At 63.1% G+C, this 51,132-nt stretch carries 56 protein-coding genes, 1 tRNA gene and 1 pseudogene; 24 read left to right on the plus strand and 34 right to left on the minus strand.

Going from position 1 to position 51,132, the window contains the following annotated elements:
- Positions 1-106: 106 nt before the first annotated feature.
- The 4 genes from NKH83_RS29260 to gcvA (NKH83_RS29275) all read right to left on the minus strand — a co-directional run bounded on the left by NKH83_RS29260 (position 107) and on the right by gcvA (NKH83_RS29275) (position 5,525).
- On the minus strand, positions 107-1,411 hold the full coding sequence (locus NKH83_RS29260) for an ABC transporter substrate-binding protein (RefSeq protein WP_352808492.1): 1,305 nt from the start codon (positions 1,409-1,411) through the stop codon (positions 107-109).
- Positions 1,412-1,573: 162 nt separating this feature from the next.
- Positions 1,574-3,031 (minus strand): hypothetical protein, encoded by a 1,458-nt coding sequence (locus tag NKH83_RS29265; RefSeq protein WP_352808493.1) that lies wholly within the window; start codon positions 3,029-3,031, stop codon positions 1,574-1,576.
- 22 nt (positions 3,032-3,053) lie between these two features.
- Complete coding sequence (gene pncB, locus NKH83_RS29270; RefSeq protein ID WP_352477005.1) at positions 3,054-4,358, minus strand: nicotinate phosphoribosyltransferase; 1,305 nt, start codon at positions 4,356-4,358, stop codon at positions 3,054-3,056.
- 192 nt (positions 4,359-4,550) lie between these two features.
- Complete coding sequence (gene gcvA, locus NKH83_RS29275; RefSeq protein ID WP_352477004.1) at positions 4,551-5,525, minus strand: transcriptional regulator GcvA; 975 nt, start codon at positions 5,523-5,525, stop codon at positions 4,551-4,553.
- A 182-nt stretch (positions 5,526-5,707) separates the two neighbouring features.
- Between gcvA (NKH83_RS29275) and speB the strand changes: the two genes are divergently transcribed.
- The 4 genes from speB (at position 5,708) to NKH83_RS29295 (ending at position 9,034) form a co-directional block, all read left to right on the plus strand.
- Entirely contained in the window at positions 5,708-6,769 is a 1,062-nt protein-coding gene (speB, locus tag NKH83_RS29280) for an agmatinase (protein WP_352477003.1), read from the plus strand.
- Between the two features lie 136 nt (positions 6,770-6,905).
- Positions 6,906-7,715 carry a transporter substrate-binding domain-containing protein gene (locus NKH83_RS29285; protein ID WP_352477002.1) on the plus strand — a complete coding sequence of 270 codons (810 nt, stop codon included), beginning with the start codon at positions 6,906-6,908 and terminating at the stop codon, positions 7,713-7,715.
- Positions 7,716-7,721: 6 nt separating this feature from the next.
- Entirely contained in the window at positions 7,722-8,390 is a 669-nt protein-coding gene (locus NKH83_RS29290) for an amino acid ABC transporter permease (RefSeq protein ID WP_352477001.1), read from the plus strand.
- The gene (locus NKH83_RS29295) at positions 8,387-9,034 is read left to right on the plus strand and encodes an amino acid ABC transporter permease (protein WP_352477000.1); all 648 of its coding nucleotides are present in this window, start codon (positions 8,387-8,389) and stop codon (positions 9,032-9,034) included. The genes NKH83_RS29290 and NKH83_RS29295 overlap by 4 nt, the downstream gene beginning before the upstream one ends.
- 17 nt (positions 9,035-9,051) lie before the next feature.
- Here NKH83_RS29295 and NKH83_RS29300 read toward each other — a convergent pair whose 3' ends face one another.
- Entirely contained in the window at positions 9,052-10,455 is a 1,404-nt protein-coding gene (locus NKH83_RS29300; RefSeq protein ID WP_352808494.1) for an MATE family efflux transporter, read from the minus strand.
- 232 nt (positions 10,456-10,687) lie between these two features.
- Between NKH83_RS29300 and NKH83_RS29305 the strand changes: the two genes are divergently transcribed.
- Positions 10,688-11,269 carry a histidine phosphatase family protein gene (locus tag NKH83_RS29305; RefSeq protein ID WP_352808531.1) on the plus strand — a complete coding sequence of 194 codons (582 nt, stop codon included), beginning with the start codon at positions 10,688-10,690 and terminating at the stop codon, positions 11,267-11,269.
- A 19-nt stretch (positions 11,270-11,288) separates the two neighbouring features.
- Here NKH83_RS29305 and NKH83_RS29310 read toward each other — a convergent pair whose 3' ends face one another.
- From NKH83_RS29310 to gcvA (NKH83_RS29350), 9 genes are all read right to left on the minus strand, one after another.
- Positions 11,289-12,875: an FGGY-family carbohydrate kinase gene (locus NKH83_RS29310; RefSeq protein ID WP_352808495.1), complete on the minus strand. Its 1,587-nt coding sequence runs from the start codon at positions 12,873-12,875 to the stop codon at positions 11,289-11,291.
- Positions 12,872-13,555, minus strand: a complete 684-nt coding sequence (locus NKH83_RS29315; RefSeq protein ID WP_254815839.1) for an HAD family hydrolase — start codon at positions 13,553-13,555, stop codon at positions 12,872-12,874. Before NKH83_RS29315 ends, NKH83_RS29310 begins: the two co-directional genes overlap by 4 nt.
- Before the next feature lie 15 nt (positions 13,556-13,570).
- Positions 13,571-15,049, minus strand: coding sequence for a mannitol dehydrogenase family protein (locus tag NKH83_RS29320; protein WP_352808496.1), 1,479 nt, complete (start codon positions 15,047-15,049; stop codon positions 13,571-13,573).
- A gap of 71 nt (positions 15,050-15,120) precedes the next feature.
- The gene (locus NKH83_RS29325) at positions 15,121-15,891 is read right to left on the minus strand and encodes an L-iditol 2-dehydrogenase (RefSeq protein WP_352808498.1); all 771 of its coding nucleotides are present in this window, start codon (positions 15,889-15,891) and stop codon (positions 15,121-15,123) included.
- On the minus strand, positions 15,888-16,892 hold the full coding sequence (locus NKH83_RS29330) for an ABC transporter ATP-binding protein (RefSeq protein ID WP_352476994.1): 1,005 nt from the start codon (positions 16,890-16,892) through the stop codon (positions 15,888-15,890). Before NKH83_RS29330 ends, NKH83_RS29325 begins: the two co-directional genes overlap by 4 nt.
- Before the next feature lie 52 nt (positions 16,893-16,944).
- Complete coding sequence (locus NKH83_RS29335; RefSeq protein ID WP_352476993.1) at positions 16,945-17,769, minus strand: carbohydrate ABC transporter permease; 825 nt, start codon at positions 17,767-17,769, stop codon at positions 16,945-16,947.
- Positions 17,770-17,780: 11 nt separating this feature from the next.
- The gene (locus NKH83_RS29340) at positions 17,781-18,653 is read right to left on the minus strand and encodes a carbohydrate ABC transporter permease (RefSeq protein WP_031195183.1); all 873 of its coding nucleotides are present in this window, start codon (positions 18,651-18,653) and stop codon (positions 17,781-17,783) included.
- Between the two features lie 114 nt (positions 18,654-18,767).
- Positions 18,768-20,078 (minus strand): ABC transporter substrate-binding protein, encoded by a 1,311-nt coding sequence (locus tag NKH83_RS29345; RefSeq protein ID WP_254815834.1) that lies wholly within the window; start codon positions 20,076-20,078, stop codon positions 18,768-18,770.
- A gap of 214 nt (positions 20,079-20,292) precedes the next feature.
- Positions 20,293-21,204 carry a transcriptional regulator GcvA gene (gcvA, locus tag NKH83_RS29350; RefSeq protein WP_352808499.1) on the minus strand — a complete coding sequence of 304 codons (912 nt, stop codon included), beginning with the start codon at positions 21,202-21,204 and terminating at the stop codon, positions 20,293-20,295.
- Positions 21,205-21,314: 110 nt separating this feature from the next.
- Between gcvA (NKH83_RS29350) and NKH83_RS29355 the strand changes: the two genes are divergently transcribed.
- Positions 21,315-21,500, plus strand: coding sequence for a hypothetical protein (locus NKH83_RS29355; RefSeq protein WP_254815832.1), 186 nt, complete (start codon positions 21,315-21,317; stop codon positions 21,498-21,500).
- A gap of 76 nt (positions 21,501-21,576) precedes the next feature.
- Here the strand turns inward: NKH83_RS29355 and NKH83_RS29360 are convergent, their stop codons facing one another.
- Positions 21,577-22,536, minus strand: a complete 960-nt coding sequence (locus NKH83_RS29360) for a sugar-binding transcriptional regulator (protein WP_023722533.1) — start codon at positions 22,534-22,536, stop codon at positions 21,577-21,579.
- A gap of 349 nt (positions 22,537-22,885) precedes the next feature.
- Between NKH83_RS29360 and NKH83_RS29365 the strand changes: the two are divergent.
- Positions 22,886-23,531, plus strand: a pseudogene (locus tag NKH83_RS29365) (HAD family hydrolase).
- A 22-nt stretch (positions 23,532-23,553) separates the two neighbouring features.
- Here the strand turns inward: NKH83_RS29365 and NKH83_RS29370 are convergent.
- The 7 genes from NKH83_RS29370 to ureC all read right to left on the minus strand — a co-directional run bounded on the left by NKH83_RS29370 (position 23,554) and on the right by ureC (position 29,154).
- Entirely contained in the window at positions 23,554-24,321 is a 768-nt protein-coding gene (locus NKH83_RS29370; RefSeq protein WP_254815830.1) for a class II aldolase and adducin N-terminal domain-containing protein, read from the minus strand.
- Between the two features lie 81 nt (positions 24,322-24,402).
- Entirely contained in the window at positions 24,403-25,044 is a 642-nt protein-coding gene (gene ureG / locus NKH83_RS29375; protein WP_254815829.1) for an urease accessory protein UreG, read from the minus strand.
- Entirely contained in the window at positions 25,041-25,481 is a 441-nt protein-coding gene (locus NKH83_RS29380) for a DUF3995 domain-containing protein (RefSeq protein WP_352476988.1), read from the minus strand. Before NKH83_RS29380 ends, ureG begins: the two co-directional genes overlap by 4 nt.
- Positions 25,478-26,167 (minus strand): urease accessory protein UreF, encoded by a 690-nt coding sequence (locus NKH83_RS29385; RefSeq protein ID WP_352476987.1) that lies wholly within the window; start codon positions 26,165-26,167, stop codon positions 25,478-25,480. The genes NKH83_RS29380 and NKH83_RS29385 overlap by 4 nt, the downstream gene beginning before the upstream one ends.
- Positions 26,160-26,744 carry an urease accessory protein UreE gene (gene ureE, locus NKH83_RS29390; RefSeq protein WP_352476986.1) on the minus strand — a complete coding sequence of 195 codons (585 nt, stop codon included), beginning with the start codon at positions 26,742-26,744 and terminating at the stop codon, positions 26,160-26,162. Before ureE ends, NKH83_RS29385 begins: the two co-directional genes overlap by 8 nt.
- A 56-nt stretch (positions 26,745-26,800) precedes the next feature.
- Positions 26,801-27,394 (minus strand): hypothetical protein, encoded by a 594-nt coding sequence (locus NKH83_RS29395; RefSeq protein WP_352476985.1) that lies wholly within the window; start codon positions 27,392-27,394, stop codon positions 26,801-26,803.
- A gap of 47 nt (positions 27,395-27,441) precedes the next feature.
- Entirely contained in the window at positions 27,442-29,154 is a 1,713-nt protein-coding gene (ureC, locus tag NKH83_RS29400; RefSeq protein WP_502895641.1) for an urease subunit alpha, read from the minus strand.
- Positions 29,155-29,333: 179 nt separating this feature from the next.
- Between ureC and NKH83_RS29405 the strand changes: the two genes are divergently transcribed.
- Together NKH83_RS29405 and NKH83_RS29410 are read left to right on the plus strand one after the other, a co-directional pair.
- A complete protein-coding gene (locus tag NKH83_RS29405) occupies positions 29,334-29,717 on the plus strand; it encodes a hypothetical protein (protein ID WP_023677006.1) in 384 nt (127 codons plus the stop codon).
- A 126-nt stretch (positions 29,718-29,843) separates the two neighbouring features.
- Positions 29,844-30,338: a hypothetical protein gene (locus tag NKH83_RS29410; protein WP_352808500.1), complete on the plus strand. Its 495-nt coding sequence runs from the start codon at positions 29,844-29,846 to the stop codon at positions 30,336-30,338.
- A gap of 26 nt (positions 30,339-30,364) precedes the next feature.
- On the opposite strand, the gene NKH83_RS29415 is transcribed toward NKH83_RS29410, so the two are convergent.
- Genes NKH83_RS29415 through NKH83_RS29435 form a run of 5 tightly spaced genes read right to left on the minus strand, consistent with a single transcriptional unit; the run spans position 30,365 to position 32,757 of the window.
- Positions 30,365-30,670: an urease subunit beta gene (locus NKH83_RS29415; protein WP_352808502.1), complete on the minus strand. Its 306-nt coding sequence runs from the start codon at positions 30,668-30,670 to the stop codon at positions 30,365-30,367.
- A 7-nt stretch (positions 30,671-30,677) separates the two neighbouring features.
- Positions 30,678-31,271 carry a HupE/UreJ family protein gene (locus tag NKH83_RS29420; RefSeq protein WP_352808535.1) on the minus strand — a complete coding sequence of 198 codons (594 nt, stop codon included), beginning with the start codon at positions 31,269-31,271 and terminating at the stop codon, positions 30,678-30,680.
- A gap of 35 nt (positions 31,272-31,306) precedes the next feature.
- Positions 31,307-31,564, minus strand: a complete 258-nt coding sequence (locus NKH83_RS29425) for a DUF1272 domain-containing protein (protein WP_254815822.1) — start codon at positions 31,562-31,564, stop codon at positions 31,307-31,309.
- Between the two features lie 19 nt (positions 31,565-31,583).
- A complete protein-coding gene (locus NKH83_RS29430) occupies positions 31,584-31,886 on the minus strand; it encodes an urease subunit gamma (RefSeq protein ID WP_023677011.1) in 303 nt (100 codons plus the stop codon).
- Positions 31,887-31,914: 28 nt separating this feature from the next.
- Positions 31,915-32,757 (minus strand): urease accessory protein UreD, encoded by an 843-nt coding sequence (locus NKH83_RS29435; RefSeq protein ID WP_502895642.1) that lies wholly within the window; start codon positions 32,755-32,757, stop codon positions 31,915-31,917.
- 202 nt (positions 32,758-32,959) lie between these two features.
- On the opposite strand from NKH83_RS29435, the gene NKH83_RS29440 reads away from it, so the two are divergent.
- From NKH83_RS29440 to NKH83_RS29450, 3 genes are all read left to right on the plus strand, one after another.
- Positions 32,960-33,214, plus strand: a complete 255-nt coding sequence (locus NKH83_RS29440) for an acyl carrier protein (RefSeq protein WP_023677013.1) — start codon at positions 32,960-32,962, stop codon at positions 33,212-33,214.
- 4 nt (positions 33,215-33,218) lie between these two features.
- Positions 33,219-34,427, plus strand: coding sequence for a beta-ketoacyl-[acyl-carrier-protein] synthase family protein (locus tag NKH83_RS29445; protein ID WP_352808503.1), 1,209 nt, complete (start codon positions 33,219-33,221; stop codon positions 34,425-34,427).
- Positions 34,428-34,563: 136 nt separating this feature from the next.
- Positions 34,564-35,268, plus strand: a complete 705-nt coding sequence (locus NKH83_RS29450) for a glutathione S-transferase family protein (RefSeq protein WP_254815820.1) — start codon at positions 34,564-34,566, stop codon at positions 35,266-35,268.
- 21 nt (positions 35,269-35,289) lie between these two features.
- On the opposite strand, the gene NKH83_RS29455 is transcribed toward NKH83_RS29450, so the two are convergent.
- A complete protein-coding gene (locus NKH83_RS29455; protein WP_352647868.1) occupies positions 35,290-35,418 on the minus strand; it encodes a hypothetical protein in 129 nt (42 codons plus the stop codon).
- On the opposite strand from NKH83_RS29455, the gene NKH83_RS29460 reads away from it, so the two are divergent.
- The gene (locus NKH83_RS29460; RefSeq protein ID WP_352808505.1) at positions 35,411-35,692 is read left to right on the plus strand and encodes a hypothetical protein; all 282 of its coding nucleotides are present in this window, start codon (positions 35,411-35,413) and stop codon (positions 35,690-35,692) included. The two genes, NKH83_RS29455 and NKH83_RS29460, sit on opposite strands and share 8 nt — an antisense overlap.
- 43 nt (positions 35,693-35,735) lie before the next feature.
- Here NKH83_RS29460 and NKH83_RS29465 read toward each other — a convergent pair whose 3' ends face one another.
- Together NKH83_RS29465 and NKH83_RS29470 are read right to left on the minus strand one after the other, a co-directional pair.
- Complete coding sequence (locus NKH83_RS29465) at positions 35,736-36,356, minus strand: nucleoside triphosphate hydrolase (protein ID WP_352808507.1); 621 nt, start codon at positions 36,354-36,356, stop codon at positions 35,736-35,738.
- Positions 36,357-36,432: 76 nt separating this feature from the next.
- Entirely contained in the window at positions 36,433-37,539 is a 1,107-nt protein-coding gene (locus NKH83_RS29470; protein WP_352808509.1) for a hypothetical protein, read from the minus strand.
- Positions 37,540-37,759: 220 nt separating this feature from the next.
- On the opposite strand from NKH83_RS29470, the gene NKH83_RS29475 reads away from it, so the two are divergent.
- Positions 37,760-38,653, plus strand: a complete 894-nt coding sequence (locus NKH83_RS29475) for a D-alanyl-D-alanine carboxypeptidase family protein (protein ID WP_352808510.1) — start codon at positions 37,760-37,762, stop codon at positions 38,651-38,653.
- Between the two features lie 37 nt (positions 38,654-38,690).
- Here NKH83_RS29475 and NKH83_RS29480 read toward each other — a convergent pair whose 3' ends face one another.
- Positions 38,691-39,500 carry an AraC family transcriptional regulator gene (locus NKH83_RS29480; RefSeq protein ID WP_352808511.1) on the minus strand — a complete coding sequence of 270 codons (810 nt, stop codon included), beginning with the start codon at positions 39,498-39,500 and terminating at the stop codon, positions 38,691-38,693.
- Between the two features lie 305 nt (positions 39,501-39,805).
- On the opposite strand from NKH83_RS29480, the gene NKH83_RS29485 reads away from it, so the two are divergent.
- Together NKH83_RS29485 and NKH83_RS29490 are read left to right on the plus strand one after the other, a co-directional pair.
- Positions 39,806-40,726, plus strand: coding sequence for a zinc-binding dehydrogenase (locus tag NKH83_RS29485; RefSeq protein ID WP_352808513.1), 921 nt, complete (start codon positions 39,806-39,808; stop codon positions 40,724-40,726).
- Between the two features lie 162 nt (positions 40,727-40,888).
- Positions 40,889-40,965 (plus strand) — tRNA-Arg (locus NKH83_RS29490).
- A 268-nt stretch (positions 40,966-41,233) separates the two neighbouring features.
- Here the strand turns inward: NKH83_RS29490 and NKH83_RS29495 are convergent.
- Both NKH83_RS29495 and NKH83_RS29500 read right to left on the minus strand, forming a co-directional pair.
- A complete protein-coding gene (locus tag NKH83_RS29495) occupies positions 41,234-42,310 on the minus strand; it encodes a saccharopine dehydrogenase family protein (RefSeq protein WP_352808515.1) in 1,077 nt (358 codons plus the stop codon).
- A 34-nt stretch (positions 42,311-42,344) separates the two neighbouring features.
- Positions 42,345-42,569 carry a hypothetical protein gene (locus NKH83_RS29500; protein ID WP_352808516.1) on the minus strand — a complete coding sequence of 75 codons (225 nt, stop codon included), beginning with the start codon at positions 42,567-42,569 and terminating at the stop codon, positions 42,345-42,347.
- A gap of 381 nt (positions 42,570-42,950) precedes the next feature.
- Between NKH83_RS29500 and NKH83_RS29505 the strand changes: the two genes are divergently transcribed.
- The 8 genes from NKH83_RS29505 to NKH83_RS29540 all read left to right on the plus strand — a co-directional run bounded on the left by NKH83_RS29505 (position 42,951) and on the right by NKH83_RS29540 (position 50,048).
- Complete coding sequence (locus NKH83_RS29505; RefSeq protein ID WP_352808517.1) at positions 42,951-43,691, plus strand: DEAD/DEAH box helicase family protein; 741 nt, start codon at positions 42,951-42,953, stop codon at positions 43,689-43,691.
- Positions 43,692-43,833: 142 nt separating this feature from the next.
- On the plus strand, positions 43,834-43,983 hold the full coding sequence (locus NKH83_RS29510) for a P-loop NTPase family protein (protein WP_352808518.1): 150 nt from the start codon (positions 43,834-43,836) through the stop codon (positions 43,981-43,983).
- Positions 43,984-44,037: 54 nt separating this feature from the next.
- A complete protein-coding gene (locus NKH83_RS29515) occupies positions 44,038-44,352 on the plus strand; it encodes a hypothetical protein (RefSeq protein WP_352808540.1) in 315 nt (104 codons plus the stop codon).
- 78 nt (positions 44,353-44,430) lie between these two features.
- A complete protein-coding gene (locus NKH83_RS29520) occupies positions 44,431-44,769 on the plus strand; it encodes a hypothetical protein (protein WP_352808519.1) in 339 nt (112 codons plus the stop codon).
- Positions 44,770-44,860: 91 nt separating this feature from the next.
- Complete coding sequence (locus NKH83_RS29525) at positions 44,861-45,082, plus strand: hypothetical protein (RefSeq protein WP_352808521.1); 222 nt, start codon at positions 44,861-44,863, stop codon at positions 45,080-45,082.
- 363 nt (positions 45,083-45,445) lie between these two features.
- A complete protein-coding gene (locus NKH83_RS29530) occupies positions 45,446-47,515 on the plus strand; it encodes a hypothetical protein (protein ID WP_352808523.1) in 2,070 nt (689 codons plus the stop codon).
- Complete coding sequence (locus tag NKH83_RS29535) at positions 47,512-48,759, plus strand: hypothetical protein (RefSeq protein WP_352808525.1); 1,248 nt, start codon at positions 47,512-47,514, stop codon at positions 48,757-48,759. The genes NKH83_RS29530 and NKH83_RS29535 overlap by 4 nt, the downstream gene beginning before the upstream one ends.
- Entirely contained in the window at positions 48,756-50,048 is a 1,293-nt protein-coding gene (locus NKH83_RS29540) for a KIAA2012 family protein (RefSeq protein WP_352808527.1), read from the plus strand. Before NKH83_RS29535 ends, NKH83_RS29540 begins: the two co-directional genes overlap by 4 nt.
- A gap of 162 nt (positions 50,049-50,210) precedes the next feature.
- Here the strand turns inward: NKH83_RS29540 and NKH83_RS29545 are convergent.
- Positions 50,211-51,132 (minus strand): IS3 family transposase (locus tag NKH83_RS29545; RefSeq protein ID WP_352808529.1); only part of this gene is annotated, 922 nt, incomplete at its 5' end.

The raw sequence follows: 51,132 nt of genomic DNA on the forward strand, positions 1-51,132 counted from the left end.
GTCCCACGGGGTGCATTGCGCCCCCCCCCCCGGTCGGGCGGGGTCGTTGGCGCCGCGCCCCAAGAGGGGGGTGTCTTGGCGCTCACGCTTGCTGCGGCAGCCAAGCTCACAGCGCCTGCGTCGTGTAATCCCCTTCCGGCTCGTAGAGGCCGTCCTCGATCTTGGTCTTGTGGACGACATTCAGCCGGCCGCCTTCGACCTTGGAGATGTTCTGGATGCCAAAACACTGGTGGATCTTGCCGTTGAAGGTTTTCGGCCCCTGCGGATGCTCGGGCCCTTCGGCGAACTCGGTCAATGCCTCGGTCGCCTCGACCAGCTTGGCGCGGTCTTCCGGGCCCTTGTAGCCGGCGTCTTCCATCGCCTTCTTGACGACGTAGAGCGTTTCCCAGCAGCCGAACATATGCGCGGCGGTGGAGACGTCCTTGGGGTCGCCGACGGCGGCACCATTGTCGTCGATGCCGACGGCGGCGCGATAGGCCTTCTGCGCGGGGGAATCATCAGGCTGCGCGTAGCGCGGCGAACCTTCCCAGAAATGGCTGCCGTCAAGGAATTCGAGGCCGGGGCTGTTGATGTCGGTAGCTTCGAGCGAATCGATGAAGCCGAACAATTGTGGCCGATTGGAGCCGTAGAACTCGCCGAGTTCCTTGACGAAGGTGAGCACCGCCGGGCCGACCATGACGTGGTAGATCACCTCGGTCTCCGCGGGGATCTGCGGGAAATATTTGGTGAAGGAGGATTCCGTCGGGGGGATGGCGATCTGGGCGATAACCTCGGCGCCTTGCGCCTTCAGGGCCGGCGGCAGGTAGTCGCGATGGTCGTAGCCGAAGGCGAAATCGGGAAATATCTGCGTCACCTTCTTGCCGGCATTGGCGGCAATCCACGGCGCCACCGACTGGATCTGGCTCTTCACATCGGTGATGCCGGGCTGGAAGACGTAGCGGTTCAACTTGGTCGACGCGACGTGGTGGCCTTCGCTAACGACGAAATAGGGCATCTTGGCCTCGCCGGCGGCCGGCGCCGAGCCGATGACGACATGCGAAAACAGCGTGCCGTAGACGATGTCGGTCTTGTGCTGGGAGGCGAACTTGCCGACGACTTCGGCGCCCCGGCCGGGATCGGTGCCGTCATCCTCGATGATCACCTCGACCGGCCGGCCGTTGATGCCGCCAGCATCGTTGATAGCCTTGACGGCAGCGGCCGTGGTCTTCTCGTACCAGCGGCCATAGGCGGCGCCGATGCCGGTGCGGTGCGACTGAAAGCCGATCTTGATCGGCGCCGAGCTCTGCGCCTGGCTGTAACGCACGAAACCCGGCGCGACGGCAAGACCGGCGCCGGCGGCAAGGCCCTTCAGCGCCGTGCGGCGGGTGAGAGCGGATCTGGAGAGATCGAAAAACCCATTCTTGTCAGTCACGGCAGTTCCCCTTGTTTTTGAGCTTTGACCAATGGCTGTCGCAGGCAGGCCACTCTTGTTAAGAGGGCCGAAAATCGCATGTGTACAAACTAAATCACCAAAGCTCTGACGTGGCAAGCGAGCTTTCCCCAAGGTTCGATTGACGGCCATCGCGCACCTCGTTCATCCGGCGCTCGGCGTCGCAAGCAGCCATAGGCCGAGGACGGTATAGGCGATCATCAGCACGGTGAGCGGGAACTGGCTGAGCGCGGCGCGAGCCGGAACGGGATGCAGCCGCCAGGCCAAGCCATGAGCGACAAGCACTGCAAGCATGTGGCCGGCCATTATGACGCCGGCCTGGAGGTTCCACAGCCACCACGCCGAGCCGGCGCCGGCGACAACGCCGGCTTCAATTGACATGTCGGCGGTACCGAACAGGTTCCAGCCCAGCGCAAGCGGGTCGGAAAGAGCGGCAATCGCATATTGGCCGTCGACCAGCAGCGCCGTCAGATAATGCGCGAAGTGGTAGGCGAGCGCGATCGGTACGATCGACCAGACCAAAAGCCCGGCGGCGTGACCGAGCGAATGCTTGCTGCCGGCAAGGTGCTGGCCAAGAAAGACGGCGAGCGCGAACACGGCTGCAAGCACGGCAAAGCTCAGCGCAAGGCCGAAACTGCCGATGCCGATCAAAGCGGTGCGTCCAGGAAACTCCAGCGGATTGATGCCGAACCAGCCTAGCCAGAAGAAGGTCTTCGACAGGCCGTCGAAGGACACAGACGACAGCGCAAGCAGCAGGAAAGCGACGCCGCTGAGCGGTAGCGGCGCGGCGCCGAGCAGCTTGGCACCCGGCCAGCAGAGTTTGAGCCGGCCGTCCTCGTTGCGCTCGACGATGGCGAAGTGCCCTACCATGGAAAAGAACACCGTCAGGAACTCGCCGCGCCGGCTCCAGTCGCGGTATCCGAAGACCTGCATGGCGGCAAAGCTCAGCAGCCAATAGGCGCCGGCCGCCCAGGCCAGCCGCGCCGGATCGTCGGGCGCAGGGTCGATCAGCTCGAACCAGGCGAAGGCGAAGAACAGCACGAAAGCCGGCCAATAGCCGAGCCACTGGGGGAGCAACTGCGGCTGCGATCTGCCGAACCGGTGCGAGACGACGCGGCACGGCCCGTACCACGGATTGGCCCACGACCAGAGATCGCCGGCCAACCCCTGCAACAGAGCCAACCCAACCCAGAGCAATGTCCATACGGTCAGCGGCAGCGGATTGGAGAGCGGATCGCGGCTGCCGAACAGGCCGGCGGCAATCAGAATTGCAAAGCCGGCAAAGGATACCAGGCTGGCGGCAGTCCGCGCGCCGTCGCCAAAGGCGAAAAGCGGCAGGCGTTTGCGCCAGAAGCGGTCGAGGGAGTCCGGCGGGAGTAGAGTGAGGATCAGGAAGCTGGCGGCAACGGCGAGCGCGCCACCCACGGCGTAGTAACCGGTGGGAAGCAGCAGGACGTGGCCGCGGTCGGAGGCATGGGCGAAGGCGGGAGTGGGCGAGAATGCAAAGGCAACAACGACGAGAGCTAGACTGTAACGACGGGGCTCTACGGCGCCCCCCTCTGTCCTGCCGGACAGGACAGAGGGGGGCGCGAAGGAACTCATACTACGCAAGAGTCCCCCCACCTCACACTTTCACCAGTTGCTCCACGCGATCCTTCTGGCCGAATATCCGCAAATAGCGCTCGATCTCTTTCTCGTCGCCGGTCGACTTGGCCGGATTGTCGGAAAGCTTGACCGCCGGCCTGCCGTTGGCTTCGGTGACCTTGCAGACCAGCGAGATGGCGTCTAGCCGGTTGGTCTCGGTCGGCGCGCAGCCCTCGAAATCATTGGTCAGGTTGGTGCCCCAGCCGAAGGACATGCGCACCTTGCCGCGGAAGTGGCGGTAGGTCTCCTCGATGGTCTCGACCTCTAGCCCATCCGAGAAGATGAGCAGCTTCTGCTTGGGGTCCTTGCCCTTTTCGCGCCACCAGGAAATGATCTTCTCGCCGCCTTCGATCGGCGGTGCGCTGTCGGGGCGGAAGCCGGTCCAGTCGGCGACCCAGTCCGGTGCATCGCGCAGGAACGCCGCGGTGCCGAAGGTGTCCGGCAGTACGATAAGCAAGTTACCGCCGTAGTAGCGCTGCCAGTCCTGCAGCACGTTGTAGGGCGACTGTTTCAATTCCTTTTCCGAATTGGTGAGCGCGGCGAACACCATCGGCAGTTCATGCGCGTTGGTGCCGAGCGCCTCGAGATCGTTGTCCATGGCGAGCAGCACATTGGAGGTGCCGGTGAAGGCCTCGCCGATGCCCTCCTTCAACGCTTCGACGCACCAGCGCTGCCACAGGAAAGAATGGCGGCGGCGGGTGCCGAAATCCGAGATGCGGATGCCGGGCAGCGCCTTCAGCCGCTCGGTCTTGGCCCACATCTTGGCCTTGGCGCGGGCATAGAGCACGTCGAGCGCGAACGGCCCGAACGCCCGCATGGCCGCGCGCGATCGAAGTTCATTGATAATTGCCAGCGCCGGGATCTCCCACAGCGTCGTGTACATCCACGGGCCGCTGAAGGCGAGTTCGTATTGGCCGTCGCGCTTGGAAAGCTCGTATTCGGGCAGTCGGAAATTTTCCAGCCAGGCGAGGAATTCCGGTTCGAAGATCTGCTTGCGGCCATAGAAGGTGTTGCCGCCGAGCCAGATCATCTCTTTCTTCGAGAAGCGCAAGGTGCGGGCATGGTCGAGCTGCTCGCGCAGCTCCGTCTCATCGATCTCCTCGGCAAGGCGGACCGAGGTGGTTCGGTTGATCAGCGTGAAGGTGGCGTCGACCTTGGGATACATGCCCCAGATCATCTGCAGCATCAGAAGCTTGTAGAAATCGGTGTCGAGCAAGCTACGGACGATCGGGTCGAGCTTCCAGGTGTGGTTGTAGACGCGCCGCGCTATATCGGTCTTTGCCATCGCTCAATGCGCCTTCGCTGCTCGCTCTAGCTTTTGTCTATCGCAATTCCGGATGGAAAACCGCTGGGCACTTTTCCTGGAATTGCTCCAAATGCCTCTTAGCATCGAATTTTTGAACGCGCCTCCCGCTTTGCGGGCTGGCCCGACAAAAAGAAGCCCCTGCGGCAAGCGGCGCCTGCGGCAGTTTCGGCCTCAGGATGCGGTCTTGGAGCCGACCACCTTGAGCGCTGGACGCTTGCGGCGAATGCCGATGCGACCTGCCACCGGCGCGTCGGCGCGGCGGTCGGCCTGCTCTTTCTCGGCAAACAGCCAGTCGATGAACAATTGCACGATCGGCGCCGACCGCATCTCGTTGCGGCAGACGACGTAGAAATCGTCGACCGCCGGCACGGAAAGGCTGAACGGGGCGACAAGCAGACCCCGGGCGAGCAGTCCGCTTGCCGTCACCGTATCGCCGAGCGCCACGCCATGGCCGTGAACCGCGGCCTCGGTCGCCATGCGCGCATCGCCGAGATGATGGCGGCGGCCGCGCTCGAGGTCCAGTGCGTCGGCGGCGGCCAGCCAGGTGTGCCATTCGCGGCCGTCATCGCCATGCAGGAAGACGTGATCGGCGAGGTCGCGGACGGTGCGGATCGGGCGGTTGTTGATCAGCGTCGGACTGACCACCGGGAACAGTTCGAGACCCGACCATTTGCGCATCCAGCAGTCGGTCCAGCTGCCGTCGCCATAGTGCACGCAGACATCGATGTGCGGGGCGCGGACGTCCTTGGCGTCATTGGATGGGATCAGCGTCAGCCTGATATCCGGATATTGCGAGGTGAAGCTGCCCAGCCGCGGGATCATCCACAGCAACAGCAGAGCCGGCACGCACGATACCGACAGCGCGCCGGTGCTGGCCGGCCGTGTCATGCGCTGCGTGGCGGCGGCAATGCCGTCGAAGGCGGTCGACACCGCCGGCAGCAACTCGGCGCCGTGCGGCGTCAGCTTCACCCGCTGGCCGGCACGCTCGAACAGCTTGACGCCCAATGATTGCTCGAGCGCCTTGATCTGATGACTGATGGCGCCGTGGGTGACGTTCAGCTCGGCCGCCGCCTTACTCAGCGAGGCATGGCGCGCCGTCGCCTCGAAGGCGCGCAGCGGATTGAGCGGTGGCAAACGCTTGGCCATTTGGAACCTGAACTCTGTGAGATTTTCTCACAGCGAACACCCTAACAATATCAATTGATTTTTCAATGCAGCTACAGGACACTTTGCCCAGGCATTGCATCAAGACGTGAAATCTGCAGGCAGCCAACGCTGCGGCTATCGAGGCCGCCGTCCGCGCACCGCACCAGCCATGGAGGACCGACATGGGTTACGACCGCGGCAAGCTCGAAGCGTTGCGCCGCAAATATGGCGAGAGCCATGGCGGCGAAATGTTCGACCCGAAATTCCAGCGTGTCGCCGACAAGATTTTCTCCAAGACCGGCACGCGGCTGGCGCCCTATTCCGGCATCCCGACCTTCCTCGCGGCGCCTTATCGTGAGATCGCCGCCGACAATCCGGATTTCGGCGATCTGCAGGTGGCAATGATCGGCGTGCCGATGGATCTTGGCGTCACCAACCGGCCGGGCGCCCGTTTCGGGCCAAGGGCGTTGCGCGCCATCGAGCGCATCGGCCCCTACAATCATGTGCTGGAATGCGCGCCGACGCATGAGCTGAAGGTCGCCGACATCGGCGACGTGCCGTTCCAGAGCCGCTACCGGCTGGAGACCAGCCATGACGACATCGAACGCCGCACCAACCAGATCGTCGACGCCGGCGTCCTTCCACTTTCGGTCGGCGGCGACCATTCGATCAGCCACCCGATCCTGAAGGCTGTCGGCAAGAAGGCGCCGGTGGGCATGATCCATATCGACGCCCATTGCGACACCAGCGGCCTGTTCGACATGACCAAGTTCCACCATGGCGGGCCGTTCCGCAACGCGGTGCTGGACGGCGTGCTCGACCCGAGCCGCACCATCCAGATCGGCATTCGCGGCTCGGCCGAATATTTGTGGGAGTTCACCTATGAGTCCGGCATGACCGTGGTGCATGCCGAAGAGGTGACCGGCCTCGGCATTCCCGCAATTATCGAGAAGGCGCGCAGGATAGTCGGCGACGGCCCGACCTATGTCTCCTTCGACATCGACAGCATCGATCCGGCCTTCGCACCGGGCACCGGCACGCCGGAGGTCGGCGGGCTGACGACGCGCGAAGTGCTCGAGCTGCTGCGCGGCCTGAAGGGCCTCAACATCGTCGGCGGCGACGTCGTCGAGGTGGCGCCGCAATATGACGCGACCACCAACACGGCGCATGCCGGCGCGCAGGTGCTGTTCGAGATCCTCAGCCTGATGGTGTTCAGCCCGGCGATTGCCGGCAGGGCAGGCTGACGCAGCTCGACCATGATCCCGAAAGTGGGAACCGGTTTTCGGAAAAGATCATGGTCCACTAGAGAATCCAAAGGCGACCGCCGCGCTGGAGCCGGCGGTTGCATTCAACAAACAAGCTTCCAGCAGGGGAATGACAATGACACTTCACATGAAGCTCAAATCATCCATCGTCGCCGTGCTGATGTTCGGCGCGACCGGTCTTGCTTTCACCACCCAGGCCGCCAATGCCGACGCCATCGACGACATCGCCAAGGCCGGTGCCATCAATGTCGGCATCTTTTCCGACTTCCCGCCCTTCTCCTCGGCCAGCGCCGACATGAGCATCAAGGGCTACGACATCGACGTGGCGCAATCCATCGCCGACCAGCTCAAGGTCAAGCTCAACCTGGTCAGCGTGACCGGCCAGAACCGCATTCCGTACCTGACCGACAAGCGCGTCGACCTGCTGATGAGCGTCGGCTACTCCAAGGAGCGTGAGCAGGTGATCGATTTCGCCGCCGCCTACGCACCCTACTACATCGCCGTCATCGGCCCGGCAGCACTCTCGGTCAAAGGCAAGGAAGACCTTGCCGACAAGTCGATCGCCGTCAATCGCGGCACGCTGGAGGACACCTCGCTGACCGAGGCGGCACCCGCCTCGGCCGACATCCGCCGTTTCGACAACTATAATTCCGTCATCCAGGCGTTCATCTCGGGCCAGACCCAACTGATGGTGGTCGGCAACGATGTCGGCGCCCAGGTGCTGGCTCGCCAGGAGGAACTGAAGCCGGAGCAGAAATTCCAGCTTCTCACCTCGCCCTCGCATATCGGGCTCAACAAGAAGGAAGACCGCCTCAAACAAGCGGTCAACGATGCGGTCGCCAAGATGCTGGCCGACGGCAAACTGGACGAAAGCTCGAAGGCCTGGCTGAAGACACCGCTCGATCCCGCCAATCTCAAGGATTAACCGCCAGTGACCTATAGCCTCGACTTCGGCTGGCTTGCCGGGGCGACAGGGGCGATCGCGCGCGGCGCGGCCACGACGATCCTGCTGATCGCTGTGACCACGCTGGCGGGAACGTTGCTCAGCATCCTCGGCGCGGCAGGGCGGCGGAACGGTCCGCTGCTGCTCAAGCGGGCGATCGGCTGGTATGTCGAGGTGATCCGCAACACGCCGTTCCTGGTGCAGCTGTTCTTCATCTTCTTCGGGCTGCCCAGCATCGGCGTCAGGCTCGATCCGGTGCTGGCGGCCATGTTGGCGATGACGCTCAACATGGCCGCCTACACGATCGAGATCGTTGGCGCCGGGCTCGACGCGGTGCCGTCCGGGCAGACGGAAGCGGCACTGGCGCTTGGGCTCAGGCCACGCCAGGTCTTCATCAAGATCGTGCTGCCGCAGGCGCTCAAGGTGATCTATCCGGCGCTGACCAGCCAGATCGTCATCATGATGCTGGAATCCGCCGTGGTGTCGCAGATCGCGGTGCGCGAGCTGACCTATGAAGCCGACATGCTGCAGGCGCGCACGTTCCGGGCTTTCGAGACCTATTTCGTGGTGACGATGGTCTATCTCGCCCTGTCGATTGGGCTGCGCCGGCTGCTGGTCGGCGGCGGCCGCCGGCTTCTTGGAGCCGGCGTGTCATGATCGAATTCACCTTCTGGGACATTCTGCGCAACCTGCTACTGGCCGCGCGCTGGACGGTGCTCTTGTCGTTGGCCGCCTTTGTCGGCGGCGCCGTGGTTGGTATGGTCGTGCTGTTCTTCCGGATCGCCAAGAATAAATGGGCGCGGCGGCTTGCCTCCGGCTACATCGCGCTTTTCCAGGGCACACCGCTGCTGATGCAGCTCTTCCTGATGTTCTTCGGCTTGCCGATGCTTGGCTTGCGCATCGAGCCGTGGACCGCGGCGGTGCTTGGCCTGACCTTCTTCGCCAGCGCCTATCTCGCCGAGATCTGGCGCGGCGGCGTCGATGCGCTGCCGCCCGGCCAGTGGGACGCCGGCGCCAGCCTCGGCCTGCACTACCTGCAGGAGCTCAGGCTGATCATCCTGCCGCAGGCGTTTTCGATCACCCGCGCGCCGACCGTCGGCTTCCTGGTGCAGCTGATCAAGTCGACCGCGCTGACCTCGATCATCGGTTTCGAGGAGCTGGTGAGGACATCCAACGCGATCAACAATGCGACCTTCGAACCGTTCAAAGTCTATGGGCTGGTAGCGCTGATCTTCTTCGTCATGTGTTTCCCGCTAACGCAATACGCACGTTCGCTCGAGCAGCGGGCGGCGGCCCGCTGAGCCGGGCGACCAGCAATTCAACGCCCGAATACCAGCGGCGGCGCGATTCTGTCCCGCCGCAGCCAGCGCCCCAGCAGGAGTGCAGCAACCACCGCCAGTCCCGACGACAGGCCGATCCAGATGCCGACGCCATGGAAGCCGAAACGGAAGGCGAGCAGCACGCCGAGCGGCAGGCCGATGCCCCAATAGCCGATCGCGGCGTAGATCATCGGCACCTTGGTGTCGTGCAGGCCGCGCAGCATGCCGCTGGCTACCGCCTGCGCGCCGTCAAAAACCTGGAACAGCGCGGCAAAAGCGAGGAACGACACGGCAAGCGCCACCACCTCGGCATTAGCCGGATTGCCCACATCGATGAAGGCGCCGATCAAGAGATGCGGCCACAAGATCATCACCAGCCCCATCAGCGCCATGAAGGAGACACCGACGACATAGGCGGTCCAGCCAGCCCGGCTGACACCTTCCGGATTGCCGGCGCCGTGGGCGAGCCCGACGCGCACCGTCACCGCCTGGTTGAGGCCGAGCGGCACCATGAAGGTGACCGAGGCGATCTGGATGGCGATCGCATGGGCGGCAAGCGAAGCCGCATCGATCAGGCCCATGAGAAAGGCCGCCGCGTTGAAGATCGTCACCTCGAACGCCAGCAGGCCGGCGATCGGCAGGCCGAGCCGCAGCAGGCCCTTGAAGCGCGGCCAATCGGCGCGCCAGAAGCGTCCGAACAGACGATAGCGCCGGAACTTCTTCTCAAGCATCACCACCGTCGCCATGCCGGCGAACATCAGCGTACTGGACAGAGTGGTGGCAAGGCCGGAGCCGGCGATGCCCATCGATTGGATGCCGAGATTGCCGAACATGAACAGCCAGTTGAAGAAGGCATTGCAGGCGACGGCAACGAAAACGATGATCAGTGCCCAGCCCGGCCGCTCCAGCGCCGAAATGAACGAGCGCAGGACGATGTAGCCGAAAAAGGGCAGCACCGCCCATTCGAGCCAGCGCAGATAGATACCCGCCTGGTGCGCCAGCGCAGGCTCCTGCCCCATGGCCAGCAACACGCTCTCGCCGTGCCAGAGAAGGACCCATATCGGAAGGCAGATGAGGATCGCCAGCCACAGACCCTGGCGCACGGTGCGGCGCAGGTCGCGCACCGAGTGGCGGCGACGGCCGAGCTCGGTCGCCATCATCGGCGAGGTCGCCAGCATCAGGCCAAGTCCAAAGATCAGCGGCATGAAATAGAGGTTGGCGCCAAGCGCGCCGCTGGCCAGCGTGTCCGGCCCCAGCCGCCCCATCATCATGACGTCGGTAGCGGTCATCGCGGTCTGGCCGAGATTGGTCAGCACCATCGGCCAGGCGAGCGCCAGCATCGCCCTGATTTCCCGACGCCAAAGGTTTTCCGGCGCGCGAGCGTCGGCTTCGATCGCAGACATTCCAGTTTTCCGCCTATCCGATTGCGGCACGTCGGCAAGAGCCGGAAGCCGCGTCTCAGCGCGGAAAATGGCCAAGATCGGCCGGATTCCGCATTACGACGGGTTTGTCTATCAAATGGGCACCGGTGGCAAGAGGCTGACTTGCGGAAGGGTTAAGCCAGTCAGCTCAATGCAGGCTATTGGAGAGGCCATGGAAGCCGCTATGGTCACGGTGGATTCATTTGAAGGCACCCTGATGAGCGCGTTTCCCGAAATCTATCTGGTTCGGCATGGCGAGACGGAATGGAGTGCGTCCGGAAAACATACCGGCCGGACCGACATACCGCTGACGCCGGCCGGCGAGGACGCTGCGAGGCGGGTCACTGAGCGGCTAAAGGGCCTGTCCTTCTCGGCGGTGTGGTCGAGCCCGTCGCAGCGCGCCTTCAACACCTGTGCGCTGGCCGGCTTCGGCTCTTCGGGCGTAAAGAAGGGCGATCTGGCGGAGTGGGATTATGGTGCCTATGAGGGATTGACCACCAGGCAAATCCTTGCCGAACGTCCAGGCTGGCGTCTCTTTCGCGACGGCTGCCCGAGGGGAGAATCAGCCGCGGACGTCGGCTCGAGGGCGGACCGCATCGTCAGCCAGCTGCGCCAGGCCAACGGCAACATCCTGGTGTTTTCAAGCTCGCATTTCCTGCGAGTGCTGGCTGCGCGCTGGCTCGGCCTGCCGCCGCAAGACGGCGCGCTGTTCGTGCTGGATACCGCCAGCATAAGCGTGCTCGGTTATGAGCATGATCTCGACGAGCCGGTTGTTCGGCGCTGGAACCAGCGATAGCGCGTGAAAGCCGTTCGACCTATATGATCGCGTCCAGCGCCCGCCTTTGCCTGTGCATTTCGAGGAACACGCGGTAGTCGCGGTCGAACCGGCCGGCGGCAGCCGGATTGGGCTCTCGCGTCCTGCCGCCTTGCTGCATGGCGACGCAGGCGGCATTCAAATCGGGAAAAAGCCTGGCCGCGGTGGCGGCAATCATGCCGGTGCCGAGCAGCACCGCCTCGTCCGCCAGCGGCTCGACCACCGTGCAGCCGGTGGCGTCGGCATAGAGTTCCATCAACAGCGGGTTCTTGGTGTGGCCGCCGGTGACGTGCAGCGTGTCGATCAGATAGCCGTTTTCGTTCAGTGCTTCCAGCACATGGCGGACGCCAAGCGCGATGCTGACGGCGGTGCGCCAGTAAAGCTTGCACAGGCTGTCGAAGGAGGAATCCAGCGTCAGTCCGCTGATGACGCCGACGGCATGCGGGTCGGCAAGCGGCGAGCGGTTGCCATGGAAATCCGGCAATACATGCAGCCTTGCGGCGAGGTCGCCACCCTCGGCGGCGCGCAGCTCGGCGACGCGGCGGGCGATCTTGGCATGCATTACGGCATCCGGCTCGCCGCCGGCGCCATGCCAGCGGATAATGTGATCGAGCAGCGCTCCGGTGGCCGACTGGCCGCCTTCCGACAGCCAAAGGCCGGGAAGGGCTGCGCCATAATATGGCCCCCAGACACCGGCGAAAGGCTGCGGATCTGGCGACATCGCCATGACGCAACTCGACGTACCGGCAATCAGGGCCAGATGGCGGCCGATGTTCGTCGCGTCACCTGCGAAACCGCCGAGCACGCCGAGCGCGCCGGCATAGGCATCGATGACGCCGGCGCCGACCCGGCATTTTCCGGTGAGGCCAAGCTCCGCCGCGGCTTGCGCGCTGAGCGGACCGATATCTGCGCCGACCGGGCTCGCCTTGTCCGGCAAATTGCCGTGCTCGAAAAGGTCGCCGAGCCCGACCGCTTCGAAGAAGTCGCGCCGCCAGCCGGTCGCTTCATGGGCCAGATAGGTCCATTTGGCGGTCAGCGTGCATTGCGAACGAGCGAGCGAGCCGGTCGCCTTCCAGGTGAGGAAGTCGGTGAGGTCGAATAGGTAGCCGGCTTCGTTCCATGTTCCGGGCAAGTTGCGCTTCAGCCACATCAGCTTCGGCGTTTCCATTTCCGGCGACATGACGCCGCCGATATAGTCGAGCACGGCGTGGCCGCTTTCGGTGCATTCATCGGCCTCGGCAATTGCGCGATGGTCGAGCCAGACGATGGTGTCCCAGCGCCTTCCGCCTGTAACGGACACGCTGAGCTGGCCGCCATGCCGGTCCCGCACCACCAGCGAGCAGGTGGCGTCAAAAGAGATGCCGACGATGTCCTCAGCCTTCACGCGCGCCTTTTCGCGGGCAGCACGCACGGCACTGCACACCGCCGACCAGATATCCTGCGAATCGTGTTCGGCGTGATCGGCCTTCGGCTGTTGCATGGCGATCGGGTGCTCGGCGCGGCCGAGCAAGGCGCCACCGGTGTCGAGAATGCCGGCACGGGCGCTTCCGGTGCCGACATCGACCGCGCAAACGAAACTGTTGGTCAAGGTGTTCTTGCTCTCGCTCCCAGGCCTGCAATCAGATCGGGCAATTGCAGCATGTCAGCGAATATAAAGTCCGGCTCACTTGACGCAAGCCGCGCTTTCAAGGCCGGGTTGCCGGTGTGCGAGCCGCCGGTGAAGGCAAGGACGCGCATGCCGGCCGCCCGCGCCGCTTCGATGCCGGCCGGGCTGTCCTCGACGACGAGGCAGTTTCGCGGGGCCGCCCTCATTTTATCTGCTGCGTGGAGAAAGAGATCGGGCGCCGGTTTGCCCCGCGCCACCATGGCAGCGCTGAACAGATGCGGCTCCAGCAGCCCAAGCAGCCCCGTAACCTCGAGCGCATAGCGGATGCGCTCCAGCGTGCCGGAGGAGGCGACGCAGCACGGCACGCCGAGCTTCGGCAGGACCTGTGCGATGCCTGGCATCGGTTTCAGCTCCTGGCGGAACTTGCGCATCAGTTCGGAGCGCATCTCGGTCAGATGCTGGTCGGTGAGATCGAGCCCGAAGTCGCTTGCGAGGATTTCGCGGACGCTCTTCATGCTCTTGCCAAGGAAGTGCTCATAGGCAATGTCCTCGCTGACGTTGCCGCCGGCAAGCGCGATCATCTCCAGCAATGCCGAGACGGACAGCATCTCACTGTCCACCAGCACGCCGTCACAGTCGAAAATGACCAGTTCAGGCGTCATCGCGCTGGATCGGCTTCAGAGGTCGCCGGCGAGATAGCGCGTCAGTGTCGCGCGCGCGCCGTCCGCCCACAGCGATTTGAGCGCATGGGCGAACGCCTCGGCGAAGGACGGCGAGCGGCCGACATCGCCATAGATGTCCTCCATGGCAAGCCAGGCGCCAGGCATGTCCCTGGCCGCCTTGGCCGTCGACTGCAACCGGCCCCAGTTCGGGTCGTTGGGCTCGGTGACGGCGCCGGAATCCGTCGTGCCGAAGCAGTAGCGACACCAGAGCGCAGATTCCAGCGCCAGGCCGGTGACGCTTTTGCCAGCCTTCAGCCGGTCGGCGATCGTCGGAATGATGAATTTCGGCTGGCGGTTGGAGCCGTCGAGGCAAAGCCGGCGTATGGTGTCGCCGATCTTCGGATTGGAGAAGCGGTGCTCGATGAGCTGGTAGTAATCTTCGAGGTCGGTGTCCGGAACCGGCGGCACGGTCGGGATGATTTCATTATGCTCGAGCTTGTCGAGGAAGCCGCGTACCAGCGGCTCCTGCATCGCCTCATGGACGAAATGGATGTCCATCAGCCCGGCCGGATAGGCGATGGTCGCATGGCCGCCATTGAGAATGCGTATCTTCATCAGCTCATAAGGCGCGACGTCGCTGACGAACTGCACGCCGACCTTTTCCAGCGGCGGGCGGCCGTCGGTGAAACGGTCCTCCAGCACCCATTGCTTGAACGGTTCGCAAAACACCGGCCAATTGTCGTCGAGGCCGAACTCGCTGGCGAGAATGCCGCGCTCGCGGTCGGTGGTGGCCGGCGTGATGCGATCGACCATGCCATTGGGAAAGGCAACCTTCTCGCTCACCCAGTTTGCCAAACCTTCGTCGATCAGCCGCGCAAGGCCGATGACGCCATCTGAGGTGACATGGCCGTTATGGGGGATGTTGTCGCAGGACATGACGGTGAAGGGCACGATACCGTCGGCGCGGCGGCGTAGCAGCCCGGCGAGGATGAGGCCGAAGACGGTCTTCGGCGTCGCCCCCGGCTCAGCGTCGGCAACGATGTCGGGATGTGTCGGATTGAAGACGCCAGAAGCCGGATCGATGAAATAGCCGCCCTCGGTGATGGTCAGGGAAACGATCTTGATCGCCGGATCGGCAAGCCGCTCGACGATTGCGATCGCGTCGCCAGGCACCAGGAAGTCGATCATGACGCCGGTGACACGCGCGCTCATATGGCCGCTGTCCTGCTCGACCACGGTGGTCAGCCAGTCCTGCTCCTGCAGCTTGCCGCGGCCGACCTTCTCGCCCTCGAAGACGCCGGCGCCGACAATAGCCCAGTCGTGGCCAACCCCCGAGTTGAACAGGTCGTCGAGGTAGACGGCCTGGTGCGAGCGATGGAAATTGCCGACGCCGAAATGCACGATGCCGGCCTTAAGCGCGGCGCGATCGTATTTCGGGCCGGCGACCTTGGGCGGCAGCTTGGCTAGGATGGAAGAAGAGAGTTTCACGGTCATCTGCTTTACCCTTTAGCGGGACGGCTCTTCCCCCCGTGGAGGAGACGGGGAGAAGAGCGCCTTCGCCCCCCTCAACTCATCCACTGGCCGCCATCGACATTGTAGGTCTGGGCGACGATGTATCCGGCCTCATCGCTGGCCAGGAACACCGCCATGCCGGTGAGGTCTTGCGCCGTGCCCATGCGGCCATAAGGCACGGCTTCGCCGACCAGTTTCTTCTTCTCGCCCCTCGGCCGGTTCTCGAACTTGGCGAACAAGGCATCGACATGATCCCAGTGCTCGCCGTCGACGACCCCCGGTGCTATCGCGTTGACATTGATGCCGTGTTTGATCAGGTCGAGCCCTGCCGACTGGGTGAGCGAGATGACCGCCGCCTTGGTGGCGCAATAAACGGCGACCAGCGCCTCGCCGCGGCGCCCGGCCTGGCTTGCCATGTTGATGATCTTGCCGCCCTTGCCGCGGGCAATCATAGAACGGGCGGCGGCCTGCAACGTAAACAGCGTGCCGGCGACGTTGACCGAAAACAATTTGTCGTAGCTTGTCTTGGTGATCTCGACGATCGGCGCCAGGTCGAACAGGGCGGCGTTGTTGATCAAGATATCGAGGCCGCCGGCCCTGGTTTCGACCGCCTTGACGGCCGCATCGATCGACGCGAGATCGGTGACGTCCAGCGTCACCGCGTAGGCATTGCCGCCGATTTCGGAAGCCGTCTTCTCGGCAGCCTCGAGATTGATGTCGCCGATGGCGACGGTCGCCCCCTCCCGCATGTAGGCTTCGGCGAACGCCCTGCCAATGCCGCGCGCCGATCCGGTGATCAGCGCCGATTTACCTCCGAGCCTCATTGCAGCATCGCCTTCCCATCGGCGCCGAAACGATGCAGCTTGGCCTTGTCCGGCGTCAGATAGATCGTGTCGCCGTGATGGGCGGCCAATTCGCCGTCGGCACGCACCGTCAGCTGCCCGACGCCATCCGCCTGGACGTGCAAGAACGTGTCGGAGCCGAGATGCTCGGCAACGCCGACCGTCGCCTTCCAGTCGCCTGACGTCTTCGAAATGTTCATATGCTCCGGGCGGATGCCGACTGTCTTGGCGCCATATTTGGCGGCGGGCGCGCCTTCGATCAGGTTCATCTTCGGCGAACCTATGAAGCCGGCAACGAACAGGTTCTTCGGCGTCTTGTAGAGCTCCATCGGCGAGCCGACCTGCTCGATATTGCCGGCATTGAGCACGACGATCTTGTCGGCCATGGTCATCGCCTCGATCTGGTCGTGGGTGACGTAGACCATGGTGGTCTGGAGCTGGTGGTGCAGTTCACTGATCTCCAGCCGCATGGTGCCGCGCAGCGCCGCGTCGAGATTGGACAACGGTTCGTCGAACAGGAAGGCCGATGGCTGGCGGACGATGGCGCGGCCGATGGCGACACGCTGCCGCTGGCCGCCGGAGAGCTGCCCGGGGCGGCGGTCGAGGTAGTTGGTGAGGTTCAGGATCCGCGCGGCGTCCTTCACCTTCTTGTCGATGGTCGCCTGGTCCTCGCCCGCCATCTTCAGCGGGAAGGCGATGTTCTTGGCCACCGTCATGTGCGGGTAGAGCGCATAGGACTGGAACACCATGGCCAGCTTGCGCTTGGCCGGCGCCTCGCCGGTGACGTCGCGGCCATCGATGATGATGGTGCCGCCGCTGGTATCCTCCAGACCGGCGATCAGACGCAACAGGGTGGATTTGCCGCAGCCCGACGGACCGACGAAGACGACGAACTCTCCGTCCTCGATGACCAGATCGAGGCCGGGGATGATGGACGTCGCCCCGAAGGATTTGGAGACGTTCTTGAGCGTGATGTTTCCCATGGTTTCCTCCCCCGAAGGGCTATCCTTTTCGTTTTGCGTCAGGCGATGCCCGCTACTTTACCGCACCGAATGTCAGGCCTCGGACCAGCTGCTTCTGGCTGAACCAGCCCATGATCAGGATCGGCGCGATCGCCAGCGTCGAGGCGGCCGAAAGCTTGGCCCAGAACAGCCCCTGCGGACTGGAGAAGGAGCTGATGAAAGCGGTGAGCGGCGCTGCCTCGGTGGTGGTCAGCCGGATCGTCCAGAACGCCTCGTTCCAGGCGAGAATGATGTTGAGCAGCATGGTCGAGGCGATGCCGGGCACCGCCATCGGCGTCAGCACGTAGATTATCTCGTTCCACAGCGATGCGCCGTCCATGCGCGCCGCTTCCAGGATCTCGCCAGGTATCTCGCGAAAATAGGTGTAGAGCATCCAGACCACGATCGGCAGGTTGATCAGCATCAGCATGACCATCAGGCCGATGCGGCTGTCGAGCAATCCGGTGTCGCGGAAGATCAGATAGATCGGAAACAGCACGGCGACGGCCGGCATCATCTTGGTGGAAAGCATCCACATCAGAATGTCCTTGGTGCGTTTGCCCGGCGAAAACGCCATCGACCAAGCCGCCGGTATGGCGACGAGCAGAGCCAGGACGGTCGAGCCGACCGAGAGGAACACCGAGTTGAGGAAGAATTTGAAATAGCCGTTCTGCGCCTGGACCTCGGAATAGCTCTCCATGGTTCCCGACGGGAACAGGTTGAAGCCCTGGATGGCCTCCTGCTCCGACTTGAACGAGGTGATGATCGTATAGAGGATCGGGAAGAAGATCAGCAGGGCGACGATCCAGGCGGCCGCGGTCGCAATCGTCTTGTGCCGGGTGGTGACTGCACGTGCCATCTTATCCTCCCTTATTTGTCCAGGTTCTTGCCGACGGCGCGCATGGCGAAGAAGGCGACGATGTTGGCGAGAATGACGGCGATGATGCCGCCGGCAGACGCCTGGCCGATTTTGAACTCCAGCAATGCCTTCTGGTAGACGAGGAAGGGCAGGTTGGTGGAGGCATAACCCGGGCCGCCATTGGTGGTGACCAGGATCTCGGCATAGACCGACAGCAGGAAGATCGTCTGGATCAGGATGACGACGGTTATGGCGCGCGACATATGCGGCAGCGTCAAATAGATGAAGCGGCTGATGAAGCCGGCGCCGTCCATTTCGGCGGCTTCCTTCTGCTCGCCGTCGAGCGACTGAAGCGCGGTCAACAGGATCAGCGTCGCAAACGGCAGCCACTGCCAGGCGACGATGATGATGATCGCCAGGAGCGGGTGCTGCCCGAACCAGTCGATCGGCTGCCCGCCGAAGAAACGCGCAATATCGGCGAAGACGCCGTATTGCGGATGCATGATCATGTTCTTCCAGACAAGTGCCGCCACCGGCGGCATGACGAAGAACGGCGAGATGACGAGGATGCGGACGATGCCTTGTCCCCACATCGGCTGGTCGAGCAGAAGGGCCAGCAGGATGCCGCCGATCACCGTGATCAAAAGCACGCTGACGACGATGGTGAGCGTGTTGAGGATCGACTGCAGGAATGCCGGGTTGGAATAGAACAGCGCGTAATTCGAAAACCCGACGAAGCCGTCGCGCATCGGATTGAGTGGGTTGTACTGCTGGAAGGAGAACCACAGCGTGAATGCCAGCGGCACAATCATCCAAACCAGCAGCAGCACCACGGATGGCGCCATCATGAAGCGGGCAAGCGAACGGGTCTGCTGAGTAGCCATGACGGTCACCCTTCGAGGTCGGCCAAGTTTTTCAGCGGCGTAAAGTTGGCCGCCCGAACTGGGATTCGGGCGGCCCGTGCCGGCTGCCATGGGCAACCGGCACCGGGAGGCGCCTTATTTGATGTACCCGCCCTCGGTCATCGTCGCGGTGGCGGCGTCCTGTGCCTGCTTCAAGGCGTCGTCGACGCTCGTCTGGCCGGCAAGGGCCGCCGAGAAGAGCTGGCCGACGGTGGTGCCAAGGCCCTGGAACTCAGGAATGGCGACGAACTGGACGCCGACATAAGGCACCGGCTTGACGGTCGGGTGCGTCGGATCGGCGGCGTTGATGGAATCCAGCGTCATTTTCGCGAAAGGCGCCGCCTTCTGGTACTCCGGGTTGTTGTAGAGCGAGGTGCGCGTTCCGGGCGGAACGTTGGCCCAGCCTTCCTTTGAAGCGACCAGTTCGAGATAGTGCTTCGAAGTCGCCCAGGAAACGAACTTTTGAGCGGCGTCGGCCTTCTGCGTGCCGGCGGGGATGGCCAGCGACCAGGCCCACAGCCAATTGCCGCGCTTGCCGAGGCCATTGTCCGGGGCCAGCGCATAGCCGACCTTGTCGGCGACGGTCGAGTTCTTCGGGTCGGAGACGAAGGACGCAGCGACGGTAGCGTCGATCCACATGCCGCATTTGCCCTGCTGGAACAGCGCCAGGTTTTCGTTGAAGCCGTTGGACGACGCGCCCTCGGGGCCGTCGGCCTTCATCAGGTCGACATAGAACTGCAGCGTGTTCTTCCATTCGGGCTGGTCGAATTGCGGCTTCCAGTTCTCGTCGAACCAGCGCGCGCCGAAGGAGTTCGACATGGCGGTCAGGAAGGCCATGTTCTCGCCCCAGCCGGCCTTGCCGCGCAGGCAGACGCCGTTCACGCCGTTGGCGCGGTCGGTCATCTTGTCGGCGGCCTGCTTGATGAAGTCCCAGGTCGGTGCATCGGGCATTTTGAGCCCGGCCTTGTCCATCAGGTCCTTGCGGTACATGACGAAGGAGCTTTCGCCGTAAAACGGCGCTGCGTAGAGCTTGCCGTCGACCGACAGGCCGCCGGCTATGGCCGGGATGATGTCCTTGACGTCATAATCGTCACCGAGCTTGTCGAGCGGCAAAAGCCAGTTCTGCTTGGCCCAGATCGGCACCTCATAGGTGCCGATGGTCATCACGTCGTACTGGCCACCCTTGGTGGCGATGTCGGTGGTGACGCGCTCGCGCAGGACGTTTTCCTCGAGCGTGACCCACTGCAGCTGAATGTCGGGATTTTTGGCGGTGAAGTCGTCGGTCAGCTTCTGCATGCGGACCATGTCGCCATTGTTGACCGTGGCGATGGTGATGGATTCGGCATGCGCGGCGAAAGCGAGGGCGCTGGCCGAGAACAGGCCTAGGGTGAACGTGCGAAGTTTCATCAAAATTCCTCCCATAAACCAAGATGAGCATTTGCCTTGGCTGTGGGCAATTACTCACTTGCGATGAAATATGTCAAGACGGAATCGTTGCTGCAGCGCAGCACGCCGGGTCTCGTGCGGCGACAAGCCGGGACGTTTGCGGCATGTCTGACGAAGAATTTCAGCCGGGCTGATTGGGCCCGGAGCTTTGCTGTCGGGCTTGCTGGGATTCAGCCTATTGGCAAGCGATCTCGCTCAGGATCCAATCGCGGAAGGCGCGGATCTTCGGCACGTTGCGCCGCGCCGTCGGATAGACCAGCCAATAGGCGTGGCCGTCGTCACCGACCAGATGAAAGGGCTGGATCAGGCGGCCGTCGGCAAGTTCGGCCTTGAACAGCGCCTTGGTGACGATCGCCACGCCGTGGCCGGCAATCGCGGCATTGGCCTCATAGGCCTGCGCGCCCATGCTGGTGCCGGGGCGCTTGGCCAGTTCCTCGACCGGCAGGCCGGCGGCGGCAAACCAGTCCCGCCACCAGATGTCGCCCGGGTCGAGGATCGGCAGCCGCAGCAGGTCGGCCGGCTCATTGACGCCGCCGATGCTTGCCGCGAGCTTTGGACTAAGGACCGGCGTGAAATCGGCCCTGAAAAGCATATGGGTCTCGACGCCCGGCCAGTTGCCGCCGCCGGAGCGGATGGCGATGTCGATATCCTCTCTGGCAAAGTCGACAACCCTGTTCGAAGTATCGACGCGCACCGCCAGCGACGGATGCGCGACCTGGAACGAACCGAGATGCTGGGCCAGCCAATTGGAGGCAAAGGTCAGCAGCGTCGAAACGCAAAGCACGCCGTCGGCGCCGGTGCGCGCGGCGGCATAGGCGCCGCTCAACAGCGCGAATGCTTCGCTGACCGCGGGCGCCAGGCGTTGGCCGGGTTCGGTCAGCACGATCTGTTTTGGCTGGCGCAGGAACAGGGGCGCACCGATGCGCTCCTCCAGAAGCTTGATCTGATAGCTTGCCGCCGCCTGCGTCATGCCAAGCTCCTGGGCGGCCTTGGTGAACGAGAGATGCCGCGCCACCGCTTCGAATACCCGGATCGCCTGAAGCGGAGGAAGCTGCGAAACCAGCTGTCGTGAATTGAGCTCCGGCATAAGCCCTCCTTATGGGCAGTGATCGACGTTTGATTGGCGGCACCGGCCGGGCCTACCGATATTCCGTATTGAAGATCAACTACGCCTAGAGATAGCGAAGGCTGACGATCATGACCACAATACAGGAAAAGCTGCTTCTTGCTCCAGCCCATGGCTGGTTTTCACGGCTGGCGCGGGGATTGGCAAGGCACGCGGCGCGGAAACGGGCCTATCTCGACGTCCGGGAGCTGCCGCCGCATCTGCAGCGCGACATGGGCTTTCTCGACGGCAACGATCCATGCGGCCGGCACCAGTAGTGACGCTCGTTTTTATCAGGGATTCAGATGCGTTTCGATTTCACATGATCGTTTCCGACCGCCAGCGGCTCGGAGATCATGCGCCCGCTAGCAAGGCGGCGGCGGTCCGCTCATCGGTGATCAGGCCGTTGACCAGCCGCCGGTTGACGGCGGCAAAGATGCCCGGCAGCTTGCGGTCGCCCATGGCAAGCGCGATCACCAGCGACTTTTCGCGCGACGGCAGCGGTGCCGACGACACCCGATCATTGGTAATACCCTCGATCATACGGCCGTCACGATCGAACACCCAGCCGACGATCTCGGCGACGCCGCCGGCCTTCTGCAACGCCTTTAATTCACCCTCCGAAATGAAGCCGTCCTCGTAAAGCGGCGCCTTCGGGCCGAGATCGCCTATGCCGACAAAGGTGACGTCGGCCTCGGCCGCAAGCGCCAGCGTCGGCTGGATCATCGGCTGGCTCAGCAGCATCTCGCGCTCCTCCGGCGAGGAGGCGATGACCGGCAAAGGCATCGGAAACGAGCGCGCCTTGACCCTGTCGGCCATGGTGAAGATGACGTTGTAGAAGGCGGCCGAGCCGTCCGGCGAGATGTTGCCGGTCAGCGACACCACCTTGTGCTGCGGACATTCCATCGGCGGCAGTTGCTCGATCGCGGCCTTCAGCGTGCGGCCGGTGCCGATCGCCATGACGATCGGCGTCGGCGACCGCAGCCGCCGTTCGATCTCGGCCGCCGCAGCCTCGGCGACGCCGATGACGGTGGAGGAAGAGGAAGGGTCGCTGGGCACCACCTCGACCAGATCAAGCGCAAAGCGCGATTTCAGCCGTGCCGCAAGGTCAAGGCAATTGGCGATCGGATGGTCGACGCGCACCTTGATCAATCCTTCGGAGACTGCGAGCGACACCAGCCGCTGCGCCGTCTGGCGGGAGATGCCAAGCGTGGCGGCGATCTGGTCCTGGGTGTTGCCGGCAACGTAATAAAGCCAGCCGGCGCGCGCCGCATCGTCCAGCCTGTTGCCGCCGCTATCCTGCCGCGAATTCAAGTTCCTGCCTCCCAACCCCGCCGGGCATAAGAGGCGGAGCGCCGTAGTTTCGCAGGGAATGAACTTGCGCGCAATTGCCTATTGCAAGAGCAATTGCTTAGGGCTGAGACTTGGGTATTTGGAGCGAAGTGGCGGGTCGACCCAGTCTCGTCGCAACAGCAAGGCTGTGGAGGTCGCATAATCTCGGTCCAAAGCGCGTCGCGTTCAATCGGGCTTATGCGATGCGCTTTAGACTCTTGCTTTCTATGCATGTCCGTATCGCAAACCGCTGCACACTGTTGCGCGACATGCATTAGCGGGGACGCCGCGGTTTATCTCCCGCGCCAAACGCTTTAAGGGATTTTTGAGAATGGAGCCTTGCATGACGCCGAAAGCGGTTTTCTGGGATATGGACGGCACGCTGGTCGACAGCGAGCCGCTGCACGAAGCGGCGCTGATCGCGGCGCTGCACAGTGTCGGCATCGTACCGCCGGCCGACCTGCATGACCCGCGTGCTCGGCATCGCCGCATGGCCGGTCTACGAAATGCTGCGCGACGAGTTCGGCCTCGACCTGCCTTTCGACGACTGGATCGTGCGCAAATACGATCACTATCTGCCGATGGCCGAAACGCTGACGCCGCGCAGAGGCGCGATCGAGATCTTCAACGAGCTGCGCGCGGTTGGCATACCGCAAGCGGTGGTCTCCAACTCGGACAGGCTGATCGTCGATGCCAATCTGCGCGCCGTCGGCCTCGTCTATCCCGGCATGAAGACGGTCAGCCGCAACGACGTGCGTGAAGGCAAGCCGCATGCCGAACCTTTCCTGCGCGCCGCCTGGCTGGCCGACGTCGATCCCGCCGAGGCCGTGGCGGTCGACGACAGCGTGACCGGCGCCACGGCGGGGCTGGCAGCGGGAATGAAGACGATCTTCTGGCCAGAAGCGCCCATGGAGGGGCCGCCGGGGGCGATAATCATCAACAGCGCCGACGAATTGCGAGCCGAACTCGGGCTTTAAGCCAGGCCCGGCGGGACCGCGCTCAACTCCGGTAGGCAGGCTCCTGCTCGTCGAGGATCGCCTTCAGTTCGGAAAGGTGGCGTTCGGCCTGGCCGGGATAGTCTTCCTGTTCCCTTGCCGCCTTTTCGGCGATCTCATCCGACAGTACCCGCAGCGGCCGCCCGGTCCACAGCGCCTTGATATAGGTTTCGGCGGCGCGCTCGAAATAGAACATGCGGTTGAAGGTGTCGGCGACGCTGTCGCCGATGACCAGCACGCCATGGTTGCCCATCACCATCACCTTGACCTTCGGGTCGACAAGAAGCTGCGAGCAGCGCTCGCCCTCTTCCTCGAAGGCCAGCCCGCCATAATGAGCGTCGACGACATGGCGGTTGAAGAAGATTGCCGAGTTCTGGTCGACCGGCGGAAGCGTCGAGTCGGCGAGCGAGGCAAGCACGGTGGCGTGGATCGAGTGGACATGCATGACGCAGCGCGCATGACGCACATTGCGATGAATGGCACCATGCAGGCCCCACGCCGTCGGATCGGGCGCATTCGGGCCGGAGAGCGTGCCGGGATCGTTGGCGTCGATCAGAAGCAGATCGCTCGCCTTGATGCGCGAGAAATGCACCTGGTTGGGATTCATCAGGAATTGCGAACCATCGTCGTTGACGGCCAGTGAGAAATGATTGGCCACCGCCTCGTGCATGTTGAGCCGCGCCGTCCAGCGGAAGGCGCAAGCGAGGTCGACGCGCTCCTCATAGAACGGCAGGTTGGTCAGCACTTCCTTCTGCAGGCGCGTGATGCTCATCGTAACCCTCCGTGAAAGAAGCAAGGATGCCGCGCGGCTGGAACACGCGCAACCGGTTTCGTTTGGTACAGGCGAGCGCCGTTATGCCGCCGTGCTGGTGGCCGCGCCGACCCGAAGCCCGCCATGCTCGACGATGAAATCGATCACCTCCTGCAGCCCCTTGCCGCGCGACAGGTCGGTGAAGCCGAACGGCCGCTTGCCGCGCATGCGGGCAGCGTCGCGTTCCATGATGTCGAGATTTACGTTCACATAGGGCGCAAGGTCGCTCTTGTTGATGACCAGGAAATCGGACCGGGTGATCGCCGGTCCGCCCTTCCTCGGGATCTCCTCGCCCTGGCAAACCGAGATGACATAGAGCGTCAGGTCGGCAAGATCCGGCGAGAAGGTGGCGGCGAGATTGTCGCCGCCCGATTCGATGAAGACGATGTCGAGATCGGGGAATTTTCTGGTCATCTCGGCGATCGCCTGCAGATTGATCGAGGCGTCCTCGCGGATGGCGGTGTGCGGACAGCCGCCGGTCTCGACGCCGACGATGCGATCCTCGGGCAGGGCCTGCAACCTGGCCAGCATCATGGCGTCTTCCTTGGTGTAGATGTCGTTGGTGACGACGGCGATCGAAAACTCGTCACGCAGTGCCTTGCAGAGCTTTTCGGTAAGCGTCGTCTTGCCCGAGCCGACCGGGCCGCCAATGCCGATGCGAAGAGGACCGTTGGGCGATATCATGCGGGGAACTCCGTGACGGCAAGAATGGCGAAGGCAAGCCCGATCAGCAGGCACAGCGGCGAATAATAACGCAGATCGAGCCGCGCGAAAGGCTGTTCGGGCGTCAGCCGGCGCCACCAGGGCGTGAAGCCGGCAATGCCGCGCGCCAGGAAAACCAGCGCGATGAGCAGCGACGTGGCGGCAAGCCCGGCTTTGGGAAACGGCGTGGCAAAGATGCCCTCGAGCGCCATCGGCCACAGTGTCGCCAGGCCAAGGCAGGCGGCAACGGCGAAGCTGGCGAAGGGTGCCGGCATCTCGTCGACGCCATGAAAGCCGATGACCGCACGAGCGCAGGAGGCGGCGTCCCTGCCCGGCCAGATGCCGCCAATGCCCCAATAGACATGCAGTGCTGTGATCAGCAGCAGGACGAGCGAGACGGCGAAAGCGAGGACGATCATGAGCGGAACAGCCGCGAATACTGGGCCTCGTGCTTCATCGCCGTGATGTCGGAGATAAAAGCGCAGCCGCCGAGATCATCGAGGGTCGAGCCGGCAGCGCGGTCGGACGTAGCCAGGGCAAGCGGCTCGAAGCCGGCGAGCAGCGCGGTGGCGCCGGTCTGGCCGACGGCGCCGAGCCGGATCGCGGCCTGAACAAGGTTGGAGAAGAAGGCCTGCAGGAAGGCGGCCAGGGCGTCCCGCAGCGAAATGCCGTGATCGCCGGCAACAGCGCCGACGGCAACGCAATAGGCACATTCGGTCGGCAGGCGATCCAGCACCTGGCACGGCCAGGCGGAGGCTGCTTTCAGGAAAGCGGCGCCCTGCAGCATCGTCTCGGTATGACGCTCGCGCGAGCCTGCCAGAGCTTCGGCAAGGGCGACGATTTCATCGAGATCGCCGGTTTCGCGCGCCCTGCGCCAGCTTTCGGCAAACAGCACCGCATCATTCCAGCCCGAACCCATTTCGACCAGCGTTTCCAGCCACGCGGCGAGGTCTTTGCTGTCGGCAACCAGCCCGGCATGCACGGCTTGTTCCAGGCCATGGCTGTAGGAAAAGCCGCCGACCGGGAAGGAAGGCGACAGCCACGCCATCAGCCGCAACAAAGCAATATTGGAAGGCTGGGCAACGCTGGAAGGCCGGTCAGTCATGGTCATGGTCGTGCGAATGGCTGTGGGAATGCGAATCGCTATGGCTATGGGAATGCGCTTCGGCGTGGCTGTGCGCATGTGCCTCGGCATGGGCATGGCCGTGCCCGCCAAGCGCGGAATAGGCGCCGCGCACCGGCTTGAACGGTTCGGAGACGTCGCTCACAATGGCGCCCAATCCCTCCAGCATCGCCTTGATGACATGGTCGCGCAGGATGAGGATGCGGTTAGCCTCGATGGCGGCGGCGAGATGGCGGTTGCCGATGTGCCAGGCGAGCTCGGCGAGATGGATCGGGTCGCTGCCCCTGATATCGTAGAGCGGCTCTTCGGCCGCGATGATCTCGATGTGGCGGCCATCCTCCAGCACCAGCCGGTCACCATGGTTCAACGTCACCGGTTCGGGCAGGTCGACCAGCACCTTGTCGCTACCGGCCGTTTCGATGGCACGACGGCGCAGATGCCGCTCGTCATGGGCAAGCACCGCCCGGTCGTATGGCGTGGTGGTTCCGGCTTCGCCTGCGGCCAGGACGGCGACGGCGCGCGGGAATTTGGTGAAGTCGGTGCGAATATCGAGCTTCATGTAAAAACTGCCTCTCCCAAAAGCCTAGCCTATCGCGTGCGCCGCCCCAATGGCGCTCAAACGATCGTGTCGAAGAGCCGCATGATAAACGATACCTGATAGACGAGCGCGCCGGCGACAAAGGCGATGTGAAAGCGGCGGTCGCGCAGCAGGACCGCAATGACGCAAAGCGCGACGAAAACCGGCGTGCGGATCAGATATTCAACGCCGAAATGGGCGAAATGCGCCGGCCCTTTCAGCAGCGTGTCGACCACGTCGAGCAGATAGGTCGCCGCCAGCAGGCCGAAGAACCAGGCCCGGCGCGAATAAAAGAAATCCTCATAGCTGGTGTAGTCCAGCATCGAGTCCGGAAACAGCAGCGCGCAGAGCAGGAACAGCGTGACGGCGTAGAAGATGATGAACAGGTATTTGCCGAAGGTCCAATTCTCGATCTGGAACAGGCCGAACTCCCACCACCAGAAATGCACCAGCATCAAAAGCACCGACGCAACCCAGGCGAGATGCACGGGATAGAGCCGGTACTGGCCGGGATGCTGGACGATGCGGGCGAGCCCCGACAGCAGGCGGGTGACGCCAAGCCCGATCACCATGCCCAGGACAATGCGGATATGCGGGAAGATGTCGTGGGCGTAGGGGAGTTGCTGGTCCATAGGCCTGGCGCGGCATGTTCTACATCGGTCGTTCTAACGCCTAGGGTTCAGAACAGGAAGTAGCGTTGCGCCATCGGCAGCACCGTTGCCGGCTCGCAGGTGAGCAATTCACCGTCAGCGCGGACCTCATAGGTCTCCGGGTCGACCTCGACATGCGGCGTGGCGTCGTTGAGCACCATCGAATGCTTGCCGATGCCGCCGCGGGTGTTCTCGACGGCCACCATCTGCTTGTCGACGCCGAGCCTGCCGCGCAGGCCGGCGTCGAGCGCGGCCTTCGAAACGAAGGTCACCGACGAATTGGTCATCGCCTTGCCGTAGGCGCCGAACATCGGCCGATAGTGCATCGGCTGCGGCGTCGGGATCGAGGCGTTGGGATCGCCCATCGGGGCGGCGGCGATCATGCCGCCGATCAGCACCATGTCCGGCTTGACGCCGAAGAAGGCCGGGTTCCACAGCACAAGGTCGGCGCGTTTTCCGACCGCCACCGAGCCGATGTCCTTCGACAGGCCATGCGCGATGGCCGGATTGATGGTGTATTTGGCGATGTAGCGGCGGACGCGGAAATTGTCGTTGTCGCCGGTCTCCTGCGGCAGCGAACCACGCTGGCGCTTCATCTTGTCGGCGGTCTGCCAGGTGCGGATCGCCACTTCGCCGACGCGGCCCATGGCCTGGCTGTCCGACGAGATGATCGAGAAGGCGCCGATGTCGTGAAGAATGTCTTCGGCGGCGATGGTTTCCTTGCGGATGCGGCTTTCGGCAAAGGCGATGTCTTCGGGGATCGACGGCGACAGATGGTGACAGACCATCAGCATGTCGAGGTGCTCGGCCAGCGTGTTGACCGTGTAGGGACGCGTCGGATCGGTCGAGGACGGAATGACGTTGGGCAGACCGCAGACCTTGATGATGTCAGGCGCGTGGCCGCCGCCGGCGCCTTCGGTGTGGAAGGCATGGATGGTGCGGCCCTTGATCGCCGCGACCGTGTTTTCGACGAAGCCGGACTCGTTCAGCGTGTCGGTGTGGATCATCACCTGCACGTCGTAATCGTCGGCGACCGACAGGCAGCAGTCGATTGCAGCCGGCGTCGTGCCCCAGTCCTCATGCAGCTTCAGCGAGCAGGCGCCGGCGAGCACCATCTCCTCGAGTGCGGCAGGCAGCGACGCGTTGCCCTTGCCCGACAGGCCGATATTCATCGGGAAGGCATCGAAGGACTGGATCATGCGCGCCAGATGCCACGGCCCCGGCGTGCAGGTGGTGGCCAGCGTGCCATGCGCCGGGCCGGTGCCGCCGCCGAGCATGGTGGTGATCCCCGACATCAGCGCTTCCTCGATCTGCTGCGGGCAGATGAAGTGGATATGCGCGTCGAAGCCGCCGGCGGTCAGGATCTTGCCTTCGCCGGCGATGATCTCGGTGCCGGGACCGATGATGATGGTGACGCCGCCTTGGGTATCCGGATTGCCGGCCTTGCCGATCGCGGCGATGCGGCCGTCCTTCAATCCGATGTCGGCCTTGACGATACCGGCGGTGGCATCGACGACCAGCGCATTGGTGATGACGGTGTCGACCGCGCCTTGCGCGCGCGAAACCTGGCTCTGGCCCATGCCGTCGCGGATGACCTTGCCGCCGCCGAATTTCACCTCCTCGCCGTGAACGGTGAGATCCTTTTCGACCTCGATGAACAGCTCGGTGTCGGCGAGCCGGACTTTGTCGCCAACGGTCGGGCCGTACATCTGCGCATAGGCGGCGCGGGTGATTTTAGCCATCAGCAATTGCTCCCGAAATACAGCCCGAAAATACCGCTTGTCGAAGGCGGGCCCCACATTGCTGCCATCCTATGGTCACGCAATGACCCGCTGAGCGACACTTTCCGATCCCATTTGGCGTTTGAGGTGGCCGGGCCACCCCAAAACGACCATTTGCCAATCGATGGAAAGGAACATCCATGCGCAAAACGACCCTTCTGGCAGCCGCCGCCACGCTGGTGCTCGCAACCGCCGCCAGCGCCCAGCAACAGCCTGCGCAGCAGCCCAGTCCGGCGCCGGCCGCGCCTGCTCCTGCCGCGCCCGGAGCGCAGCCACAGGCGCCCACCATCCAGGCGATCAACGTCGTCGACATCAAGGATCTGCCGGCGGACACTCAAGCCAAGGTCAACGAGGTGATCGCCAAGCGCAGCGACGCCGATCTGCAGAAACTGCGCGGCTCGATCGACGCGACACCGCAGGTCAAGTCCGCACTCGAAGCCAAGGGGCTCACCTCGGCGCAGGTGATCGCCGCCAGCATGAGCACCAATGGCGCGCTGACGCTGATCACCAAGAAAGCGAGCTGACGAGACAAGGCGGCGGGCCGGCGCCCGGTCAGCCCGCCGCCTCGCAAAGGGAACCTTCACCGGGGACGTTACGTTTCGGTCCTGTCGCCCTGACACAAGCCTCGAAAAGGACCCTGAGAACGAGCGATGGCGATCATCACCTTCTCCGACACCAGATGGCTGCATGGCATTGCCGCGACCGCGTTTCTGGCAGCCAGCATTCCGCACGCCGCGCTGAACGCGCAGAGCCTCGACAGCGCCGAGACCGTCAACCGGATCGTCGGCTCGGAGGTCGGCCAGGAAGAGACCAAGACAAATGCGGAAGCCGGCAAGGTCAGCTCGGCGATCGACCGCACGCGTGAGAACATCGCTGCCGTGCGAAAGACATCCAAGCTCGACAAGGTCGATATCGTGTTTCTTACCGACGCCGCGCGCACCGAAGGCGGCCCGCCGCCGGCGATCGAAAGCAAGGTCAGGCAACATCGGGACGACATTGCCGAGCTGCGCAAGGAGATCGAGGCGAACGCATTGCTGTTCAACGCCATCGACTCGCGGCGAGTGCAGACCGAGGACGTTCTGGCGGTTGAATTCGACGATTCGGGAAAGGTCGTCATCTATGCGGCGGCCAAGCCGCCCGGCTGAGCCGAAACTGCTCGACGCCTTCGATCTCACAGCTTGCCCATGATCTTCTGCTGAAATCCGTAAACCTCGCGCTTGCCGCCGAACGGCACCAGGGTAACGTCGCGCTCCTGGCCGGGCTCGAAGCGCATCGCGGTGCCGGCGGCGATGTCGAGGCGCATGCCCCGTGCCCTGTCGCGATCGAATCTCAGCCCTTCATTGGTCTCGAAGAAATGATAGTGGCTGCCGACCTGGATCGGCCGGTCGCCGCTGTTGGCCACCTTCATGGTGACCGTCGGCAGTCCCTTGTTCAGTTCGATCTCGCCGCTTGCCGTGATGATTTCGCCGGGGATCATCGCGGCCTCACAGGACGCCGAAGGCGAGGCCGGCGCCAATCGCGGCACAGGCGGCGCCAGCGGCGCGGGCAACCCCACTGAAGCGCCAGCCGAGGCCGAGACCAGCCGTGATGCCGACGGCATGGAGCAACGCGGTGGCAACGGCGAAGCCTGCGGCATAGCCAAGCCCAGCGGCATTTTCAGGCACCTCGGTGCCGTGGGCGTAGCCATGAAACAGCGCGAACAGGCCGATGACGGCGACGCCGGCCGAGACGGGAAGATCGACGGCGACCGCAACCAGCAGCCCGAGTGCCACGACGGACGCCAATATGGCCGGCTCGACGAAAGGCATCGGCACATGCAGCATGCCGAGCGCGCCGCCGGCCAGCATGACGCCGACGAAAGCCAGCGGCCATGCCCAGATCGCCTTGCCGCCCCTGAGCGCCGCCCATAGGCCGACGGCAATCATCACCGTCATATGATCGAGGCCGGAGAGCGGGTGGGAGAAGCCGGCGGTGAAGGACGAAACCGTGCCGACGCCGACATGGGCATAGGCTGGCATAGCTGCCGCCAGCAGCAGGACCGCCGACAGCGTCGTGCATTTCATCGTAGCGGAGATCATCGGCGTAGCTTCCATCTTCGAGATCATCATGCCTCTCACGCCGCCTTGCGGGCCGGACCGCAGCCTTCTGCCTTGAGGACGCGCTTGGTCGAGGCCGGATATTTCGTCAGCAGCGCTGCCGGACGGATCGGGCGGGCCGAGAAGTTGCCGCCGCAATTCGGGCAGGCGCCGCCGAGCACGTTTTGTGCGCAGTCGGCGCAGAAGGTGCATTCGAAGGTGCAGATCACCGCGTCCGTCGCATCGGGCGGCAGATCCTTGTCGCAGCATTCGCAGTTCGGACGCAGCTGAAGCATTTTCCTCTCCTTGGCAGCGTTACCTGATCGGCTCGTGCACGGTCACCAGCTTGGTGCCGTCTGGAAACGTCGCCTCGACCTGCACATCGTGGATCATTTCTGCAATGCCTTCCATCACCTGGGCCCGGGTGACGACATGGGCGCCGGCCTCCATCAGCTCCGCGACGGCGCGGCCGTCGCGGGCACCCTCGACGACGAAATCGGTTATCAGCGCGATCGCTTCCGGATGGTTGAGCTTGACGCCGCGTTCGAGCCGCTTGCGGGCCACGATCGCCGCCATGGCGATCAGCAGCTTGTCTTTCTCCCTCGGCGTCAGATTCATGCGTTTTCCTGCGGTGGTACAATCGAAATCAGAGTGACCATAATTTGGGCAGGCCCGCCCGTCCGTTGAGCAATTCGACAAGCGGCACCAGCCGCTTGCGGAGCTGGTAGCCGTCCTCGGCGAACAGCCGAGCAAGAAGCTTGCCAGATTTCCGCACGCTCCAGAAACTGACGCCGCCCTGGCCGCCGACCATGCCCCGGGCCGGCTCGAGCAAAGCTTCTGCCCGCGGCGACACCATCAGCAGCGTCGCTACGGCGGCGGCACCACCGGCAACCGCCGGACGATTCAAGGTACCGGCAATATCCGGCCCGATGCGAAACTCCTCGGCGTGAATCAGCGCCCCGTCCTGGTGGACGCGCCAGCGGTCATGGAATTGACCTTGCGAAGCCCGTTCACCCATGGCCAGGCGGCCGAAGACGGTAGCTTCCAGGATCAGCGCCTCGGCTCCGGCGGCAAGCTCCACCTCAAGCGTGCGGGCAAAGGCCGAGCGGTCGAAGACGATGGTTTCCTGCGGCAGCCAGGCAATGTGGCCGCCTTTGCCGGCGCTCAGCTGCACCCGCACTTCGGCGCGGTCGGATGCGGCGCGGTAGATTTTCTCGCAGGCCTGCGTCGTTATCGTTGCGGACGCGCCGGCACCGACATCGACCTCCCAGGCGAGACGGTCGCCACCGGTCAGCCCGCCGGCGGTGTTGATCAGGACGGCTTCGAGCGGATCGGCCGAGACTGCCGGCATGCGGATCTTGGCCGAGCCGTCCTGGTACAGTCTCCGAAGACGCGTGCGGCCTCCGTTCCAGTCGCAGCCAAGCCGCGCAAGCCCGGCAACGCGCTGGGCCGGCGGCACTGAGGTCAAGCTATATGCGATCGTGTCCACGACACCAACGTTAAGCACTGCGGCGGCTTTGTCGATATATAGCTTGTTGCTTGACAGCGTTTCGGTTTCTATAGAGGGAGCCACCTTGGTACGGTCACCGGCGCCTGGCGGGGGTAAAAGGCGACGATGGCGACGTAATCGAGGACAAAAGGGGCGCTGATCAGTTGGCGTCGGGAAACGACAGAGTTGGGGAAGAAACCGAATGGCTGACCAGCTGGCAAACGATATCATCGCCAAGATCAAGGCTCATGCCGAGCCGGGCGGCGAGGAAATCACCACCAGTACCGAACTGACCGCGCTTGGCATCCATTCGCTGGAACTGACGGAGATCATCTTCGATCTCGAGGAAGAGTATGGCATCGAAATCGAGATGAACACGGTCGATGCCTGGAGCAATCTGAAGAATGTCGGCGACATGGTCGAGGCGGTTCGCGCGCTGATCGCGAAAAAAGCCTGACTGAATGCACAAGCGCATCGTCATCACGGGCATCGGCGGGTTATGCGGCCTCGGCACCAATGCACCGGCAATCTGGAATGAGATGCGCGCCGGCCGTTCGGCAATCGGCGCGATCGACAATCCGCTGCTGCATGATCTGAAGGTCAAGGTCGGCTGCGAAATCAAGGCGCTTCCCGAGCACGGCATCGATCGCAAGCAGGTCGTGTCGATGGACCGCTTCAGCCTTCTGGCGACGATCGCCGCGCGGGAGGCGGCACAGCAGGCGGGATTGAACCCGCATGCGGCCAACACCTACCGGATGGGCACCATCGTCGGCGTCGGCGTCTGCGGCTGGGAGGCAATCGAAGAGAACTATCGCGCCATCCTGCTCGAAGGCAAGAACCGCGCCGGCATCTTCACCGTACCGAAAGTAATGCCGGGCGCAGCCGCCGGCCATGTCAGCATGAATCTTGGTCTGCGTGGACCGGTGTTCGGCATCACCTCTGCCTGCTCGTCATCCAACCACGCCATTGCCTCGGCGGTCGATCAGATCAGGCTCGGCCGGGCCGACGTCATGGTCGCCGGCGGCACCGATGCGCCGCTGGTCTGGGGCATCCTCAAGGGCTGGGAGGCCCTGCGGGTATTGTCGCCGGACACCTGCCGGCCGTTTTCGGCCGACCGCCAAGGGCTCGTGCTCGGCGAAGGCGCCGGCATGGTGGTGCTGGAAACGTATGAGCATGCCATGGCGCGCGGCGCCGCCATCCTTGCCGAAATCGCCGGCGTCGGCCTTTCCGCCGACGCCTCCGACATCGTCGCGCCAACTATCGAAGGGCCTGAGGCGGCGATGCGCTTCTGCCTCGTCGATGCCGGGCTCAGTCCGGAGGACGTCGACTATCTCAACGCGCACGGCACCGGCACCAAGGCCAACGACCAGATCGAGACGGCGGCGATCAAGCGTGTCTTCGGCGGCCATGCCTACAAGCTTTCTGTCTCCTCGACCAAATCGATGCATGCCCACTGCCTCGGCGCATCCGGCGCGCTGGAAATGATCGCCTGCGTGATGGCGATCCGCGAAGGCATCGTGCCGCCGACCGCCAATTATCGGGAAGCCGACACCGACTGCGATCTCGACATCACGCCGAACGTGGCACGCGAGCGCGCGGTGCGCACCGCAATGAGCAACAGCTTCGCCTTCGGCGGCACCAATGCGGTGCTGGCGGTCAAGGCCGTGTGACCACACCCCTTGCGGGCCTTTCACCGGGGCCGGTGAAACTTTCCATGCGCATATTGATCGCGCCAGGCGTCGCGCCTAACTCTCTGCGACCCGCCATGACCATGCCGCTCGGCGCGGTCCCCGACCAGGAGTTTCGATGACCGATCTGTCCGCGTTTCCGATCGCCAGGCGCTGGCCGGCGAGCCACCCCGACCGCATCCAGCTTTATTCGTTTCCGACGCCGAACGGGGTGAAGATATCGATCGCGCTGGAGGAACTTGGCCTGCCTTACGAGCCGCATGCCGTCGACATCGGCAAGAACGAGAGCTGGACGCCGGAATTCCTGTCTTTGAACCCGAACGGCAAGATCCCGGCGATGATCGATCCGGACGGCCCGGGCGGCAAGCCGATCGGCCTGTTCGAATCCGGCGCCATCCTGCTTTATCTCAGCGATAAGACCGGCAAGCTGGTCCCGGCAGACGCAACGCTGCGTTACGAGACGATCCAGTGGGTGTTCTTCCAGATGGCTTCCATCGGGCCGATATTCGGCCAAGTCGGTTTCTTCCACAAATTCGCCGGGCGCGAAATCGCCGACAAGCGCCCGCTGGAGCGTTATCGCGACGAGTCGCGACGGCTGATCGGCGTCCTCGAAACGAGGCTCAAGGGCCGCAGCTGGATTATGGGCGACGATTACACCATCGCCGACATTTCGATGCTTGGATGGGTGCGCAATCTGATCGGCTTTTACGAGGCGCGGGACCTCGTCGGTTTCGACGATTTCCCCGGCGTGGGCGCATGGCTGGAGCGTGGCCTTGCCCGGCCGGCGGTGCAGAGGGGCCTCACCATTCCGGCCAGAGCCTGATCAAAACCCTGACTGCCCCGGCTATTTTGCCTTGGTCCGGGATTTCGAGCCGCTCTTGCCGACTACGGAAGCGGCAAGCGACGCCGCACCTTTGGCGGTCGCAAGCACGGCACCGGCGGCGACATTGGCCGTTGCCTTAACGGTGCGCATTGCGCTGCCTGCGATCGATCCTCTGCTGCTTGCCGACCTTTTGGCCTTGGGTGCAGCGGCTTTGGCCGCGGCAGGCATCACCTTTTTCGGCGCCGCCTTGCCAAAGCTGGGCTTTGCCGCATCCTTGGAATGGGCCGCCCCTGCCGGGCCGGCGCTGGTTTTCGCTCGAGTGATTTTTGATCGTGTTGCCCTGCCCTTGGCGGGCGCAGGCTTTCTTGCCATGGTCTCCATCGAACCGTTCCCTCATGCGGCACAATTGCCGTGTCAGGGATAACGGCCTGAAAGTGTTAAGGTTCCGGCCGAACAGTCCTTACGGATCAGGCCTGTCCGCCGACCACCAGGTCGGCGGGCCGCCGACGGGCAAGCACGCGATCGATGTTCGGCATGTCGTTGGAAGCAATCCAGGCGCGCGCGTCCTCGTCGGACCGGCCGTGCTCGTGCCATCGCTCGAGCAGTCGGCGCTCGAGCTCGGAGCGCGGCACGTCGACGAAGATCGAGTAGTCGAACAGCGGCGCCAGCCGCGTCCATGGCTCTTCGTCGAGCAGCAGGTAATTGCCTTCGACCAGGATGAATTTGGTCTCGGCGGCGATGATCGCAGCGGCAGCGCGCGACAGCTCCATGCTGCGGTCGAACACCGGGATGGCGATATCCGGCTCGCCAGCGCGGATGCGCTTCAGCAGCGCTTCGAAGCCGGCAAAATCAAAGGTTTCCGGGGCACCTTTTCGCTGGCGAAGGCCGCGCCGCTCGAGCACGACGTCATCGTAGTGGAACCCGTCCATCGGCACGACTTCCGCCGTGCCTTCCGGCAGCAGGTCATGCAAGCCTGCCGACAATGTCGACTTGCCGGCGCCGGGCGGGCCCGCAATGGCAACGATGAAGCGCGGCGCCTTGCCGGCGCGCTTGAAAATGGTAGCGGCGAGATGGGCGATCTCAGACATTGGCATCCGTTAAGATGGTTCTGGCGCATTTTGGCGGCAGTTTTCGAAAATTTCAAACGCGGCTTGTGCCAGGCCTTCAATCGGGCCTGGACTGGCTGATCCGCAGGAAATCGCTGTCGAAGCCGATGTCGCGCTCGGCACCGTCAGCCGCCAGGATGCGCATGCGGCCCGGCGAGGTCGTGACGTCGCGCGGCGGCTCGCCGGATGGCCATGGCAGTGCGCCGATGACATGGCGGAACGAAAAGCGGCGCCCTTCAGCAAGGGCAAAGGCGGTCGCCACGCCTTCATGCTTCAGCCAGTTGTCGCCGAGCGAGGCGGCATGGCCGACAGCCGTGCGGCCGTCCTCGATGCCGAGCACGCCGCGGTGGCGGCCGCTCCATGGCGCGTAATCGCGCCCGCCATTGCTGACCCACAGCATGGTGACCGGCAGTTCGGCCGGGTTCTTCAGCACCAGCACGAGGTCGGCTTCCACCTGGCGCGCCAGCGCGGTCCAGCCCGGTCCGCCATGGTCGGCCTCGACCAGCGTGACGAAGTCCTCACGCAGCTGGTCCATGCGATAGGCGGTCAGGTCGATCGTGCCGCCGTCGGCGGCGGGAAAGCGCGTCAGGTCGGTGCTGCGCGCCGGGTAGGCGAGCAAAGAGCGGCCGCGGGCCGGATCGGGCTCCGGCGGCTCGTTCGGCGTCGCGGCAAGGCGCTTCGGCGAGAACGCCAGCCTGCCGCCGGCCTTCATTACCATCATCGGGTGGTGGGCGACCGGAATGGCGCCGGCGCCGCCGGAAAAGACGTGCTCCTGATAGAGAAAGGGATCATCGTCGCGCACGATCAGGATCTTGTCGACGGTTGCGCCCATGACCCGGCGCTGCAGCCGCAAGACGGCGCGCCAGCCATCGACCGTTGCCGCGCTGTCGACGACGTCCCAGCGACTATTGGCCGGCCAGCCATGCAAAGGTGCCGCTTCGACGTCGCTGATCGAGAACGGCGCGCAGAGGAAATCGCCGGACAGGTGGACCGTACCTTCAGGCAGATCTTTCGGCAGCGTCTCGCGCGGCTCGCCGACCCAGGGTGCGCGATGCAGCGGCTTAAGCCGGCGGCCATCGATATCGACCGCCATATCGGCGAGATGGCCGACGGCAAGATCGACCGATACCGAAATGCCTTTTGCCGTGATCGTGACCGTATCCATGTGCACCTACCGATTCTGCCGGCGCCAGCAAAGCCCACTCGTCGCCGGTTGCGCAAGCGTGATGGCCGGCAATTCTCATCAGACGGCTCGGCACAGCGGCCATGTTGGCCTGTGGACAGGGCACCAATCCAGGCCCCGACCGATATTAACCAAATGGACTGTGCCTTTGCGGTAAGATAGCTTCGCCTCGTCTCAGAAACAGCCTGCCTTCGGAACCGACTTGTCCGCCTTGCGCTTCTTTCCGCTCATTCACAATTACGTCGCGGTGCTGGCGCTGCTGCTGTTTGCTGCCGGCTGCACGACGGTGACGCCGCCCGACAGCGTGCTGGCCGTGCCGGCGCCGCCGCAGAAATATGCCGCGATGGTCATCGACGCCGGCACAGGCAAGACGCTGTTCGAGGTCAATTCCACGGCGCCACGCTATCCGGCGTCACTGACCAAGATGATGACGCTCTACCTTCTTTTCGAGGCGCTGGAGTCGGGGCGGATCAGCAAGGAGACGCAAATTCCGGTGTCGGACTACGCCGCGCGGCAGCCGCCGACCAAGCTGCGGTTCAGGCGCGGCGAGACGATCGACGTCGATTCGGCGATCCGCGCCATCGTCGTCAAGTCGGCCAATGACGTGGCGGTCGCCGTTGCCGAATATCTCGGCGGCAGCGAAGAGGCGTTCGCCGGCATGATGACCGCCAAGGCGCGCCAGATCGGCATGAGCAGCACCGTCTTCCGCAACGCCTCGGGCCTGCCGGATGGCGACCAGCACACGACGGCGCGTGACATGGCGGTGCTCGGTATGGCGCTGCACACCCGCTTCCCGCAGCATTTCCACTATTTCTCCGACAGCGACTTCATGTTCCGCGGCAGGCTGGTGCGCGGCCACAACGACATGCTCGGCCGGGTGCGCGGCGTCGACGGCATCAAGACCGGCTACATCAGAGCTTCGGGTTTCAACATCGTTACCTCCTATAATGCAGACGGGCACAGGCTGATCATCGTGGTGATGGGCGCCGACAGCGCGCGCCAGCGCAACGACCACGTCGAGGCGCTGATCCAGCGCAGCCTGTCGACGGCGACGGCGAATGCGACGACGCGGCTGCTGTATGCCGAGCAGCAGTGAGGGTTGACGTCCGGGTGGGCGGCGGATCGGGGGCTCATCAGGCGACAAACGCAGAACCGCCGTTTTGCGCGACACTGCTGAGATACTTTGCCGGTGGCTTGCCAAGCGCTTTCTTGAACATGGTGATGAAGGCGGTGACCGATTCATAGCCGAGATCGGCCGAAACCTGCTGCACGCTGGCGCCGGAGGCCAGCTCGCGCATCGCGACGATCAAGTGCAATTGCTGGCGCCAGCGCCCGAAGGTCAGCCCTGTCTCCTTGACCACGAGACGTGCGAGACTGCTCTCGCTGAGCGCGACGCGATTGGCCCATTCCGCCAGGGTGCTTCGGTCGGCGGCATCTTCCGCCAGCGCCGCGGCGATGCGCCTCAAGCGCGGCTCGGACGAGATCGGCAAATGTAGCTGCTGGACAGGCATGCGCGGCAGTTCGGATAGCAGTACCCTGGTCAGGAGCTCGCCCCTCCTATCATCGTCCTCACCGCGATCCGCCAGCTCGATGATGAGCTCGCGCAGCAACGGCGAGATCGAAAGCGTGCAGCACCGGTCCGGCAGGTCGGTGGCTCCCGGTTCGATATAGACGAAAAAAATCCGGGCATTGGCGGTCGCGACGTTGCTGTGCTGCATGCCACCCGGAATCCACACCCCGCAATGAGGCGGCACCATCCACAGGCCGCTGGGAACGCGGCATGTGACGCCACCTCCCAGCGCGAAGACGAGTTGCGCCTTGCGGTGGCGATGGTCCGGCACCTCCGCCCTGGTCTCGGGAACGTCGACGCGCACGGCAATTGCCGGTGCAAGGACGTCATCGGGATTGAAATTCGGCCAGGGGTAGCGAAGCGGCTGTCTCATTTTGACTGATTTTAGCGATCATATGACATGATAGCTAAATTATTCCATCGGCAAAGTCGATAGGCTCCGACCGCGAATGGGTCAGGAGCCTGCAAAGACGATGAGAAAGATTGTTCAGACGCCCGGCGGCCGTGCTGAGAGACCGGGCGGTGGATCGCATCGTCAGCGGCCATCGGAGACGGCGACGGCTTGGCGGCCCGCTGCGTCGACGTGCGGCTGGGCTCCGAGACCCTCCGCCCCGCGCCTGTCCCGCCAAGCCGGGCACGTCCGAGGCATGGCACGCCGCAGCAAGGAGGCATGACGCCATGCTCGCTTTAGTCACCTCTCTCGACAGCGCCGCCGGGTTGAGGCTCGCCGAGCTTGGCGAGCCCGAGCCCGCCCCGCACGAGGCGCTGGTCTCGGTCCGCGCAGTCTCGCTGAACCGCGGCGAACTGCGCCTGCTCAACATCCGCCCGAACGGCTGGGTGCCTGGCCAGGACGTCGCCGGAATTGTCGAGCGCGCCGCGGCCGATGGCTCCGGGCCGGCCGTCGGCGCCCGCGTTGCGGCTCTGGTCGACGAGGCGGGGTGGGCCGAAAATGTCGCCGTTCCAACCGACCACCTCGCCATCCTGCCGGACGACGTCAGCTTCGTTGCCGCCGCCACTGTCCCTGTCGCAGGCACGACCGCGCTGCGGACCCTGCGCCTCGGCGGCGAGCTGGCCGGCCAGCGGGTCCTGATTACCGGCGCAAGCGGCGCGGTCGGCCGTTTCCAGGTCCAGCTCGCCCGCCGGCAGGGCGCGTCGGTGACGGCGGTCGCCGCCTCCCGGCATGCCGCGGATCTCCGCGGCCTGGGAGCCGAGCGGGTCGTCGAAACGATCGAGCTGGCCGAAGGACTGTTCTCGCTGATTACCGAATCGGTCGGCGGCGATAGCCTCGCACACGCGATCGAACGGGTGGCGCCTGGCGGGACCGTCGTCATTTTCGGCTCGAGCAGCGGCGAACTCACGCCCATCGGCTTCCGCCAGTTCGTGCCGGGTCATGAGGGCGCGCGGCTTCAGACCTTCGCCTACTACACGTCCGGTCCGGAGGTTGGCGCCGACATCGCCTCGCTGCTCGCGCTGATCGCAGCCGGCCGGCTCGAAACGCGCGTGGTCCTGACCGTGCCGTGGCGGGACGTCGGCCACGCCCTCGACGCGCTGCGGCAGCGCAGCATCAGCGGCAAGGCGGTGCTTACCGTGACCGCATGAGCAGCCGCGGCCGCCGGACGGGACAGGTATCTATCCCAGGGGCCGCTACGGCAACGTGAGTCCGTCCGCGATTGCCCGTTGAAGCCCGGCCCGGCTTCCGCTAAGAAGCCGGAGCTGGCCGGTTTACCGGCTGGTTCGTTTTCCGGATCGCCGATCCTGAAGGCACCCGTAGCTCAGCTGGATAGAGCGCTGCCCTCCGAAGGCAGAGGTCACAGGTTCGAATCCTGTCGGGTGCGCCAACGATTTCAAAGGGTTATGCCGATTGGCAGTCTGCCATGACTCTGCGCGGAAGCACTACGGAAGCGAGCCGCTGGAAAGAATCGGCGTTTCAGGCGGACGAAATCGCCATGAATTTTCCCACCAATTTTCAGCCGATAGGACGGCTTGGTTCGCCGCCGATTCCGATGTTTGGTCCGAAATTCAGAAGCTCATGTCAGGCTGAGAGGACGCTGCCGAAGCGGGTGTGCCTTCTCAGAGTTGGTCGGGAGGTAGCGCGCCCTTTCGTTGTCATTCGGCGGCCCACTGGATGTCGGTGTCAAGGAAGCTGAGGATAAACTCGCGGCCGAACGCTTGGCTGGCGGTCGAAAAGCCTCGTGGCACCTGGCGCGCAATCGCGAGCTGCATTGCCGCGACGGCCGTCAGCGCAGTGAGATGATACCCGCTGAGCGTTTCAATGGTCGCCGAAACGGAGTTGCCCGATGCGTCCGTGACACGCCCCCACAAAGACGAGCGCGCTGTGGCGCGGACCTCGTCCGAAGGTCCCTTCACGTTACGCTCGACCCATTCCATGGCCAGCGTTTTCAGCGGCCAAATACCGAGCAGGGGTAGGGCGAAGCGCATTCGACGCATGCGAGCGATTTGCGTGGGCGGCACCGAGGTATAGACCTCGATGTTGGGAATTCCGGTCGAGTAATAGGCGCTGGCGACGTCGCCCCACGGAATCGACATGGCCATCAGCTTGCCGTGGCGAAACGGCACCTCCATTGTCTTCCAGGCGGTGGGAACACGGCGAATTACGCCGTCGATGCGGGCGCGGCCACCTGATGGGAGTGCCTCGATCATCGTTTTGGTAGTGCCCGGGCTCATGCCGCCCAAGGTGGTGAATGCCAATTCGAGTCGCTGCGCGCCGGGCAAGCGTTGGGCGAGCATGGCGGCCAGGCAATCGCTGGGGACGACATCGAATCCCACGGCCGGAATCAATGCCACGCCAGCTTGCTTCGCCCGGTCACTCAATGACGCAGCACATTCGATGACGTCGATCTCGCCGGTGATGTCCAGGTAGTCAGCCTTGGCAGCAATACAGGCTTCCATCATGGGTCTGGCCGTCTGCGAGAACGGGCCAGCACAGTTCAGCACCGTTGAGAAGCCGCGCAGGCAATCACTCAGTTGGCTGGCCGAGCGGATAGGGAACGTCAGCGAAGGACAGTTCAACACACTGGCCAGTTTCGCAACCCGCTCTTCATTGCGGCCAGCTAGCGTAGGTTGAAGGCCCAGCGTCACAGCGTGCCGCGCGACCAGGCGGCCGGTGTAGCCGGTAGCGCCGTAGATAGCGGTTCGCACCGAGTGGGGATCGGAGCTGCTCATCACAATGCTACGACAAAAAAACCGAGGAACTGGTCTAGGCCGTTCCCGACCGCCCCCCTCCTCGTTCAATTAGCTCCTCTAGCTCTGGGTCAATCCATTGCTTAATGTCATCGATAGCTTCCTCGACCGCACTGACCAATTCTTCCTCCGCGCCCTGCAGGACCAGGAAGTCCTTTACGCGTGTCAGTCTCTCTCGTTGAGCAATTGCCTCTTCCGCTTCGTCCAGGTTCTCAAGACGTGGCAAATCTGGGACTTTCATGCTGGCTCCTTAAAGGGCCAAGCATACGCCTTCTTGTGACATGGCACTAGCTGTGAGCCTCAACAGGTTGTCTTCGGTAAGGCCGAGTCGGCTGACGGGTGGTTTTGAACCGGTACTGCCATGAGTTCTATGCCTAGGTTCGTTTCCGGTCTATGGGGTTGTCCAAAAATCCAATCGACTACTGCTTTCCCGTCGACATATCCCAATGTTTTCCCGACTGGTGTCCAATAACTTGAACGGCGTAGGACAGCTTCAAAGAAGAAATGCCGAGCGAATATCGAAGTAAGTCCTCTATTGATAGTTCGAGCACGCGCGTTGTGCAATGAAGCTGCCGAATAGTGCCATAGGAAAGCTACAACATTTCAGTAAACGATATGCACAATGCGCCACGCCATACCAGTTCGTGATTGCAGACCAGAACTGCAAAGAAAACTGTGCGCTGCTGGCTGGGACTTGGTGGTTTTTGACGAAGCTCACAAGCTGGCCGCCCACTTCTTCGGAAGCAAGCTAGAGAAGACCGGCCGCTTCAAGCTGGCCGAACAGCTTGGAGCGCAAACGCGCCATCTGCTGCTAATGACGGCCACGCCTCACAATGGCAAGGAGGAAGACTTCCAGTTGTTCCTCTCTCTCCTCGACTCCGACCGCTTCTACGGAAAGTTTCGCGATGGCGTCCACAAGGTGGATAGCTCAGATCTCATCCGCCGCATGGTGAAGGAGAAGTTGGTCAAGTTTGATGGCACCCCCCTTTTCCCGGAGAGACGCGCGTATACCGTCAACTACGAGCTCTCTGATCTAGAAGCGGCCCTGTACGAAGCGGTAACCGAATATGTGAAGACAGAGATGGGCAAGGCCGACCACCTCGACGGCAAGCGCAAAGGCTCAGTAGGATTTGCGCTGACTGCCCTTCAGCGCCGTCTCGCTTCCAGCCCCGAGGCCATATTCCAGTCGCTGATCGCCGTCGAGAACGCCTCGAACGCCGCCTCCGTGTCGAGCAGGTGGGAATGCGTGGCCAACAAATCCTCGCTGAGACCCTTGCCGAAGATGATGACGACCTCAACGCCGAGGAACAAGAGGACTTGGAAGAAACACTTGTTGATCAGGCTACCGCTTCGCGCACCATAGCCGAGTTGGCGGATGAAATCGGAAGTCTGCAAATCCTCGAACAGCAGGCCAAGGCCCTCGTCGCCTCTGGTAAGGATCGCAAGTGGGACGAATTATCGCGCATCCTTCAGAACGACCCAAGATGCACGACGCCGGCGGGCGGATGCACAAGATCATCATCTTCAGCGAGCACCGTGACACACTGAATTACCTGCATGAGAAAATAGCAGGTGTGCTTGGCAGCCATGACGCTATCGTGGTGATTCATGGTGGCGATCATCGCGATGACCGCCGCAAGGCCGAAGCGCTCTAACGCTCTGACCCCGAAATCCGTCTACTCGTCGCCACGGATGCCGCCGGCGAAGACATCAACCTTCAGAACGCTCACCTCAAGGTGAACTACGGTCTGCTGTGGAACTCAAACCGCCTTGAGCAGCGGTTCGGGCATATCCACCGCATTGGTCAACAAGAAGTTTGTCATCTCTGGAATCTTGTCGCCAAGGAGACCCGCGAGGGCGATGTTTATTTCCGCCTGTTAGAAAAGCTTCGCGTGGTGAGCGAAGCCCTCAAAGGGCAAGTGTTCAATGTCCTCGGAGAAGTCTTTAAAGGCAACAGCCTCAAGGAAATGCTGTTTTGGAAGCAATTCGCTACGGTGACCAGCCGGAGGTGCGCGCTCGTCTAGAGTCAGACGATCGACAACGCCCTCGACCGAGAGCACCTCTTAACTATCGTCAATCGTAACGCGCTCGCTCAGGAAAGCATGAGTCCAGAGCGTCTCTTCGCGGTGAAAGAAGAAATGGGAAAGGCCGAGGCCCGCCGCCTCCAGCCCTACTTCGTTCGATCCTTTTTTCTGAAAGGCTTCGAACTGCTCGGTGGATCGATCTATCCGCGCGAATCCGAGCGCTTCGAGATCACACATGTGCCCTCCGAGTTGCGCGAGCGCGACCGCGTCATCACCGGGCGCAATCGACGCGACCTCGCGCCCGTCCTGCGCCGCTACGAACGCGTCTGCTTCACGAAAGGCGCTGTGCGGTCGGCGGATCGCCCTGGTCTAGCCTTTGCCAGCATGATCCACCCGGGCCATCCGCTCAAGCGATAGGGATGCCCGCTATTGGCTACTTGAGCGCATTCATGGAAAAGACGATCCTCGCAACCATCCGGCTCGCCCGCGATATTTCGAGTGGCGGGCGATGATCGAGGCACTTGAGCGTGATGGCATCAGCGAGATCGAAGGGAACTTGCTGCGTCTTACCAAGGCCGGGGTCTCCGAGGTTGAGCGGTATCTCCTCCTAGATGTGGACCCAATCGGACCGGTCTTGATCGCCAATGGGATCACGCTCGCGACGATCTTCTCGGCGCAGTCAGCTTTAGGCTGTGGCAAAATGGAACTCAAGCAGCAGGACTCCGTATAGCCGATGATCGTCCGAACCACCGTCAAAGCCCATAGCGACGTCAGATCTCTTTGATCAGCTTTGAATGTCGCGCCCTGCTCTGAGCGACACACCTCCAGTGGCAGATACCCTCCCTCTTCTGCCGCCTTCATACCGCGCCATCCGACTCGACCGTGCTGACGTGCCGAGGTCGGGAAGTTGGCGCGATCCAGACTGTTCCGGAAATGGTCTGCCGCGGTTAGTAGGCGCGTAGTGCGTTCAAGGCATACAAACCCGTGTGGCAGCGCTCGACCACGCCCTTGGAGCTATCACGTGGCGTCGAACTCGTGCATTTCATTACCGTGGTGTGTGCTATAGATGTTAGCGACGCTTGGGACTAGGGTGATGGCAGTGCGCCTATTCGAAAAGCCCCTTTGTACAAGACTGGAAAGCAGACACTTCGCGAAACGCTTTTGCTACAGCGATGCTTGGCCTTGGTTCGACTGCATTTCCGTGTTGGCGCGTACGCTACTCCTTCTGGCTTTTTTGGCACCGTCGCCCGTATTGGCCGACGGAATTTGTCAGTCCGAGTTCCTCTTTCTTGAATATTTAGATTGCGAGCATCCCAGTCACGGCGTGCTTCGCGAAGAACTGCGTGAAGAGAAATGCGGAATCGAGAGTTACCGCATCTGTACCCGCCAATTGCGCGAGTACGTCACAAGCGTTTATCTGGGAGAAGATTTTGGGGGGGATGATGCTGCATGCGCGCGGGCCGCTGCCAAGTACGATACCGCAGAAAGGAGACGGGAGCTGCTCGAATCAACAATTTATAACTACCTGAACCACCGGGCACGGGGGCCACTCACCGCTGAGCAACAAAAGGAGTTGGAGCCGAGCGTACGCGAAGCTATTTATGCCGCAACGATGCGGTTCTATTCCGCTTTCGAGCTGGCGGATTCGGGAGATTGCACCGCCAATTATCTGATCACCGGAACAATTACTGCACCCGATGAGGAATGCGGGATCCAGAACTACAAGGCGTGTCGCCTCGACTCCCATCCCGTTGCACCAGGCCGCTATTTGCAGAGAAAGACCAAGGCATGCGGACTCAACCTGAGCCGCTTTGGGATGGTTAGCCCGGCGAAGGCTAGCCTTATACTTTCCCTACCCGGCACCCTGGAGTGCGCAATCCGTTCGGACTCACCTGAGAACAGCCTTGAGAAGAGAAACAAAAAGATCGTTCAGCTCGGGAATACGCTACGCGTTCTAAAAGCATCCAATATCGCGAGCGGGACCGCCTTCGCCTCCTCGGAGGCTCTCGCCGGTGCATTCGAGCCCGCAACTGCCGATCGGCAGCGCGGGTTGCGACTACGGGTGGCGCTCGAGATGGTTCGCCTTGCCGCGCCCAATTCCAATGAGGCCAACAAAGCCCGGCAGGAAACGCTTGAAGCCCTACGTCTCTTTGGGGACCTTGAGCATGCAGTCGACTCTCTACTCACCTCGGGCCGTTCCGAGGAGGCGAAGTCGCTCATCGTCTTTCTGCCTCAGGAGTGGGCTGAGCTACAGCGCCAGACTCGTCCGCGTTTTCTGGACATCGGCCCTGAGCTGTACGCGTTTGCTTTTCCCGCTACCGTACAGCTGTCCGATAGCGAGTACTACGACGCTGTTAACCAACTGCATACAATCAGCGGTTCGGACCGGATCTATCGCCTTGCCGAGGCTTTCGTGCGCTCTGGTCTCGCCCGCCTGCGCGTTCGGCAAGCGGAAGCGCTTCAACTCATGGACCTGCGCGTCCGCTTCGCGCGCGATACAATGAACGTGGACGAGGTTTCCGCTCAGCTCGCCAGCATTACTTCCGAGTCCCCCGATAAGTATCTGGGCAAACTGAGCGCATACGCTCAGAGCAAGGCCAACCTCCAGAGATGGCTGGCGAACTTCGTGAGCGCGCGCGTTGCTGCACTACAGGCCAGCAACGCCGAGCAAAAGAGGCGGCTCTGGCAGGCAATCGAACTGGCCAAGCAACGCTCGCGCGATCCACGCCTGCCCCTTCTAGATGCTTATCGGAACCTCTTCGATCTCGACGCCAATGCTTTTTCGATGAACCTACGAGCTGCAATCACCAGCCTGCCCAAGGCGCCCTCGGTCCACGTTAGCCGGACTTCGATTTCGCTCTTGGTCGCTTCGGCCCGCGAGAACTTGTCTGCGCTGTCAGCTCTGCAGGCGTTGTTGCAAACCTACTCGACAGAGAAGGAGTCGGTTCGCTCGATCATCGGCGAAGCCCAAGCCGAGATCGGGCAGGCGGATTTGAGCGACGAGTTCTTCATACTGGTCTACCAATCAATGGAGATCTTCGGGGAGGGAGGTCCCGGTGCAGAAGATGGCCTCCTCGATGCTATCCAAACTCGCGTCGCCTCGACCTTTGGCGAGTTTTCGTCGGTGCTGCGCCGGCTCCCGGAGCTGGATCACGATCCATGAGGCCATTGACCGGAAAGTTCTGGGTGGTTTGCGCCCTTCTGCTGCTGCCCGGTGCTGCCTGGGCGTCAGTGTTAGAGGAGTCGCTTTCAGCATGCTCAGGCGCCGGTGAGCTGCTAATCTCCGAGGCCGAAGGGCCCGCCGAAACGGAGCGGAAGATCGAGCAGGCTCAGGTCGACCGCGTGCGAGCCTGCGGCGCCGCTGAGGATGCTCTGGCTCAAAACGAGAAGCGCGTGCGCGCGATGAAGCAGGCCGTCGACAAGCTGCCCGCGGCCGTCCACCAGCCGGACCAGAGAGCCGACCGCCTTGTTCGCGCCGAGCTTCAGTCTGCCAAGGAGATCATCCAGCAGCTCGACACCATCCCCAACGAGGTTACCGACGACAACAATAAGCTTTTGCACGGTGTGGATGGGGTACTATCGGGTTTGTCTCGGCGCTCTATGGATCTTGCCGCGTACTGGAATCAAATCTTCCTTCCCGAGCCCGGCGGCCCTCTCGATATCGTCGAAATGGCGAGCCGCAATCCGGAGGTCTCTGAAACCGCCCGGGAACAATACGCTGACTACCTCCGCCGGCTGCCGGCATATTTAATAGGTCGTGGTCCAGCGCCGCGCCAGCGGGTTGAGCTTTTGCAGTTGTATGTCGAGCTCGCAGGCCAAGCAGCTCAACTTAAGACAAAGACTTATACGATGACCGAACGCCGCCGTATAAGCGAACAGCTTCAAGCTGAGCTTGACCCGGAGGTGGCCGACTCTCTGGCGAAGTCCGTAGCGACAAAGCTGCAGCGCGATGAGAGCTATCGCAACTCAACCTGGGCACGGGCGGCCCTAATTGCTGGCGCGTGCACGCTCGCCCGCAGTGTAGTAACGGAGCAGGCAAGTGCGGTCAACGCCGCGCTTGAGCTCGCTCCATCTTCAGCCCGCTCGAGTTTCGACTCCGCCCTCGCTACCCGGCTCGCCGAAAAGCGGTCCTTCGTTGAGCAGGCGGTATGCGACCGCCCCCATGATCTCTTACTCTTGCACCCTAGCCTTGCCCGCTGGCAGCGCACCCTGCCGCAGCTCTGCGCGGGCGCGGGCTCCGGCGTGCAGGCTCGCATGGAAGAGTCGCTGGCCGACATAGCGAGCTACTTCGAGTACCGGAACTCACTGTCTGGCCGGGACGAGCTCGAGATTCTGCAGGACTTCGGTGAAGAACTCTGGAGCCGGGGGCACTACGTGGCCATTCTGTGCGTGCGGAGAAGGCCATGAACTATCTACGGGTTTTCCTCTTGCCTCTCTTGCTCTGCACTTTTCCTGGTCCCACGCTCTCGGCGGACTACGGCTATATCCGGGTGGACATCGCGAACCATGTTGAGCATGACGCCAAGGTTCAGCTTTTCGCTAACGGGCATCCGCTCGGAATCCCGTTCGACCATGCTACGCGGGATTATCCGTGGCAGGCGGTTCGGCTCGAAAATCTCAACGCCAGAGCCAATAGCACGCGGGTCACTACGAAGTATAGCTTTCAGGGTAGCAACTGCGAGTTCGACTATTTCGTAGAGTTCACCTTCGACAAGGCATTGGCGCCCGTGCGCTGGGGACCATACCACGCGCCCCGGAACACCGATGCTGGGCAGATTCCAATCGGTACTCTCTGCGAAGGCGGAATGAAGGTCTGCAGCTCCAACCCGGCGCTGAATGAAAAGCTCGTAGCAGCCTACAAATCCGGATTGGTAGCTCAATTCAATCGGAATAAGGCCGAGTATGACCAGCGGCTGCGCGAACGGGCCGAGCAAGCTCGAGAGCAAGAGTTGCGAATGGCGAGTAGCTTGCGCGATCAGCCTCCGGCTGACTTTTCGCGCTCGGACTTGATCCTCGGCGAATTTCTCGCTGAATACCAGGAAGAGTTCGATCGCATACGCGAGCAAGCCAGAAACGAATCACAGAGCGCCCTCGAGACCACTCCGGACGCAGAAGCGCTCGTCGCGCAGGCATCGGAACAGGCTCGCGCCGAGGCCCGTGAGAAAGCGGTTGCGGACCTGCAGCGCACCACCACTGGCGAGATAGTTGTAGGGATAGTGCAACTCGACCGCTCACTGGCCGAGTTGGTGCGCCAACGCGAGCGGGAGCAGCGCATGTTCGAGGAGGAGGGGATGGCGCTTCCCGGGGACGCAGAGGAGCTGGAAAGCCAGAAGCAGGCGGTCGAGTTCTTTCGCCGCGAAATTCTGCGGGGCGAGACCTTCATGAAAATAACCACGGGGCTGGCCGAAAGAGGAATCAAGAAAATCCCCTATCTTGGAACGGGAATAACAGCTTGTGAAATCGCGACGGGTCGCACTATGTGCCTCGGCCAGCCACTCTCGGTGTTTGAACGCCTCGAGAAGGCCTGTAAGTACGCGGCGGGCAAGGGGCTCAAGTGGGCCAATGCAAGCCGGTTCCTGTTCGGGGATCCTGCGAACTCGACGGACCGGCTCTTCGCCAAGCAGTTCGAGACTTACGTGAAAACCGGCGCCTGCTCCGGCCTCCACGAGGATAAGCCACCTGATCCCCTGCCTTGACTTGATGGCATGCGTCGCGGTTTGGACTGGTCATCCGACTATGAGACGGCATCAATTTTCCGATCACCAAGAATCCGGTCCGCTTATCTGCCGAAGGGGACTGCTCAAGGCGAAGGCGACGAACCCTAACGATCGCAAAGTGTTTGACGTTGCCCCCAGTTTCTATCCAGTTTTGAGTTCGTTTCCGGCGTGGGTTGTGCCCTGCTGGGCGGGTGAAGCGACGGGCGCTGGCGCGGAGCCTTTGGCATAGCGCAGCGCGAGCGACCGTCGCGGATTGAAGGTGCTGGCGAACTCGGCCGGTGTCTGCCAGGCGATTTGGGAGTGCGGCCGCGCGGTGTTGTAGTCGGCGCGCCACAGGGCGATGGCGACGCGCGCCTGAGCCAGCGAGGTAAACAGCGTCTCGTTGAGCAGTTCATCGCGCAGTCGGCCGTTGAAGCTCTCGATGAAGCCATTCTGCATCGGCTTGCCGGGCGCAATGTAATGCCATTCGACGCGGTTCTGATCCGCCCAGGCGAGGATGGCGTTCGAGGTGAACTCGCTGCCATTGTCGCTGACGATCATCCTCGGCCGGCCGCGCTCGGTGATGAGCCGGTCCAATTCGCGGGCAACCCGCATGCCCGAGAGAGACGTATCAACGATGAGTGCCAGGCACTCTCTCGTGCAGTCGTCGACGACGGCCATGATGCGGAAGCGGCGCCCGTCGGTGAGCTGGTCCGATACGAAGTCGAGCGACCAGCGCTCGTCGGGCCTCAGCGGCACCAGCATCGGCGCCCTGGTCCCGATCGCCCGTTTGCGGCCGCCACGGCGGCGAACGGCGAGCTTCTCCTCCCGATAGAGCCGGAACAGCTTCTTGTGGTTCACGACCAGGCCCTCCCGCCGCAGCATCACGAGAAGACGCCGGTAGCCGAACCGGCGACGCTCCTGCGCGATCGCCTTCATCCGCTCGCGAACCTCGCGGTCGTCCGGCCTGCTGGTCTCGTAGCGAACCGTCATGCGGCGACAGCCGATGGCTTTACACGCCCGCCGTTCGCTCATCCCGAAGCCTTCCTTCAGGCGAGCGACAGCTTTCCGCTTGGCCGCGGGC

This window comes from Mesorhizobium sp. M0909, from assembly GCF_040319515.1.
GTDB lineage: Bacteria > Pseudomonadota > Alphaproteobacteria > Rhizobiales > Rhizobiaceae > Mesorhizobium.

Bases quoted from the DNA above. Each gene is read 5' to 3' on its own strand.
- NKH83_RS29445 (WP_352808503.1), top strand. From the start codon at position 33,219: ATGCACAAGCGCATCGTCATCACGGGCATCGGCGGGTTATGCGGCCTC.
- NKH83_RS29405 (WP_023677006.1), top strand. From the start codon at position 29,334: ATGCGCAAAACGACCCTTCTGGCAGCCGCCGCCACGCTGGTGCTCGCA.
- NKH83_RS29500 (WP_352808516.1), bottom strand. From the start codon at position 42,569: ATGAAAGTCCCAGATTTGCCACGTCTTGAGAACCTGGACGAAGCGGAA.
- NKH83_RS29315 (WP_254815839.1), bottom strand. From the start codon at position 13,555: ATGACGCCTGAACTGGTCATTTTCGACTGTGACGGCGTGCTGGTGGAC.
- NKH83_RS29530 (WP_352808523.1), top strand. From the start codon at position 45,446: ATGGCAGTGCGCCTATTCGAAAAGCCCCTTTGTACAAGACTGGAAAGC.
- gcvA (WP_352808499.1), bottom strand. From the start codon at position 21,204: ATGCCGGAGCTCAATTCACGACAGCTGGTTTCGCAGCTTCCTCCGCTT.
- ureG (WP_254815829.1), bottom strand. From the start codon at position 25,044: ATGATATCGCCCAACGGTCCTCTTCGCATCGGCATTGGCGGCCCGGTC.
- NKH83_RS29385 (WP_352476987.1), bottom strand. From the start codon at position 26,167: ATGACTGACCGGCCTTCCAGCGTTGCCCAGCCTTCCAATATTGCTTTG.
- NKH83_RS29425 (WP_254815822.1), bottom strand. From the start codon at position 31,564: ATGCTTCAGCTGCGTCCGAACTGCGAATGCTGCGACAAGGATCTGCCG.
- ureC (WP_502895641.1), bottom strand. From the start codon at position 29,154: ATGGCTAAAATCACCCGCGCCGCCTATGCGCAGATGTACGGCCCGACC.
- NKH83_RS29420 (WP_352808535.1), bottom strand. From the start codon at position 31,271: ATGATCTCCGCTACGATGAAATGCACGACGCTGTCGGCGGTCCTGCTG.
- NKH83_RS29495 (WP_352808515.1), bottom strand. From the start codon at position 42,310: ATGAGCAGCTCCGATCCCCACTCGGTGCGAACCGCTATCTACGGCGCT.
- NKH83_RS29300 (WP_352808494.1), bottom strand. From the start codon at position 10,455: ATGTCTGCGATCGAAGCCGACGCTCGCGCGCCGGAAAACCTTTGGCGT.
- NKH83_RS29330 (WP_352476994.1), bottom strand. From the start codon at position 16,892: ATGGGAAACATCACGCTCAAGAACGTCTCCAAATCCTTCGGGGCGACG.
- NKH83_RS29265 (WP_352808493.1), bottom strand. From the start codon at position 3,031: ATGAGTTCCTTCGCGCCCCCCTCTGTCCTGTCCGGCAGGACAGAGGGG.
- NKH83_RS29395 (WP_352476985.1), bottom strand. From the start codon at position 27,394: ATGGACCAGCAACTCCCCTACGCCCACGACATCTTCCCGCATATCCGC.
- NKH83_RS29325 (WP_352808498.1), bottom strand. From the start codon at position 15,891: ATGAGGCTCGGAGGTAAATCGGCGCTGATCACCGGATCGGCGCGCGGC.
- NKH83_RS29430 (WP_023677011.1), bottom strand. From the start codon at position 31,886: ATGAATCTGACGCCGAGGGAGAAAGACAAGCTGCTGATCGCCATGGCG.
- NKH83_RS29465 (WP_352808507.1), bottom strand. From the start codon at position 36,356: ATGTCTGAGATCGCCCATCTCGCCGCTACCATTTTCAAGCGCGCCGGC.
- NKH83_RS29340 (WP_031195183.1), bottom strand. From the start codon at position 18,653: ATGGCTACTCAGCAGACCCGTTCGCTTGCCCGCTTCATGATGGCGCCA.
- NKH83_RS29345 (WP_254815834.1), bottom strand. From the start codon at position 20,078: ATGAAACTTCGCACGTTCACCCTAGGCCTGTTCTCGGCCAGCGCCCTC.
- gcvA (WP_352477004.1), bottom strand. From the start codon at position 5,525: ATGGCCAAGCGTTTGCCACCGCTCAATCCGCTGCGCGCCTTCGAGGCG.
- NKH83_RS29485 (WP_352808513.1), top strand. From the start codon at position 39,806: ATGCTCGCTTTAGTCACCTCTCTCGACAGCGCCGCCGGGTTGAGGCTC.
- NKH83_RS29380 (WP_352476988.1), bottom strand. From the start codon at position 25,481: ATGATCGTCCTCGCTTTCGCCGTCTCGCTCGTCCTGCTGCTGATCACA.
- NKH83_RS29525 (WP_352808521.1), top strand. From the start codon at position 44,861: ATGATCGAGGCACTTGAGCGTGATGGCATCAGCGAGATCGAAGGGAAC.
- NKH83_RS29510 (WP_352808518.1), top strand. From the start codon at position 43,834: ATGCACAAGATCATCATCTTCAGCGAGCACCGTGACACACTGAATTAC.
- NKH83_RS29370 (WP_254815830.1), bottom strand. From the start codon at position 24,321: ATGAGCATCACGCGCCTGCAGAAGGAAGTGCTGACCAACCTGCCGTTC.
- NKH83_RS29320 (WP_352808496.1), bottom strand. From the start codon at position 15,049: ATGACCGTGAAACTCTCTTCTTCCATCCTAGCCAAGCTGCCGCCCAAG.
- NKH83_RS29505 (WP_352808517.1), top strand. From the start codon at position 42,951: ATGCGCCACGCCATACCAGTTCGTGATTGCAGACCAGAACTGCAAAGA.
- NKH83_RS29455 (WP_352647868.1), bottom strand. From the start codon at position 35,418: ATGCGCACCGTTAAGGCAACGGCCAATGTCGCCGCCGGTGCCGTGCTT.
- NKH83_RS29450 (WP_254815820.1), top strand. From the start codon at position 34,564: ATGACCGATCTGTCCGCGTTTCCGATCGCCAGGCGCTGGCCGGCGAGC.
- speB (WP_352477003.1), top strand. From the start codon at position 5,708: ATGGGTTACGACCGCGGCAAGCTCGAAGCGTTGCGCCGCAAATATGGC.
- NKH83_RS29335 (WP_352476993.1), bottom strand. From the start codon at position 17,769: ATGGCACGTGCAGTCACCACCCGGCACAAGACGATTGCGACCGCGGCC.
- ureE (WP_352476986.1), bottom strand. From the start codon at position 26,744: ATGAAGCTCGATATTCGCACCGACTTCACCAAATTCCCGCGCGCCGTC.
- NKH83_RS29520 (WP_352808519.1), top strand. From the start codon at position 44,431: ATGAGTCCAGAGCGTCTCTTCGCGGTGAAAGAAGAAATGGGAAAGGCC.
- pncB (WP_352477005.1), bottom strand. From the start codon at position 4,358: ATGGCAAAGACCGATATAGCGCGGCGCGTCTACAACCACACCTGGAAG.
- NKH83_RS29535 (WP_352808525.1), top strand. From the start codon at position 47,512: ATGAGGCCATTGACCGGAAAGTTCTGGGTGGTTTGCGCCCTTCTGCTG.
- NKH83_RS29440 (WP_023677013.1), top strand. From the start codon at position 32,960: ATGGCTGACCAGCTGGCAAACGATATCATCGCCAAGATCAAGGCTCAT.
- NKH83_RS29295 (WP_352477000.1), top strand. From the start codon at position 8,387: ATGATCGAATTCACCTTCTGGGACATTCTGCGCAACCTGCTACTGGCC.
- NKH83_RS29355 (WP_254815832.1), top strand. From the start codon at position 21,315: ATGACCACAATACAGGAAAAGCTGCTTCTTGCTCCAGCCCATGGCTGG.
- NKH83_RS29285 (WP_352477002.1), top strand. From the start codon at position 6,906: ATGACACTTCACATGAAGCTCAAATCATCCATCGTCGCCGTGCTGATG.
- NKH83_RS29470 (WP_352808509.1), bottom strand. From the start codon at position 37,539: ATGGATACGGTCACGATCACGGCAAAAGGCATTTCGGTATCGGTCGAT.
- NKH83_RS29415 (WP_352808502.1), bottom strand. From the start codon at position 30,670: ATGATCCCCGGCGAAATCATCACGGCAAGCGGCGAGATCGAACTGAAC.
- NKH83_RS29410 (WP_352808500.1), top strand. From the start codon at position 29,844: ATGGCGATCATCACCTTCTCCGACACCAGATGGCTGCATGGCATTGCC.
- NKH83_RS29480 (WP_352808511.1), bottom strand. From the start codon at position 39,500: ATGAGACAGCCGCTTCGCTACCCCTGGCCGAATTTCAATCCCGATGAC.
- NKH83_RS29540 (WP_352808527.1), top strand. From the start codon at position 48,756: ATGAACTATCTACGGGTTTTCCTCTTGCCTCTCTTGCTCTGCACTTTT.